The sequence below is a fragment of the Paenibacillus sp. Y859 genome, assembly GCF_056786405.1.
Map to the genome: position 1 here is coordinate 1 of NZ_JBXCIZ010000013.1, position 57671 is coordinate 57671.

A 57671-nucleotide genomic window follows, 5' to 3' on the forward strand; every position below is an offset into this window, starting at 1 on the left:
ACGAACCTTGAACAACCGATGGTCTTATGTATGAGTTCTGCTTGTTTTCTGTTTGGATAGATACGAAATTTGTATGCTTTATGTACTAACATGAGTCATACCTCCATCATATCGAGAACGTTTGTTCTATTATATCATACGAAGGAAGTATTTGGCTATCGCCAACCGGAATTCATCTCCCACCTACTCATTGAACTTCGCCCTTCACATTCATTGAGGTGGAAGTCTTCTTTCGGAAAATGATAAAAGAGTCGAATTCTTGTAATCAAAGAATTCGACTCTTTACGTTTATATGTTCCCCAAAAATGTTGGCATTCCATTCTAATTTCTTCAAGTACCTTATTCAACTATCCTGCCCGTTCGGAATAAATAATAACGGCTGCCGAAGCAACTGCCATTTTACTATCGTTCCCCGTTAGTCAGCGACTTGTATCAGTAAATACTTTAAATCTAGTGCCGTCGATGACATCTTGTACTATCTCACTTGTTTGCTTTTGAGTGGTGTCATAAATAAATTGATTATTTGATAGAGAAGTCTCCATTTTATCCAGTAAAAACAAAGAGCGTTCTAATGAATGATATCCCACCGCTTCAAACACTTTCTTTTGAGTATACCGAATAAATGAAAACCCCCATGGAGTGCTCCTCCACTGGGGGTTTCTTGTCCTTTGTTTCTGTTGACCGACAGAGATATAGCACGAAGCAATCCTCCCTTGGAGGGGAGAGTCATTACTTAATAACTACATATTCCAAGTTAACAAGTTTTGCGTAGGTAATAATTTGGTCTGTTGTTAAAGTTAATGAAACAACTGTATGGTGACCGCCACCATTCTCGATCCAAGCTTTAACCCCATCTTGGAAGTTTGGCTTAACGTTCCAAAGCACACGAGCTACTGGAAGGTTAGGAGCTGGAACAGTCGGCTCAAATGCAGTAACTTCGTTGATCAAAAGTTTGTAATGAGTTCCAAAGTCAGCCATGGAAACAACTACACCGTCTCCTGCTTTGCCATCAAATACTAAACGGGCTGGATCGTCTTTACCACCAATACCTAACGGAGAAACGATAAGTTTGGGTTTGGTACTTGCCAAAGTAGGATCTACTTCAAGCATATGTGATTGAAGTATTGATTCCTGACCCACAGTTAATTCATAAGTGTAATCTTCCATAAATCCAGTGGATTGGTTATGACTCATTACTTTAAGTAAGCGATCAAGTGCTGCAGTCTTCCAATCTCCTTCACCAGCAAAGCCATATCCTTGTGCCATCAGACGCTGAACTGCAAGTCCAGGAAGTTGCTTCATCCCATGTAAATCTTCGAAGTTCGTTGTGAAGGCATTGTAATCACCTTGATCAAGGAAACGTTTAATGGCGATTTCATAGCTCGCTTGTACTCTTACACTAGCATCCCAAGCTTCCTTACTGTTAGTACCGTAATCAAATTCATAAAGTTCTGAATATTCAACCATCAAAGCGTCGATTTCTTCTTCCTTAACTTCATTCACGAATTGAACAAGGTCTCCAATACCAAAGTAGTCAACAGTCCATCCAAATTGAATTTGTGCTTCAACCTTATCTCCTTCGGTTACTCCAACGTTACGCATGTTGTCACCAAAGCGAGCAACTTTGATGTTGAAACTTTCGTTATATGCAACCGCAACATCCATCCATTCTGCAATTTGCTTTTGTACTTCAGCGCGTCCCCAGTAGCCTACAACAACTTTGTTTTGTTTCTTCAAACGTGCATTAATAAAACCATATTCACGGTCACCGTGAGCTGCTTGGTTAAGATTCATGAAGTCCATATCGATTGTTGCCCAAGGAATGCTCTCATTAAATTGCGTTGCTAGATGAAGCAAAGGCTTTTGCAACAACTTTGTTCCGCGGATCCACATTTTTGCAGGTGAGAACGTATGCATCCAAGTGATGACACCAGCAACTTCGTCACGATAGTTGACTTCTTTCATGATGTTCGTGATTTTATCTGCAGTAACAGCCAAATCTTGTAATACAAGTGGGTAAGGTAAAATTCCACTTTTATTCAAAGCATCCGCCATTGTTTGTGCGTTGGCTTTAACTTCAGATATTGCCTCTTCCCCATAAAGATGCTGTGAACCAACGACAAACCAAAATTCTTTTTTTACGATTGTTGACATATATATCCTCTTTTCTATTATCTATATTGTTTGATTACTTTTGACCGTAGTAAGCGTCTTTTCCATGTTTGCGTAAGTAATGTTTATCTAGAATACGTTGTGGCAATTCCTCCGCAAAATGGTTTAACTCTCTAGCATATAAATTCATTTTCGATACTTCATCCAATACAACGCTGTTCATTACCGCAGAATTGGCATCTTTACCCCAAGTAAATGGTCCATGACCCTTAAGTAGGACGCCGGGAACCGCCATAATATCTATCCCTCGCTGCTCAAAAGTTTCGATGATTACATGACCCGTTTCCGCCTCGTAACCACGATCTATTTCCTCTTGTGTCAAGAAACGCGCACACGGTATGGAACCATAGAATGTATCGGCATGTGTCGTCCCCATTACGGGAACATCAAGCCCTGCCTGAGCCCAGATGGTCGCCCAAGTGGAATGCGTGTGCACAATCCCTCCGATTTCAGAGTAATGCTTATAAAGTACTGCGTGAGTAGGTGTATCGGATGAAGGTCTCATATCTCCTTCTACCACATTCCCATCTAGATCAACAACTACCATATCGCTAGCTTTCATCTTCTCATAACTTACACCGCTAGGTTTGATTACGAACAATCCACTCTCACGATCAATAGCACTTACATTTCCCCATGTATATTTAATAAGTCCTTGTTTCGGCAAATCAAGATTGGCTTGAAACACTTCTTCTTTAAGTTGTTCTAACATCTTGCTCCCTCCAGTTTCAGACTAAATTATCGACAGCGGACTGCTCAATCACCAGACCTTTTTTGTAACGTTCGATAAAGGTTTCGAACCCTTTAACGTCTACCTCATCAGGATGAATCTCTTGCCCTTCAACATCTTTGAACACTTTTTGGTCGAGGAAGTCATCTAAGGCTTCTTCCTGTTCTTTATTTATCATATACGAGGCTAGAATAGCCATTCCCCATGCGCCGCCTTCTCCAGCTGTTGACATTACGGAGACTGGAACATTCATTGCTGCTGCAAGGATCTTCTGGCCAACTACCGGAGTCTTAAATAATCCACCATGAGCTAAAATGCTATCAATAGCAACATTTTCTTTCTTTGTGAGAATTTCCATTCCGATCTTCAGAGCTCCAAAAGAAGTAAAAAGATGAGTGCGCATGAAATTTGCCAAATTGAAATTACTCTCAGGTGAGCGGACAAATAGCGGCCGGCCTTGATCTAATCCTGTGATATTTTCACCTGATAAATAACCATAGCTGAGCAAACCTCCACCATCTGGGTCGGCTTCCAATGCTTTATTTAATAGCACACTATACAATTTATCGGAATCTACCTTTTGCCCCATAGCTTCATAGAACTCGCGGAATAATCCGAGCCAAGCGTTGATGTCACTTGAACAGTTATTCGCATGAACCATTCCAACTGGACTTCCGTCCGGTGTAGTGACCATATCTATTTCCGGATATACTTTTGAAAGATCTTTCTCAAGTACAATCATGGCAAAAACAGAAGTTCCTACAGAGACATTCCCGGTGCGTTTTCTCACGCTATTCGTAGCAACCATACCGGTTCCGGCATCCCCTTCCGGTGGACTAAGCGGAATACCATGTTGTAATTGATGTGATGTATCCAGGATTTTGGCTCCCGCTTCAGTTAATACACCTGCTTGCTCACCTGCAACATAGACCTTAGGAAGAAGGTCATTGGTTTTCCACGGATAACATTTACCTGCAACAAGTTCATCAAACTGCTGTATCATGGATTCATTATAATTTCGCGTGGATTCATCAATTGGGAACATACCTGAAGCATCTCCGACACCAAGTGCTTTGTTTCCGGTCAATAACCAATGAATATATCCTGATAATGTCGTAACAAAACGTATCTGTGGCACATGTTCTTCTTCGTCTAATATCGCTTGGTAAAGATGAGCAATACTCCATCGTTCAGGTATATTGAATTGAAATTTATTAGTTAATTCTTTAGCTGCCGCACTCGTTGTTGCATTACGCCAAGTCCGAAACGGAACGAGCAGTTTATCTGTGTCGTCAAAAGCCATATAACCATGCATCATTGCAGAAAATCCAATCGAACCGATGGTTTGAAGGGTGATTCCGTAATTTTGTTCAACTTCTTGCTTCAGCGCGCGATAAGCGTCTTGAAGACCAGTAATAATGTCCTCTAAGCTGTACGTCCAGAAACCGTCTTTCAACTGGTTCTCCCACTCATAACTTCCGGATGCGATTGTTTCAAAGCTATTATCAATCAACACCGCTTTGATACGTGTCGATCCGAATTCGATACCAAGAGAAGTTTCTCCCATAGTAATCGCCTTTACAGTATTTAATCGATTCATTGTTACGTTAATCCCCTCTCAGATAGCAGTTTTAATATCTATAACCAAAAGAAGGCGCTTTCTACTATTGACAACTTCAGTATATTTTCTGTACGTACATTTGTCAATGAAATATATAAGGTGTACTTACAATTCAAATACTTTTACTATATCCTTTATACTGTTTACATGAAACACTAGATGACTTGAACCCAATTAAGCATATATTTTTGTACTTTATACGTAAATAAGGTATCATATATAAATTCAATCATTAGCGTGTTAAAATATGTACATACAACTATTCTTGGTAAGCAAATTTATTGACCAACACTTATGGAAGAAGTGATTTAATTGAAACCAAAGTATCAGGTCATCATTGATGATTTAAAAAGTAATATTCTTTCAGGAGGTTATAGTGTAGGAGAACAAATCCCTACAGAATCCGCTTTGGAGGATATGTATAAAGTTAGCCGACAGACTGTTCGAAAGGCCATTTTAGCACTATCGAACGAGGGATTTTTAAGAAGTGAAAAAGGATCTGGCACTTATGTTAGTAACCAATATCGATCAAAATCTGGTGGGAATTCGAATAATAAAACTATTGGTGTAATCACAACCTACATTTCTGATTACATTTTCCCCTCAATTATCCGTGGGATTGAAGGTAGATTGAATGAGGATAATTATTCATTACTGTTAGCTAGTACAAATAATGATGTGGCACAAGAAAAAAAAGCTTTGGAAATGATGTTGTCATATGGAGTGGATGGTTTAATTATTGAGCCTACGAAAAGCAATCAATACAATCCTAATATCGCTTACTACCTATCATTCAAAGAACAAGATGTTCCATTCATTATGATCAATGCTTATTATGAGGAAATAGATGTGCCTTTCTTTTGTCTAGATGACGTACAGTCTAGCTATCTTGCAACAAAAGAATTGATTTCTAAAGGACATACAAAAATTGGAATCATTTCAAAAATGGATGATTTACAAGGAAAGTACCGTATGAAGGGTTATATAAAAGCTCTTGGAGAAGCCAAATTACGATTTCAACCAGAGCAAGTGCTTTCATTCGACACAGAGACGAAGCTAGACCTATCTACGAACTTGGAGAAGTACCTAATTGAAAATAGAGATATGTTGAGTGCGATTGTTTGCTACAACGATGAGGTAGGGTTGGAATTGGTGAATGTATGCAGACAACTTGATATTTCTGTTCCTGAAGAATTATCAATTATTGGCCAGGACAATTCCTATATTTCCAAGAATGCCAATATCAAACTTACCACATTGACACACCCACAAGAACAAATGGGGCGTGATGCAGCTGATTGGGTAATCAAGAAATTACAGGGAAAGAAAGACCTACCAAACAGCACTTATTATCAACCCGTGTTAATTGAAGGTGAGACTGTAATAAAGAGAGAGCCTTCGAAATAAAATAACTTGGTATATTCATCACTAAACTCCATAATGCTCAATCAGTGACTCTACCTTTTTTTAGAAAAATGTTACCTAGAGTCTATTTTATTTCGCCCCAAGCCTTTTTTTCCTCTCCAGTAGGAATATAGAGAAGGTTACCGGGTGCGTATTTCTGGATTTCTTTCAATAGCTTCTCAGGTATTACATCGCTGGCGTTTTCATAATAGACTTACAAAATCCTGTGTCATCAATCGATGCATGCCACCGCAAATTGGATTCAACCCGTGCCACCACTTCTCCCAAATCAAAGGGCCAGAATCATTTAAACACTGAAAAGGAGATAAGCTAAATAGTAACATATTTATTGGGTAATCAATCAAAATAAAGGAGCATACTGATTTAATTTCACATGGAATTGAAAAAAGTAACTCCCCTAATTTAAGTTACCTTATCAAACCTACACTTCTACACTTTGTAAATTATCGAATTATATATCGTCAAACCTGCCTATAACAATCATTATTCACGCTACTGCAAAGCCAACATTTCCATAATATCAGCAACCATTTGTTTATTTACCTTACATATTAAGAACTTCCCTTTTTTCTCCGTGGTCACTAGTTCTGCATTCACCAACTCTTTGATATGATGCGACACGGTCGGGGCACCTATATTCAGGCAGGAGACGATCTCAGCCACACACAGTCCACCACCCGCTTCAAAGCTGGCCTCATGGGACTCCGCGATTTTCAAATATAGTTCTAACCGATTCTCATTCGAAAGGGCTTTGAAGATTTTCGCCATTTTTTTGGTATCCACTATTGAGCACCCCCTCAAACAATGTCATTATTCGATAATAATCAAATAATTCTAGCTTACTGAGGAGTTCATGTCAATTGGAATAAGCCACAGCAATCAGTTCTGCAAATACGGGGCATAACTTGCAAGCTTATCCCAGTTCGGTGTCGGAATATTCGCCCGCTGCTTCAACTCATTAAACGCATGATGTAGCGCCGACATCTCGTCAGCGGACACCGCTTTATCACTGAGTAGAATTCTGCCAAAAGGGGTTGCCAGGATAACCTTTAGCCCTATGTAGAGCATCCTCCGCTTGTCCCGAGCCAATTGGGATTGACTTGCAGGCGTAACCGTATACCCCAGTGATTCTAATACCCGATGTCCTTCATCTATCGCATCAATGACCTGATTCAGCAGTTTCTTGTTCCCTGCGGCTTGACGCAGATTGCCGTTACTGGCAGGAGCGAGGAAATTCATAGGCAAGATCATCACCAGATGACTTTTCAGCCACTCATCCATATCCTTATAATAAGTCACTTTATATTTGGTGTTCACAAAAGCCTGATCGATCATAGGTCGCCAGGACAGCTCTTCGCCCAGACCACCGATTGACATTTGCCCCTTCGGACCACGTACGCAGATCATCCGGCCATCCTCCCTCCAACCCCCGCTGATCTGAAAAGCGAATGCTACCTTTTTCTCCACAGGACTGCCTGTCTGCAAGTAACTCAGCATCTCAGCGGGGCTCGCATTATTCCCCATGATCACCACATGTCTGCTGTGATTCGCCGCAAGAGCAGGCAGTACCGCCTGGAAATCCGGATATTTCATCACTACAAAAATGATGTCATACTCATCCTCCGGTCGTAGCTCACGAATCACACTCACCTTATCAACCGTAGTACGGATCTGAAAATAATGACGAATCACAAGTCCGTCATTCTGCAATTCATCTACCCGCCGTCCTCTCGCCAACATAGTCACGTCATTCCCACCCCTGACCAACACATGGGCAAGATAACTTCCCAAGACCCCTGCCCCATAAACCAATACTCTCATTCGATATCCTCCTGTTTTCACTTTTTTTGAGTGTAACTGTTTCCTCGATCTTCAACTAACCAACTATCCTCCCCTAATCCACCATCGTTATTACAATTCGATAACTATCGAATTGTATTTTATATTATATGGTCCTTATTGTCAATGTGTTATTGAGAATTTCAAAATACAAAAAAAACTCCTATCCAGCATTACGCCAGTGGAGCTTCTATATCATTGATTCAAACGAATATCCATCAAACCTTTTATCCCCCCGCCGCCTAATAAAAGATTTCATAGATCATCTATGCACTCTCTTTATATCTTTATTAAACCAATGGATATAACCACAACGGTGACAGGTCAATGTATTGGCTGAACGGTTCGCAAAATCGAGATTAAGAAAACTAATCCTCCCTAATATAGTCAACAACCACAAGCGTTCCGTTTTCTTTGCCAAAAGTAATGGTCTCCATCGTCTTGTAGTAAGCAGGCTCACTTGTCTTTGTTACATAAGTAATATTCGCAGTCGTGCCGTTAATTTCAACTTCGAAATCTACGACCCAGGGACTGGAGACGCCGATATTGAAATTCCATTTCTCTCCGCTTCTAACGATTTGCTCTTGTTTAAATTTCTCTTTCATTTCCTCTGACATCATTTCATAGCGCTGTTGTCCATCTCGTGTTTGAAGTCCTTCTGCCCAAACCGTAGCAAGTTGTCTAGTCGACTTCTCATAATCGAAAAGATGATTCACCTGATCCCCTTCTTTCTCTACAGGGTTGGAGATAAATCCTGTACTAAAGATCAGCGTGACAATAAAAGTGGATACAAGCACAAGTTGAGTCGGTTTTTTATAATGTAACACGTTTTTGATTCTAGCCTTAATATTACTTTCGCCAAAGGCAAGAGGACTGCCCTTTACCAGATTATTCTTACCCACTGCAAGCGAAAGCAAAGATTTGGAGTAGTTGCCTTTGATATCGTTACCCAACTTTTTTAGGACCCTTTCGTCGCAGGACATTTCCATATCCTTGCTCATTAATGCAAATGATAACCATATCAAAGGGTTGAACCAATGCATAACAAGCACCAAAAATGCTAAAGGTTTTATAAGATAATCCAGCCTTTGGATATGAGTCTGTTCATGAGCCAGTATATATGAAAGTTCATTTTGACTTATGCCTGCAGGAATGAATATTCTAGGTTTAATAAATCCGCACACAAATGGTGTTGCAATGCTATCCGTTTCAAAAACATTATCTTTTACAAGAGTTGCCGTTCTTACATGATTTAGGACTTTCACGTAAGATCTGACGCTGTAGATAAGTATTATGGTGATGCCAACAACCCATATTATACTGGCAATCTCCATAACGATTTGCATAGGATTTACGCTCCCTGTTGGTGTAGCAGGTGGAAGCGTTGTGTTCACAACGTGATTGATACTTTGGATTCCGAGATCAACAGCAGGATTGTGCATAAGACCGATTTGGTTAGGAACATACTCCATAGCTCTTGTACCTGACTGGGCATTATACTTCAAGAAACTTAAAAAGCTGAAGTTCGAGGTGAAACTAAAAGGGAGAACAAGTCTTATCAGTACAGGCAACCATAATATATATAAGAAAATCTTAGGGGTTTTTCTGAAGAAAACCCTTAACACAATGACTACCATAACGACATAACTTGCTGTAATGCTCATATTAAGGATAGCCGTAAATAAGCTTGTCATTTGGTCGACTCCTCTATAATACGTTTCAACTCTTCCGCTTCTTGTTCAGTAATCTTCTTCCCACCTAAAAATGCCGTCAAAAACTGAGGCAGAGAGCCATCAAAGGCTTTTTTCATTAGAGTTTGACTCTCGTTTTTTTGAACTTCTTTTTTTTTGACAAGCGCTGAAACCGTAGCATCTTCATTGTGTAGGATCCCGCGCTCACAGAGCTTTCTTAGAACTGTGTATGTAGTGGATTTTTTCCAACCAAGCTTTTCAAGGCTAAGCTTTACTAACTCAGTTGAATTGAAAGGTTCATGCTCCCATATTAAATTCACAAATTTATACTCTGCATCGAATAATTTGTACTGCTCTATCATCACTAACCTCCCGAAGTTTATCGCAGTAGACCTCGTAAGGAGTTTATCCGAATAGACCTTTATTATCAATACATTAATACAATATAATCATCCACATCTTAGGGCATATATTCATGTGACTACTTTTGCAGGAAACCCATTGGAAAGCAACTTTAATAGTCCGATTCAGATGTGCTGATGTTCAAAGAAATATAGTTTAGGCTGACAAATTTTAAAATATAAACGGCAGTCTGGACGAGGAAAATATAGTCCAAGACTGCCGTAGCTTTATTGCACTAACGTGTCCCGTTAGTTTAGCGAATCATTAGTATGGTTCGATACACGATTAGCTTCTAAATGAATATATTTAAGCAATGCTACTAGGTCAGTCAATCTTTCTATTTGTAATTTATAATAACGTTTGGGTTTGAGTTGCTTTATCGCTATTGCTTCATGAATCAGTCCGTGCCACTTTTTCGGCAATTTATTAATTCCGTATATTCCAGATCCAACTTTGCTCGTTATATCATGCTCTTTTAACGTATACAATTGTCGCAACATTCCAAGAGTACACCACTCGACTGCTTCATCAAGTTGCTCGATATTAATTTCTTGTTCCGATAAATTGTCAATCGATAATTGTTTCTCTAATCGATCTATCCAATTAACCCAATAGCTATTTAGATTGTTAATTACATATTCGAGCAGAGCATCAATTTCTAAATCGTAATTAAACTTTAACTCGGAGCCATAAATCTTAATACCGTGTTTTTTTAATATCCACCAAGTAATCGGATTAATATCTGCTCCCCAACCATTAGTATGTATTTGTTTATTGTAGTAAGTCAGTAAGGAACTAGATTCAATTTGCTTATTCCCTAGGTCATCGAGGAGTATGTAAGCACCCATAATATCAGTGTTCGGAAACTCAATCTCTAACTCTTCATGTGCCGTCAAAATTGCTTGGATATCAGACTGAGTAAGTGGTTTTCGAACAATTACTAGAAAGTCGATATCACTTGAACCCTCAATATAGTCCTTTAACGCAATCGAGCCATAAAGATAAACTGATTCAATGTTCGAAGTACGGACGCTTAAAGAACTACACAACTGAAACATCGTTTTTTCAACTAAAGCAGGTAACATGGTCCGCTCCTCCGATTCAAATTTCCATTCTTAAGCCTTATTGTAGGTGTTGTATACTTTTGTGAAAAGGGAAAAAATCATCTTTCTTTTTCTAGTTTTTTAATAAAGATCTGTTGAACATAACTGCCCGTTAGCGGAAAAGGCCTGCTGAACCATTACTGTCGCCAAGTCTTTCCCTGATGTTTATTGAACTATAGTGTCCCGTTTGCTTAATCATCCGATCTCTCATCAAGTTATTTAACTATAATCTTCGCGTCATTGTAAACGACCGTTTCCATCAGTGCAAAAGAGCTATCCGGTCCCGTATTAGGTTGCTATGTGTACGAGTCACTTTTCATATACTTCATATCTGTAAATCTTGGTCCTGCAACAAACCCAAGCCTTTGGTATAAGTGTTCTGCTGGATTTCCAATTAACATATGTAGTTTTATAACCGGCGTAATTGAATATGCCGCTGTCATAGAGTATTTTATCATAGCTTGCGCAAGTCCTTTTCCGCGGTATTCCGGTAGTACAAACACATCATTTATACCTGAAAAATTGTTAACTATCTCCGGATGTACACCTGCAATACAGCCGCCTATAATTCTGCCTGTGCTTTTTTCCTTTGCTACCACTACTTGATTAAGTGTATTAGTTGCTGTGTACCATTCGAAACAATTTCTAATTGTTTCATTAATTTCTTCAATACTTTCTTCCCCAAAGACTTCATAAACTATTCCACCAAGAAATGAATTCCTGAGGGCTCTGGCCATTTCTGGTATATCGCTTTCTTTTGGCGTTTCGAGGAAATAGCAATCATCAAGTGAGTAACTTAATTTATCGGTCGGTCGGCACATAATTTGTCTCGGTCGCCAAGTTTCTGCACCGAAGCTCATTAATATATCAATATTTTCTGTAAGTATACCTTTTAATTGGATTTCCCCTTCTGAGCTCATTGCTTCTCCTTGCAGCAATAACAACTTCCAAAATAATCTTCTATCACAAAAAGGTGCAATTAGAAAAGGAAACATGATTACATTAGGAGCAATAATCGCACCACCCACTTTTTCTCCATCACAATACAAAAAATAACAATCTTCAGACCATTTTGTATCATTTAGCCGAGCATTCCAGTCGTACCACATCTCGATATCTGCTTGTGAATATATGGTTTGATATACGGCAAACAAGTTCTTATTTGCTTTTTCAAAATAATGATTTTTCATTTACAATCCTCATTCCAAAAATATTTTTCACCCTATTTAACAAAGGACCTACCATTATCTTACTAATATTATTTACAGTAGGTGCTGATCGAACAACATCAACCTTACTTATAATTTCTTTGCATTTAGTCAGTTGAGCTTTTGATTTATTTTCCTTAATTCGACACTTACCAACAAATCCCTTCACAGAAAATAAGAAAGCACCCGTCACTTCAAACAGGCGCTATCTTTAAATTTAATATTTGAATCCTAATTATTTCAGTACCAACATTACACTTCACATGTTATTGCATGTTTACACTCATTGGCAGGTTTAGCATCTTCGCTTCACTCTTCAACTCGCACTTCCGCTTTACTACTATTTGTAATATGGTTCAGCGCGTATATTCTTACTTCAAAGCTACTTCCAAGGACTACATTGTTGTAAAAATTCGTGTGTAGATGGTTTCCACTTTCTATGGAACCAAAGAAGTGTTTAGACTGAAGAATTGCTCATGAATTGAACTACTCCAATTGTAAAAAAGAAGAGCACTAGAACAATTATAAAGATAATTACAAACTTTAAGAACCTAGAGAAATGTGTTTTGTGATGAAGTTGACTCTCGACAATTTCCAAACGATTTTTAAGTTCTTGTATTTCTTTTTCGTGTTCGATTGATTCCTCCCCCTTTCTCAGGTGCATTCATCCGCATCAGTTGAATACTCATCCATATGCAATTAATCTTTCGAGTTTTATGATTCCGCTATGAGCCCCTTTATCTTTGATTTAAAAATATCCCATCTAGTATCATATCCTACATTATAGTTCCACCCGCTTGAACGGAGTTTCTCGCCTAAATTAATGTAATCGGTTCGTTGCTTAGCGGTTAGGCTAACCGCTAAGGTTTCGTCACCAGCCTTGAACTCTTTCAAGTAATCATGTAGCTTCCAAAGAATATCTTCCTTATCATCATCTCTTACCATTCCAGTGTGTAAGATAACTGCATCAATAGCATCATCTAATTTTTGAGTAACAAGAGGTTCGTTATCCCAATTATTATCTATTTGATACTGTATTGTTGCTTTGCCTGGACGTAAAACAGATGTCAAAGATTCAGAATGGATTGCAAAGCTTCTACGTCATGGGCTACTTAAAGCAAGTTTCATTCCAGATCGAAATCAACGGGAGCTTCGAGAACTTGTTCGATATCGTCGTAGTATCATTGAAGAAAGGGCTAGACAACATAATCGAATTCAAAAAGTGTTAGAAGGAGCCAATATTAAACTCAGCTCTGTTGTCTCTGATATTATGGGCGTCTCCTCTCGCGACATGCTCCGTGCCATTGCTGGTGGTGAAGATGATCCTGAGAAACTAGCGAACTTCGCTAGACGCACCATGAAACGAAAAAAGGATGAGCTCGCGCTTGCTCTTCAAGGTTATGTAAACCCTCACCAACGGCTGATGATTAAGACCATTTTAACTCACATTGATTTTTTAAGTGAGCAGATCGTGATTTTAGATCAGGAAGTCGCTACGAGAGTAGTCCCTTTTCATGACGATGTCGAACGTTTAGATTCAATTCCTGGGATAGCCACTCGAATGGCAGAACAAATCTTAGCGTAAATTGGAACCAATATTAAGAAGCAGTTTCCCAGTGCTGCGCATTTATGCTCATGGGCTGGACTTGTACCTGGGCATAACGAAAGTGCAGGAAAGAGAAAATCTACTAAAGCTAAAAATGGAAATAAATATCTAAAGTCCGCCTTAGTTGAAGCAGCCCATTCAGTTGCAGCGTCAAAGAACTATCTAGGTGCCATGTATAGACGAACGGCAGCGCGAAAAGGAAGGAAACGGGCAGCGATCTCTGTCGCGCATGCTATGTTGAGAATAGCCTACTATCTGTTAACACGTGAAGAAATGTATGTAGACCTAGGCGAAGATTATTTTGACAAACAGAAGCAACAATCTATTGTGAAATACGCAGTTCGACGACTAGAAAACCTGGGTTATTCTGTAACTATTGCAGAAGTCTCTTAATTCTTTAATATACTGATATTCATTAATTCGGGTGCTGCAACCTTTAAAAAATGAATGAGCTGCGTCTTATTTACTTTTGCCTTTTTACAGTAACTGCAGATTTATTTTCATGGGAGTTTAACAAGAAAAGCAATACTGTTGTTACACTAAAGCACCCGTTACTTTAATAAGCCTTTAATTAATTTCTTCCCCATTTATCTTTAAAAATAAGATGTTCTAAAGAACGCCTTTTTTCCCAATTAGCTAATTCTAAAATAGGTTTATCTGGATAATCATTAGTATAACCAATAGAGATAAGAGCAATAGGATCAATATGTGGTGGTATTTCTAAAATGTCTCGGATATCATTCTTCTTATAAAAACTTACCCACCCCATCGCAAGTCCTTCAGCACAAGCTGCTAACCACATATTTTGAATAGCACATGCTGTTGATAAAATGTCTGTCTCAGGAATTGAATTTCGTCCTAATACATGTGAACCTCCTCTTGAAGGGTCACATGTTACACAAATAGTTATAGGAGCTTCTTTTAATCCTTCAACTTTTAAACCAAGGAACTTCGTTTCCTTTTCCCCATCATAATGAATAGCTAATGCTTGTCTTTCCTTATCTGCTGCCCAAGCTAATTTTTCTTTAACTTCATCAGAGGAAATTAAAATAAAGTTCCAAGGTTGCATAAATCCTACTGAAGGGGCATGATGAGCTGCATTTAATATTTTATGTATCATGTTTTCTGGGATAGGAGTTGACAAAAAGCTTCGAATATCTCTCCTGTTATAAATAACTTTATAAATAGAATCTCTTTCTTCATTAGTAAACATAAAATTTATCACCCTCTACTTTACTTAAATATCTATTTTAATCTTATATCATTTTTTACTAACCTGCCCCTTTAGTTCAATAAGAAATATTTAATCTTTTTAATGTGGAGCCCTGTGCGTCCCTATACCCGTTAGCCATACATGCAGCGCAAGAGCAGCGCTGCACCACAGAGGATGAAAATGGATACCACTGTCTATACTGTTTGTACGGCTGGCGAAGAAGGTCGATAAGCTATGGTGCCATAGAGCCCAACCGTTAGTCTGACTCCGACCACCACGGTGCATCACAGAATGTCGCACCCTATATGGGTAGCACTCATGCGAGATTAATCCTTTTTGGTTGTTGCACCAGCCTTTCCTTTTTGTTTGTTGTCTATGATGTTTTTTGTGCTTAAAAGATCTAACAATCTCTATATGATTACTCAAGAGGCTCAGCCTTTTTTTAAAAAGTGTTATTCTGGGTCTACTTTATTATGCTCTTTTTCAGGGTTTGAGCTAATTTAATTTTCATGGGAGAACAGTGTTGAAGACATATGATTATCTTTATAGTTTTTTCTTACATTTTACAATTATAAATTTTATTGGAGGTTTATTTTTCATGTTCTTACTTGACTCGTCAATTTCTGAAAACTCTACAAGTCCATATTTTTCAAATTCTTGTTTTATAGAGTCAGAATCATAAAAAAACATTTTTACGCCTTCCATTATCTCGAAATAGTCTTTATCCAATTGTTTGCCCTTTCCAAACATTGGGGCTTTTTTTGAAACAGTTGTAAAAATCATATATCCATTTGGCTTTAACTGATTATAGCAATCTTTGATAAACTTATCTCTCTCACGATTATTCAATAAGTGAATAAGTGCATAGCAAAATATACCGTCATAAAGTTTGTTATCAAAAGGCATGTCAGTTACTGAACCATGAAAAACACTATTATCAATCCCATTTTGCCTCGCCAAATCAATCGCTGTTTTTGAAATCTCAATACCTGTTACATTTATTCCATTGTCAATAAAGACCTTTGCATTTCTGCCATATCCAAAACCTGGTACCAGTATGTCCTTAACTTTCTTATCAAGGAAAAAGTCCTTTGTCACGATTGCTGAGTCTGTAGGTTCAAATCCCCACATCGTTTGTTTTTCTATAAAACTTGATTCCCAGAATTCCGTCATATTTCTATCTCCTTTATGTCTTATTTTAATTGGGATACTATCTCTCACATTCGGGCGACTAATACCTAATCTTTTTATCAGAAAACGTATAATCATGGATATTGGCAAGAATACTTCCTGCTGATCCATTACTGTCGGCAAGTCTTTCCCTGATGTTTATTGAACTATAGTGTCCCGTTTGCTTAATCATCCGATCTCTCATCAAGTTATTTAACTATAATCTTCGCGTCATTGTAAACGACCGTTTCCATCAGTGCAAAAGAGCTATCCGGTCCCGTATTAGGTTGCTACGTGTACGAGTCACTTTTCTTATACTTCATATCTGTAAATCTTGGTCCTGCAACAAACCCAAGCCTTTGGTATAAGTGTTCTGCTGGATTTCCAATTAAAATATGTAGTTTTATAACCGGCGTAATCGAATATGCCGCTGTTATAGAGTATTTTATCATAGCTTGCGCAAGTCCTTTTCCGCGGTATTCCGGTAGTACAAACACATCATTTATACCTGAAAAATTGTTAACAATCTCCGGATATACACCTGCAATACAGCCTCCAATAATTCTGCCTGTGCTTTTTTCCTTTGCTACCACTACTTGATTAAGTGTATTAGTCGCTGTGTACCATTCGAAACAATTTCTTATTGTTTCATTAATTTCTTCAATACTTTCTTCCCCAAAGACTTCATAAACTATTCCACTAAGAAATGAACTCAAGAGGGCTCTAGCCATTTCTGGTATATCGCTTTCTTTTGGCGTTTCGAGGAAATAGCAATCATCAAGTGAGTAGCTTAATTTGTCGGTCGGCACATAATTTGTCTCGGTCGCCAGATTTCTGCACCGAAGCTCATTAATGTATCAATATTTTCTGTAAGTATACCTTTTAATTGGATTTCCCCTTCTGAGCTCATAGCTTCTCCTTACAGCAATAACAACTTCCAAAATAATCTTCTGTCACAAAAAGGTGCAACAGCATCATAATCGGCTAATGGATGCAGACTATAAATTTCTGTGAAGGGAACCCCTTCACATTTAAACTCTGCTGTGCATTGACTAAGTGCTGAACTGATTTCACCTACAACAGAACCAAACTCTGTGGCTTGTTGAACACTGGATATCTCCGGAACTGCCCCTTCAACATACGAAACGATCGCACCTAATGTTCCATCGGACAAGTGTACGTATTGTTCACCCTCATTCGTACTTAAAAATACGGGTACGACAAATGAAAGATTCTGTTTACTCAAATATAATGTTATTTGATCTTCAAATTTAATGCTTTCTACATTTTTAGTATGACGATTGTAGATTCGAATGACATATTTTTGGTCATTCATTGTTAAAATTTTCGTTAGGTTAGTCAGACCGAATGGTACCGGATCGATATTGTATGCAGAATCCTCAAAGTAATTTCTAACGATTATATCAATTCTTTCTTGCATTATTATCCCCCGATCCTGCATCCATTCTTTTTTAAACTAGATACTCCCAACAGAGTATCACAATGAGGAAATTTAGGGAATATTCACTACACTAACCTGCCCGTTAGCTTAGTAAGGACTAACTTGCGGTAGCCCACAGCATGTTGAACTCTCGTATTCCGTTAGTTCAATTAAGTGGATTCAATTCTACTTTCTCATTGGGGGCAAATCCATTTTTATTATCAACAACAAATTCGCCATTAGCTCGTGGGAATTCCACATATTGAACAACCTTTTTTCCTATAACAAACACTATTAGATTAAAGCTGTCAGAGTATTTAACTAAGTCAGCTTTGGACCAATTAAAACCTAACTGTTTATTGATTATATCTTCGGCAGTGTATTGGGTAAATATATACACCATATCCCAAGAAAAGCTGGTTAGCTGTTTGAAGTCAATTGTAACCCGTTCATTGCCACTCCGCTTATTTTCAATAGCAGTGATGAGATTCTGTTGTACCATTTGTCTTTCTCCAGTTTTCTTACGGTGAATGCCGTAATACACAGTCCCAACAACTACTATAGCTAAACAAATAATTATCAAAGCCTTTTTCATAGGGTTGTATCCTCCATGTTAGCTTAATCGCTTTTTACAATCTTTAGGGAATAACCCTCGATTTTTTTCGAATAAAATTGAGGTACCATGAGAATCGAAAAAGTACAAATGGATGATGCTAACTAAATGTTACGGCTCCAAATTTAATCGTCAGTACCACAATAGCTGTCAATGAAGCTATTTTCGCATAACGAATTGCCCCCTCAGATAGTTCAGGTTCCTCTTTATACATCCATCGTTTCCCCCATAATAAACTTTCCTCAGGACAAAAATAAGTCCATAATAATAATCCATACATAGGAATCATAAAAACAATAAATATTACAATAATTCCAGCTATCTTTTCCACTACATCACGCTCCCTCTACCATACCCCAGTTCAATCAACCTTTTTTGTTATTAATATCGTAATAGAACCTGAACACTATAAGTCCAGCAATCTCAAACTCATATTACCACAATAAGGATAATTGTGTTTAGGATAAAACTGAATCAGCCATTAAGCTAAACTGCCCGTTAGTTGAACAAAGGGCTACCTCTCGGCAGCCCTCTCATTATTGAACTATAGTGTTCCGTTAGCGTAATGAGTTGTACTATGACTTGTCATTAATCCTTATTAAAATATTCACTTACCAACACTATCAAGCCAAGAACAAACAATAAAACACCCACTATGAATGGGAAACCTAAAAACAAACTCTGTACTGCTTCATTTCCATATTGTTTTGCACCGAAAATTGCATACCAAAGCTTTGATCCATTCCAACTAGTGATACTTGGGACATATAAAGCGGCGGTTAGTAAAATAGCTAAAGATATCAAGGACCCAGTAAACATAAATATTCCACCTATTATTACCTTCTTCATTAAAAATCCTCCATTCGCACTGACTAATATAGCTCACCATCACTAAAATATATAACAATGACCACAGTTAAAAGTTGCACTACACTGCCCGTTAGCTTAATACCAGTGCTTAAGTGTATACGATCATATCATTACAATAAATGCCTTTGAGCACGGTCACATCTCATCCATTATTTCGGAACCATCAATATTGGACACTCCGCATGAGTGAGGTAACGCCATTACCGGTTTTACTACCAAAAAAAATCATCGGCAAAGGATACGTTTGTCCCCCGACGGCAATCCGATTATATGCTACAGCCATCTGGTATCCTATGAGTATTGTGGAATTCTCCTTGCCAAACCGGGTTGTGGCCCTTCATGGAGCAGCCAATATAGATGGGTGCAAGACCGAGACCTACCAGAATGAATCCAATCAGTAATAGCGGAGTAGGCACTGGATAACTGGCTCCCCATAACCCTACCGTTGCTTCAACCCCACAATACAATAAAAACGTGATAAGGGTTAGTTTGACACCTCTGATGCAAAACACACCCATTCTGACCCCCTCTTGACAAAGGACTGAACATAAGACAGAATTTGAGTATATACTCAAATTAAATGTTATTCGTATTCAAAGGGAGGACATATTATTTTGCCAACAAAAGAGGTCAAGGAATCCAAGAAGGAGCTTATTCTTAAGGCAGCACTGAAGCTTTTCTCGCAAAAAGGCTTTCATGCTACCACGACCAAAGAAATCGCGAATGAGTGCGGCGTTGCGGAAGGACTTATTTTCTACTATTTCGGCGATAAACGGAAACTTTTACTCCATCTTGTGAACAATTTTTCTTTTGCGTTGCGAATACAGGAGGAGAAAGAAAAGCTTGCGCAACTGCCGCTGGAGGAAGCGCTCGTTCATTACGGGATGAGATACCTACATTTTCTGAAGGAAAATTTAGATTACATTATGCTTATTTGGTCTCCAGAAATGATTCAGGATGAAACAGTATCCCAAGGGGTGCTTCATCTGATCAAGAATATCGGTACAATTGGCAGTATCACACTTAAAAATGGAACATCAAGTGAGCAATGGGATGAAGGTTCTTATGAAGTGGCCATGATGTCGCTCACGTCATCTATTCTCGTATACTTCATTATCCGTTCCCGCTTTGGACACAACGTTTTCATGCTCGAAGAAGAGCCATACATTCGCCATCTTGTGCGTTTGCTGTTGCATGGCCTGATCGTACAACAATAGCTAAAATATAGCTGAACGCAGTTGTCTATAATGAAACAGTCCACGGCAGCCATTCTTTTTTCCTCTAATTTAAGTGAGTACTCAATTAATTATTATTCAGGAGTGAAATGATATGGGTACATTTATCGAATCATATGGCTCATGGGCCTTAATAACTGGAGCATCCTCCGGTATTGGCGCCGAATTTGCCAAGCAACTTTCAAGTCACGGGATGAATCTGGTATTGGTTGCACGCCGTGAAGACAAGCTGAATGAATTGGCACAGACTTTAGTGAAGGAGCACGGAGTAGAGATAAAAGTAGCTGCCGTTGACTTAACTCGACCAGACTTTTTAACTATGATCCTTGCTGTAACAGATATGCTTGAAATCGGCTTATTAGTCAACTGCGCAGGATTCAGCATCACGGGAGCATTTTTGAATAACGATATACAGAAAGAATTGGATATGCTACATGTCAATTGTCGAGCGCCTGTTCTATTGGCCTATACGTTCGGCAAGCATATGGCTGTTCGAAAGCGCGGAGGTATTGTGTTCGTTTCGTCCAGTGTCGCTTTCAGTTCTGTGCCTTACTGGACGCATTATTCCGCTACGAAAGTTCACAACGCTTTTTTGGGAGAAGGTCTGTCATACGAATTGAAACATGAGGGAATCGATGTGCTAACCGTATGTCCTGGGGCAACGAAGACAGAATTTCAAGAGGTTGCAGGCATTAGAGACGTTGGAGCCATGAGTGCGTCATCCGTCGTCACAGCAGCCATACGCAACCTTGGAAAAAAAACGTTCATTGTCCCAGGATGGCATAATCGATTCTTATATGCAGGCGTCAGTAAGCTTCTGCCCAAGAGGTTGAAGCTACATTTCTTCGCCTACGTTATCCGCACAATGCAAACGAAAGAAAGGTGATGATAATGTTATGGTACATAAATGGACTTATCGGCATAGAAACCTTGATATGGTTGCTGCCCATCATATTTTTCATTCATGACGGAGAAGAAATTGTGACGATAGAGAAGTGTCTGAGGGTAAATAAGGACAATCCTTTTTTAGCTATGGAAAACCGCCTGATTAATTGGGAAAAGCGCATCACATTTCAATTTACGTTTGCGGTATTGCTGCTCGGTTCGTTCCTTAGTTTAATAACATACTTGGCTATAAAAGATTTCGACAGTAACGGCAAACTAAATATGCTGTTTGTTGGAATCGTTGCCGTGATTTTGCTGGATGGTATTAAACATGTTGGGGTGACCATTGCATTAAAAATGTACTCTCCAGGTGTCATCACAGCATCGTTACTTGAAATCCCTTATTCCACGTATACCCTTTATAGATTATTCGACGCAGCAGTGATAGATGTAGTGACGGTTCTGATAGGTACTGTTATCGCGCTACCACTCATCCTTTTCTTGGCATGGTTCGGTCTTACACTTGGAAGAATGGTTGCACCGCGTCAACAAGAGTCTAAGCGTGTAATTTGACCAAATATTGAGATCATTCATAAATGTAAACTTATCTTATAACCCTGCCATATCGTAGAGATAATATCCATAACCGCACCTTCCAAAACCATTTAGGAAAGGGGGATCAAACCCCTGACCTCTATACTGCCAGTGTAGCGCTCTGCCAGCTGAGCAATGACCCCGTGCAAATTGGGTGCAAACGAAAAAAAAGACTTAATCGTCTAACAATAAGCGAACAAGGAGAATGAAAAGTGAACGGATTAACCATTTATGGATTCATGGTTGTGATTTTAGGGTTAGTATTTTGGAGGCGCACTAGGGCGATGTTTCGCCCGATTCAAGGGTCGGGGATCAAAATTTTGCTCCCGATACTCTATTTATTTCCGGTGATTTCTATGTTTTCACAACTTCCATTCCACTTGAAAATTAGGGAAATTGGCGTAGCATCTTTGATCGGGGTATTACTGTCAGTTCCTCTTATGTTGACTACCAACTATGAAATTCGTCAGGACGGACAGATTTATGCGCAAAAAAATAAATCCTTTTTTATCGTTTTGATTGCAGTTGTGGTGATTCGATTCGTAGCAAGACAGTATTTTTCTGGCATGGATCCAACAAGTCTAGGTATGCTTTTCTTTATAGTTGCTTTTAGCTATGTAGTACCTTGGAGAATTGCTTCTTTTATTAAATTTAGAAAGGTAAAACTGTTACATTCGCAAATTCAAGTTTAGGTATTGAAGAAAGTATAGGTAAAGCATTTCCCTCTTGTGACAAGGCACTTCCAAATGTAGGCAGCCTGTTGTTATTGTGCTATTGTTCCCGTTAGTTCAGTGGAAATGATTTCAAAATGTTATGTAGAACATTCAATTACATAAAAAAAGGTGCCTTCTCCATAGCCATCTTCCACTCCATGAACAACTATATGTTGGAACCCATTAGACTTGATTATATCTTCAAATTCTTCTAGAACGTAAAGACGAAGAGGGAAATCCATTATTTCCGTTTTTTCAATTTGTCCATTTATAACCGATTGATATTTAAACTTGGTAGTCAGCATACTCTCTTCCTCGTTATACTGAGCTTTTTTGTATGTGATAATCCATTCATTATCAAACTGTTTCCTTTCCGTTTCTACCCATTCAGGAAACTCTTCGATTCCACCGTGTTTTAACATAATCGTTAAAAGCAGTTTCCCATTACTTTTAAGGACAGATTTCAAATTATAGAGACTCTTGTCAACCAACGCATCAGGCAAAAGAGAAAATGAACCAAACGGGATTATGATTAGATCATATGTATGATTCCCTTCGTACTCTTCTATTTTTTCATACCATACATTTGGCTTAAGATTTAGTTTCTCACCTTTTGATTTACATACCTTAAGCATTTCTTCTGAAATATCAAACCCTTCAATACTAATTCCTTTTTGCATAAAAGGGATAAGCATTCTACCGTTTCCGCACATTGGTTCCAACACTTTCATATTCTCGTCTTCAACAAAAGAAAGGTAGAAATCCAGTTCTTTTCCTTCAGAATATGATTTACTACTTTCATACAATTTTGTAGAAAGTTCTCCATAGTAATCAGACATATACTTTCTCCTCATAATCTTTTATTTGGTGAGTTATTCCATACACAAATCAAATCTCCTGCCCTTAGCTTAATGTAATGAGAAGGCTACCGTAACACCTGCTCATCAATGTGTATCATTCAACTATCGTGTCCCGTTAGCTTAACAATGTAAGTGGGTAATGTTTGCAAAATCGAATAATATAAATCCATTAGCAACACATCTAATTTTAGTTATAGAGCATTCTGCAACCAAATTACTTTGTTCATTTATAAAATTCAGGTGTTTATTATCCAGCTCTTCTTGAGAGAATTCATTTACCAAAAAGTCTGTAATCAATCCGCCATGAGTGACTACAACAATACTTTCCTGTGGATATTGAACGGATAGTTCTATTAAGCATGAACATAATCGCTCACCAGCCTTTCTTGCGGAATCTCCGGTGGGAGGCAAAAAGTCTCTTTCCCTCGTACACCGATTCCACATTTCAACAAACTCCTGAAAAGTCTGTCCTGGTATGTCTCCCCAATTAGCACGCTCTCGTAGGCGAATATCCTCCAAAATCGGTACACTTGTTGCTTTTCCAATAATGTGAGCGGTTTGTTTTGCTCTGTTAAGCGGACTACTGAATATTCTAGATATAGGCACTTTTTCAAAATGGCTTGCTGTCATATGTGCTTGCTCTAAACCTTCAGCTGAAATGGAGACATCACCAACATCTTTTTCTTTTACTGCATGTCTAACAAGGTAAAAATCAGTGATCATATTCACCACTCCCGCCTTTAAATTTAACAACCGTCTAATTAGATGTGCGCTTAATTAGATAATACAATACTTCTGAATATTTAGAAAGATAAATTAAACTAAACTAAACTAAACTGCCCGTTAGCTGAGCGGATTTCCAGCAATGCAAAACAAGCGATGGATCGGCTTCACCGCTGTGCTATCGTGTTCCTTTAGTTGAATCAATATCAGCTTGTGTTCACAGCACAAATTTCTCAAGAGCAACTGCAACACCATCATTATCATTTGATTCGGTAATGTGTTTTTCACAATTTTTCAGCTCAATTATCGCGTTTTCCATAGCGATCGGAAATCCGCACTTATGGAATAGTCCTAAATCATTAAAGTCATCTCCGAATACCATTACATTTTCTGCCTTCACCCCAATATCATTAAGCACCCATTGCACGCCATCTTCCTTTGAGGCTGATTTGTGCATGATTTGAACCAATACTCCTCCATCGGTTGCGATTACGTTCACATGGTCGCCGAATTGCTCGATAACATCCCTCCATGAGCTGTAACCATGAACCAATATTTTGGTCGGGGAGAGTGAACTAATAATATCCTTATCAACTACCAGGGGTTTAGGATCATTTAAACGGATACCGAAATGACCAAGTTGCGAGTCGGGAATTGGTGTACACGTATACCATGAGTCATTGACCTCGTATGAAATTAACGATTGAGGTGCCTGTAACTCGATGAAATTGTTAATCTGTTGGCTAATCTCCATTGGGATACTAATGTGCCGCTGAGTTTGCTTAGACTTGCATGTCATTAGAGCACCATTGTAATAAACCAAGTAGTCTACAAAAGGAAAATTCTTTACAAATTGATTAGCCGCTCTAGGCGGTCGCGCAGTGGCAACAATAATATGAATTCCAGAATCATAACATCTTTTAACAGTCTTATAATTTCTAGGTGATATGGATTTGTCACTGCCGAGCAATGTTCCGTCCAAGTCTAATACAATTGCCTGTATGTCCGACATATGCATCTCTCCTCACAAGTAATTCTTCCAATATTAACCTAATTTCAGAAGAGATGCTAGACTCACTATTGAATTAATCTGCCCGTTACTTCAATAGAAAAGAGGAGCAGATACCTCGGCAGGTCTACTCCTTATTTGTTTAACTCTCGTGTCCCGTTAGTTCAATGGAGCAGTCCCTTTGGCAGTGAGATAGTTGAGAATTATATCGATTTCTTACATTCGCTAATATCGCAAATAGTAGATAATTTCTATCTGTCCAGTATCTTTTTCGAGCCTCTATTCCCCAATGTATCCGACTTAATTATTGAATTTAAAAACTTTGGAGAATCCGACATCATTCAGTTCTTTATCTTCTTCAGTAAATTGATTATTTGTATACCCAGATAATGTTTTTCTCCAGAAACTTATAGTGTTCAAATTCTTATCCGTTGGTGTAGTAAAAAGCATCCATTTTCCTCGATGTAAATTGAAGACTTCTCTTACGCTGTTTTCGCCTATTCCTTTACCTCTATAAGGTCTTAGAATAAATATTTCGTTTATCATAAAGTCACAATTATCAAACAAATAGGGTGGCGTTGTAACCAAGATAAATCCTGCTGGTAATCCATCGACTTTTATTAGATAAGGAAACAGAACCCCCTCTTTTTCCCACCATATATCAAATACAGGTATTTGTTGTTCAAGTGTATGATATTTGTCATCATCCTCGAAAACACCATATTTATTGGGCAGTTCATTCCGAATTTCGGCTAAATCGTGTAAGTACAGCGGGTACAGGTTATTGATGATAAATTTGTTTTTACGTTCGCACAATTCGATTGTTAGATTATTCATAATATCCCCCTATGAAATTGACCCTCTAAGAATACCGTCCATTCATTACCATATTAGGGCGGCGAGAGAACTAAAACAAGGGTATATTTCATTTAATTTGTTTTGTATTGAAGTTTGAATTATCCTGCACGTTAGCTCAATGGCACCGCCAGTAGAATGCCTTATTGTCTCACTATCATTCTTTCTATTTCCTTTTGGAACTCAAATCAGTTTAGGTAATCAGTTGCATTATCTCCATCCCAAATACTAAAATTGACCTTCTGCCCGGTCTTCACTCGGATTCCTCTTCTATGCCCAACCCTTAAAGCGTTAGGCAGATCAACAGCCAGTATTCCTTCTACAAAACACTGGATATATTAGAGAGAACACTAACCCTGAAGCTGTCATTAGTATTCCTGCTAAATCGAGCGTCATCATATCATTCACGAGCCGGATCATCGGTGTTAATAAAATAAAACCTGCCGTCGCAAATACAGCCGATATCCATGTCCATGCACCCTCACGATTCCGGAAGGACAGGTTTATGCCGATCAAGCTAAATATAAGAGGCCATGTGAATAAATAGCTACCGCCAGTCAGATAAAACGTAGTCACAATGCAGAGTAAAAGCCATAGGAACAATGCGCCGATCCAAAGATTCTCTGTACGAATATAGTTTGAAATTAAACGTATGAGGAGGAAAGATATAGCGATCGTCAAGATCAATAATCCCAGGAGATAGTACAAACTAATTTGAGAATTTAGCAGTAAAGAAATATATTCATCTTCGGATACGTTTGTCTTTAATACGTTCCATAAAAGCGTAATAACACCGTATATAATTCCTAAACTCAGCAAGGTAATCAGGAATCCACCTGTCATCCCTTTCAGATGAATACGACCTCTGCGCATTCCGTGCCACACGGTTATGGCAAATAACAGCGCACCTAATGTCATGAACCATATCGCCCAAGACTCTGGATAACTAACCACATTCCAACCGATAACGTTAAAATACACCCGGTCTTCTTGTTCCACTTGAGTCAGATCCAAACTTCCAAAGTGTCGAGTCAAGCTAAGCATATATTCCCCATGATGCTGCAGGCTGGCTTGATCCAGATTTTCCGGTGTATCGATTGGCTGGTGATAAGCGTCTAGCCCCGATCCAAAGGCAAAGTTTAGTCCCGCTAATCCTCCCTCACGGAACATCGTCAGGTCTGTATCATTAGGCATTAGTTTATACACATTATAGAGCAGTGAATAAGCAAGCGGTTGTGGGGCTGCCTTCAAAAACTCTTTTATCATCCAGCCATTCTGCTCACTCGTCTCAAACATAAACGACTCACCTTTGTTCCCGCGCGCTTCAAAATTAAGCACGAGTCCAACGTCTTTAGCCCATGGATGGTCATCCGTAAAGGCTTTTGCTCCCAGCAATCCTGCTTCCTCTCCATCTGACATGAGCAAAATGACATCATTCTTTAGCGGCCCAGACACTTGTAAAGCACGCACCGTCTCCAACATAGCAGCAATAGCCGCACCATCATCTGCCGCTCCCGGGCTAGTAGGTACAGAATCATAGTGACCTGCAATCATGACCGCTTTACTATTATCGGTGCCTGGAATTCTCGTAATAATATTTTCAATATTTCCGGTTGATTTATGCCCACTCCATTCGTTTGTTACAAAGGCCTTCTGAACTTCAGGACTTAAACCAAGTCCTTCAAGCTCTGATTTGAGATAATCACGCACTTTATCATGCTCAGGTGTTTCAATAGGATGAGGTTCCTTGGCGATCACTTGGAGCTTCTCCATCGCACGTGCCGCTGAGAACGAATCTGGCGGTGCATTCAAATCCGCAGGCTCTGGAGCTTTAATTTGCAGTAGGCCTATTAGAATAGCACCAACTATGATGATTGGTATACCGATTCTATTTACCCATTTTGTTGTTGTGTATTTCACTTGATGTTGTTCTCGGATGAGTTGTTCAAATTGATGATGGTTCATAGCTCTTCTCCCAACCTCTCTAAATTCCTCTACTTAAGTGTGCAGATGCCTCTACCTTATACCACTTGTACGTTTCGGATATCTTAACGATACTGCCCGTTAGTCGTAATGGACGAGGGATTGCTCGACCATCGAATGTGAACTTCTACTAATCATTAGATAAGAAAATAAACTAAAGTTACACCAATGATTAGTACAATAATTGAAGCAATATATTGTTTCGAACCCTTTAGATACTTCCTTTCTTTCAGTTTCAACTAGCCATATTCTTAAAATCAAATGAGAAAAGCCGAGGAGTATACAAATTAATCCAATTTTACCACTCATTAAATTTCCCCTTACAAATTAGAAGTTTATTTCACAAACCTGCCAGTTAGTTGAACAAACGCTGGAACGTAATAGCCAACTACATAACTCTACTGAATCTAACCTCATTAATTTATTTTTTTTCTTAGTTCCATAAAGTGTGTAAGGTTACTTTTTTCAAGTGCTCAGAACTTATTAGTTAACCTCTTGTAGTGCTTATCTATAGAAAGGATAATAACATGTAGAATTGTAATTAAGGATGCCATCTGTAATGCTTTTAAAAAACTAATTCCTATAAAATAATAGCTCATAAGCAAAATAGCAATAAAATAAATACCCACACCTAGAATTTGTTTAAACATATTTAGAATCCCTCCTAGCTTTCAAGATTATCATTTATTGCTCCTTCGTTATTGAACTAAACTGCCCGTTAGCTGAGCGGATTTCCAGCAATGCAAAACAAGCGATGGATCGGTTCCACCGCTGTGCTATCGTGTCCCTTTAGCTTAATCATTCTCATGCCCTTTTTGTATTAGTTCAATAATTTCACCTACACATTGTTCTATATCCTTATTAGAGCAATCAAGGGTTTTATCGCTGTACTTTATGTATAAAGGTACTCTTTCCTCATAAACGTCCTTAAGACTATTGCCTTTCTTTATAACAATCCCTCTGGTTGTTACGTTTATTAGTCTCTTTTCAATATCTTCAAATGAAACATCTAAATAAATGACCTGACCGTATTGTTTAAGGGCAGTCATAGCCTTTTCAGAATATATAACGCTTCCACCTGTCGATATAATGCAGTTTTTTAGTTGAAGTTCCAACACAGTTTCTTCTTCGATCTGCATAAATTTTTCGATGCCGTCATTATCAATAATTTCTTGCAATAACCTACCTTTGTGTTGCTGAATGACGATATCCGTATCCACGTAATTCATTCCAATAGCTTTAGCGAGTAATACACCTAAAGTGCTTTTTCCAGAACCTGACATACCTACGAGAACTATATTCATATTCTCCCTCACTTTTTCCCATTGCCCTCATAGAACTAAACATGCCTATGAAGTTTGACGTTACATTCTGACGTTGTCGCAGGGACAAACTCTATATAATTCACAGAGCCGTTAAAGTTCAAATAGGCTTCATAACGCATGCGGATTGCGGGTAAAGTAATCATATCCAGAACATTTCCCTTTGGAACCCACCTGCAATCACTCGTTTCATCAGAAGTAGCTAACTCTCCACCCACAGCTTTGCACACGAAATCAAACATGACCTTCGTAGGAACATCAGTCACACCGTCATACCACTTATGGATCGCTGTATTCGAAACAACACTAATTAAATGGCTAACAGTAGCCTCTATTCCACTTTCCTCTTTGATTTCACGAATTACGCCATCAATCAGGTTTTCTCCAACTTCAGTTATCCCACCAGGATACACCCAACCATCGTCATGGGCTTTTACTAATAGGATATTTCCATTTCCATCTTCTACAATTCCGCCTGCCGATACAATATGTGTCGGAAATGCCATTTCAAGACCTCCTAATACGGTATAGTTGTATATATATTCCACATAGTTCCTGTACTTTCCTGCTTCGTGAATTCATATGCTTGAATATACTCACGAAACGATTGAACTATCATGTCCGTCAGCTTAACAACAAAGCACTAACATTTGTCTGATTAAGATAGTAGGCTTCCCACGATTACCAACCAAATTTTGAATAAGACTAGAGCAATCGAACCGAGAATTGCAAATGTTGATCGAGAGGCTGATCTGCAATTTTCATAATCCTCCTTAATCCTTGGAACCCGAACTGTTATGTATTTATGTATATTCTTTTCCTCTTCATTGTATTGTGTTATCTAAATATTTCCTAACAAAGCGGACATATTTTTTTGACTTTCAGCAAGCCAAATCATTTCCTTTGCGAAGCGAGCTGGCGGCACACTATGTTGATCCATGTTAGTATTAATCCACCATGTGCTTTCCATATACCACAACAATTGTAATGAAACTGTTAAATAACCCTCTACCACGTTGCGTTCCTCACTGTACCCTTCCATAAATGCCGAAGCCAGCGAGACATCTAAATTATCATCTAAGGCACATGACATCACAGCACGAGCAACATCAAGTTGCGGAAAGTCATACTTTAGTCGATCAAAATCTAGAATTGCAGTTAATCCGTTATCATTAAATAAAAGATTATCTACCCAGAGGTCACGATGTGCCCATCCTGTATGAAGTAAATCGAGTATTTCCATATTCATTTCTTCAGTAGCTTTAAATTGAGATTCTATATCAACAAGCAACTCAGTTTTACCAACTTCCTTAGTCTTTTCCCAGACTGAGTTCCAATGTGCTAAACGCTCCTCTCGGCTAGGAGGAATAAATTGCGGACTCTCTTTAATGCCAAGTGTCCCGTCATTTAACAATCGATGCATTTTTCCTGTTGCTCGACCTAAATCGTATATTTGATGGACATTGGTTTTACCTGGAGAAATTAGTTTTCCCTGGCAATATTCCATCACCATGAAGAGTTCTCCATTATCAGATTCAAGCAAAATACTTTCATTCTGTGATAACACTTTGGGGCACGCTAGTCCTTGGTCATACAATCTAATCTGTTGAGAGAATGCAAACAATAGCTCCTCTGGCTTATATAATTTATATCTTTCTTTGTTGTACTGTTTAAGTAAAAATTCCCCTGCATCAGTCGTAACTTTCCATTTTAAGTTTAACCATCCTCGTTTTATTGAAGTAGTTTCAATTACATTCAAACCGAATAAACGATGAAATGTTTTCATTATGTCATCCAAGATCATTTCCTCTGTTAATATTGTCTCCATTTGGTCAACTCCTAGTTATTCCGTATACACCCTAGCTGCTGTGATGTCGTTTACCAAGGCCCTCCGATATTGAACGAAGTGGTACATAGACTGATTCATCAATGATTTTCGGTGCTGCACTGCTTTGAACGATATTGCCATGAATAATGACTTTAGGAGCTACTGTTGCTGCAAAGCCCCTGCGCTAAATACGGATGTAAGCAGAACCCCAGCAAGTCCTATTTTGACGATACGTTTCATTCGTTCTCCTCCAATCGTGTATTATGATAAATTAGACGCATGTTTCCCTGTCTGTTAGTTGAGAAAAGGCTACCGTGCAGCAGCACTTCTGGCACTAAACTTTCGTTCTCCGTGAGCTGAACAAGACAATGTTATTCATAATGTTTCCCTTCATCTGGAAACTTGCCTCCTGGTGGTACCCAAACACTTTGGTAAATATTTTCTTCATTTACTACTGAATAGGTATAAGTCCAACCTTTTTCATTTTTAAAACTAACTTCTAAGTGATAAGGGTTATATTGTCTACCTACTTGTCGACTAATTTTCCACTCTTGATTAGGGTACCTTTCCTCCAAATATTGATTAAGTTGTTCTGTTTTTTTTGATACTTGATAATCAATCCAATAGGGACGAATAGCAAAAAATAAAAGCAATAGTACAGTTAACGAATATGCCATAATTAATCCAATTTTCCTAACCTTATTTGGTAAATGTAATGCTATAACAAAAATAATAATGACAAATACAACCGACGCTGTGATTTCTATTACTGTTATTGGATGCAATAACATCCCCCCTCTTATTTATCAAACTTAACATTTATAAACCATTTTACAGACCCGTATTTTAATCCACTAAACAGCCCGTTAGTCATACATGCAGCGCAAGCGCCGCCGCGATTTCGGTCGAAACTGCATGGCCTCCGAGTTGTGACAATACCATCCATGGCAAAATATAAGGCTGAGGTTCCCCCAAAAAGAATCGTAGCGGCTTCCTCATAGTTCGCATTCGTTGGTTTTATGACTACCGAGGCATTTTCAGGCATACATATGAACTCAGCATGAGCACCAAGTCTCATCCCTGTTAATGAAAAAACTTGATAAGTGGACCTTTTCCATTTGATACCTATTCCCCAAAAGCGAACACCAACTGAAACTCCCCATTCACAAGAACGGCTTCAATGCTTCCCTTTTGTTTCTCTACCAATTGCTTCACGATGGATAAGCCGAGTCCAAGCTGGCCGTTTGCTCTGGAGGGATCACGGGTATACGTTCGCTCGAATAGCTTGGGAAGATCCTGTTCATGGATTTGATCAGTATCATTTGCGAAGATGATCATCACTTTGTGATCTTGTTCGAATAGAGAGATCGTAAGCTGGCTTGTAGCATATCGGAGAATGTTCTGCAATACATTAGAAAATATACGAATCATTGCTTTTTCTTCCAACAAATGGGTTCGCACCGTTTCATCCAAGTTCAACTCAACTGTAATGTTCTTACGCTCCAAATCGTTATGGAATGCAAGAATCACTTCACTAAGTAAGTTGTAGAGATAGATGGATTGTAACTCTAAGGGGTAGTCTCCGGATTCCAAACTTGATAATTCATAGAACGATTCTACCATGTTGTTCATTACAGCCATTTTATGTAGGATAATATCCAGAATCTCATGGCGATCCGCTTCCGGAACCGACGGGTCTTTAAGCAAATTTGCGTAACCCTGCATGGAAGTGAGAGGTGTCCGTAAATCATGAGAGATGTTGGCGATTTCTTGCTTGATGATACGCTCTCTGGATAAGTGGCTTACCCGTTCCTTTTGGCGCTGTTCGATCTGCTGGTTGATCGCAACTACTAGTTGTTCCATTTCATGTCCTGGAAGGGGCATCTTTACGTTGATGTTATGAGTGGGGTGATTGTCGATATCCATAAGTTGCTTTCGTACTTTTGCAATGCTCTGACGCTGCAGTAGATAGGGAATAAGAAACACAGCAGCGAGCAACGCAGTAGAAATAATGAGAGTTTGTTGCATGTTTCTTATTCCTCCTTAGCTTAATAGTGATTAGAACTCTTGTTTTTTGAACAGGTGTAATCCAAGCAAATAAAAGACCACTGTGTATATTCCACCAACCGCCCACGGTTCCCAAACGGCATAGGACAACTCTCCGTAAGCATTGAATAGATAATGCAAAGGTTGATGCTTATATATCCACGGTGCCCATGTGAGTCGGCCTTGCAAGTTTCCTAGAACATAATACGGAAGTAAGTAGATGAGCAGGAACGCGATAACAAGATGCGAGCTCTTTCTCATTATGGATGCCAGACAGAAATATGTGGTTACACCAGCAATCATGATGGGCAACATGTTAATTAATGTCGCTAAATAATCTATTAATGCATTCTCGTCATTCCTATTTAATAGGCTAGATCCTAGCAGAATGGAAATACCAACTAACACCAGAGAGAACACCATGAATCCAGCTATCGTTACGAGCAGTTTTCCGGTATAAATGGTTTGCCTGCTGTAGCCGTAAGCTAGTGTATTCTTAAGCACATTACGGTCTTCCCCCATTAGAATAACAGGAAATATGAAGAGCAAGATGAATACAAGCCACATCATGCCGAGGACGTTGCTGTAAAGGAATCTTTCATTTGCATATGGAAAACTAGGGTCAATCTGATCGAATACCCCCAATATGATTGTGGCTGCAACCATGAGCAGAATGTATATCAATCCCGATAAATAATAACTTCTGGTACGTATCCAACGATACTGCTCACCTCTCAAGACATTAAGCATTTCGTTCACCTCCAAGTAGACTTAGATAGTAATCTTCCAAGTCCTCTCCCTTAATGTTAATCGAGATCACGGCAATATTGTGGTCATGAAGTACACGATTAATCTGATCGGTCATATCCAAACCACCGAACAGCTGAATGTGGTGATTGGGCAGAATTTGATAGGGAATATCCGGAAAGTATTTTTCCAGAATCGGTGCAGCTTGCCTACTGTCCCTCACAACCAGTTCGATGGTCTTCCGAGTCTTATTAAGCAGTTCCTCTGCCGTTAATTCTTGGATTATTCGTCCCTGATCAATAAAGATATATCGGGTCGCAATACTTTGCAGTTCAGACAACACATGGCTAGAAATGAGCATCGTCACATTTTTTTCGCGATTTAAACGTTGAAGGAGTTGGCGGATTTCAGCCTTTCCTTCCGGGTCTAAGCCGTTCGTCGGTTCATCCAGGATGAGAAACGTGGGATGTGTCATCAAGGCCAACGCCAACCCCAGCCGCTGCTTCATCCCCATGGAAAATGACTTGAATTTCTTCTTGCCCGTATCCATAAGATTCACTTCGCGCAGTGCCTGATCGATCGAGGATTTACCCGCTATACCCCGTTGTTGACGATAATACTCCAAGTTCTGTCGTGCCGTGAAGTCTTGGAAAAAAGCAGGTTCTTCAATGATTGCACCCATCTTCCGGCGTTCTTGTCTCACCTCGACCCTGTCACTTTTTCCGTAAAAAGAGATCGTACCCTTAGTCTGAAAAACCTGTTCGGTAATACATTTGAATAAGGTTGTTTTGCCTGCTCCATTCTTGCCAATCACGGCACAGATGTCACCTGCAGCAATGTTCAGATGAACATCTTGAAGCGCATAAAAATCTCCATATGTTTTGCTTAGCGACTCAATTTCTAACATACAATTCATTATCGTTAAATCCCCCTTGCTCTTGTGATAAATTCATTGTATCGTGGTCCGTTTTAATTAGCCTTAAGCAAAACCTAAAGAAAACCTAAAGTAACTGAAACTAACCAATTTTAAAGCCGATCCCCCATATGGTCCGGATGTATTCCTCTTCGGTAAGAGTGGCTATCTTGGCACGTAGATTGCTGATGTGAACATTAATTGTATTGTCATCACCCAGATAAGTACCCTGCCAGATGTTCGAATAAATCTCGCTTTTCGAAAAAATCTTATCAGCCCTCGACAGGAGTAACGCCAGAATATCAAATTCATAATTGGTTAAGGTCAACAGTTGGCCTGCTAAGGTAACTTCATGCCTATCCCTATTCATGATCAATTCACGAACTTGCATGATCCCTTCGCTATTGTTCGTTGTATGTACATAGTGAAGACGTCTGAGTTGCGCCTCAACCCGGGCCAAGACCTCCTCTGGTTCAAAAGGTTTGGTAATATAGTCATCTGCACCTAACCGCAGCAGCATAACTTTATCTTCAAGCGTACTTTTCGCAGAAATGACAATGATCGGTATCGTGAATTGTTTCCGAATCTCTGCAATCAACGTCTCCCCCGGTATTCCAGGCAGCATCAAATCTATCAGCACCATTTGGTACTCTTCCAGTGACAGCCTGAGTGAAGCTTCACTTCCAGAGAACGCAGGAACGGTGATAATCCCTACATCCGCAAGAATACGGCACAACAAACGATTGATATCTGCATCATCTTCTACCACTAATACTTTTATATTTGAGTAATCCACTATTGTCTACCTCCAACTATTATCATTAAATATTCGTCATAACACCTCATATATTCACACTATGTAAATTATCGAACTATACATCAGCAAGCACCCAATAATAATCATGGGTACATTTATCAACATAGGGAGCTAGAGGAGCAGTGTACCTACCTTTTATATCTATTTCTTTTCTTTAACCCATTCTTTATATTCTGGTAAAGTGTATTCGTCAGTTTTTACGACTGTCCAATGATTTTCCTTATGTTCTAAGAAGAGTTTTATTAAATAATCCCCTCCTGACTCATCGAAATCATCCCTCAAATATATAATACTACCATGAACAAGAATTACCATTTCGTTATCGTTGATAGTTTTTATTTTGATTTAAGGACTCAACCTCATCTTTCTCAATATTAATTCCTTGCTTACGGTCAATATTATCTTTTAGCTTTGGATACTTATCCCACAGAATATTTATATCCTTGTTAACTACGGCTTGTGTTCTATAGTACATATACTCTCTTGCAGGCTTCGAATATTTCACCCAATCTGATGGTTCTGGCTCTACAAAACCTTCCATATCTGCTTTTGTACTAATGTTTTCTGTTTGAGTTGTATTTTGTTGACACCCTATTAAAGATAACTCGTCAAGCTGGTTACGATTATGCTCGTGATAACATTCGTGTCAACGGATTGAGGGTAAAATAGTTTCGTCGATATCATTGAAATATTTATATCCCATGCATCATCCCTTTCGCCTCTTCCCAACTCACCGTATAGCCTTGACCCTTAGCACAAAAAATAGACGATGAAATATATTCTGCATCTCCATCCTTATTGTATCCGATCCTACTAATAACCTCTTCTTCGTTATGACAGACATCATATCCGGCAAAAGTTAAGCTCAGCGAGCCTTTCCCTTGAGTGAATGAGGACAACTTACTATTGTAATCCACAAATGTAGCCACAGGTACCGTTCCCGTAAGTACAGTTTTATAGCCATCACTTTGTGGAGGATCGAAACTTCCATGCGCCTGCTGAATATCTGACAGGACACGACCCATTTGGTCCAATTCAACTTTTATTTTAAAATAATAATAAGGCTCGAGAAGGCTATTGTCAGCTTGTTCCAGACCCTGTCTCAAGGCTCTATATGTTGCTTCCCTGAAATCACCACCCGATGTGTGCTTATTATGAGCCCTTCCCGTCAACAGAGTCACAACAACGTCCGTTAACGGTGATCCTGTTAGCAAACCATGATGTTCCCGTTCAAAGAGGTGATGCCGAATTAAATTCTGGTTACCGACAGACAAATCATCAGCATGGCACGTATTTTCGAACCGAATTCCACTGTTTCTCTCACCCGGTCGTAATTGGATATGCACCTCAGCATAATGGCCTAAGGGTTCAAAATGACCATAACCGACCACCTCTGAAGCAATCGTTTCCTTATATAGAATTTCCGGTTGCTCGAATTTAACATTTAAGTTAAACCGTTCCTTGACGATTTGCTGTAATACTTCAAGCTGAATTTTCCCCATTACATGAAGTTGGATTTCCTGTAAGCTTTCTTCCCAGATCACATTCAGAGAAGGATCTTCAGCATTCAACATTTTAAAATAGGGTAAAGCTTCTTTCACATGGACTGTAGGTTCAAAAATGATCTTAGATTTTAAAGTCGGTACCATTTCGTGGATCGTTCTTTCTTTCAAAGTACCTAGACCGTCACCAACAGTGGTCATAGATAAGCCAATAACGGCAAATAGCTCTCCCGCTTCAACCTGATCCACCGCTTTATACTCGCGTCCGTTATACACACGGATTTGTGTGATTTTCTCAGTTACCATGTTCTCTACATCACCATAATTTAGCGAATCTCTTACTTTTAGTGACCCACTCAATGCTTTGATATAAGTAATTCTTGCTCCATGATCATCATGACGAATACGATAGACACGACCAGCAAAGGCCCCCTCACTTGAATAATCGGTTACCGTGAGCAGATCCAACTTCTGTAGAAATTCATCTACACCCATTCCTTGAAGAGCAGAACCAGATGCATAAGGGAATATGTCGTGCTCTTGAATCAAGCGTTTCATCGTATTTAGCCATAGATCCTTACTGTAGCCATTCTCCATATAATGTTCCAGTAGAGCTTCATCGCGTTCTGCGATAAAATCAACTAGTTCCTCGCTCATTCCGCCATTTTCAAACAGAGAATCCGTTATATTACATATATCTTTTGTGAAATTCGTCTGAATATCTTGCACTACTTGATGAACATCAGCACCTACCCGGTCCGTTTTATTAATAAAAAAGAAGCAAGGGATCTGATATTTATGCAGAAGCTCCCACACGATCTCGGTCTGGCTTTCGATTCCTTCCACCGCACTAATCAAGATGATCGCAATATCCATTGCCTGAATTGCCCGTTCCATCTCGGGTGAGAAATCAATATGTCCTGGTGTATCGATCAGATAATAATTAGAATCACCGTAGGTGAACATCCCCTGATCAGAGAACACCGTAATACCCCGTTGCTGCTCGATTTGATGGCTATCCAAAAATGAACTCTTATGATCTACTCGGCCACGCTGTTTAATACTCTTTGTACCATATAATAGTTGCTCCGAGAAGGTTGTCTTCCCGGCATCAACATGCGCTAGTATTCCAATAGTTTTGTTCATCGTTTCCGAAACTCTGATTCAGCGACCACTTTTACTTTCTCTCTAAATTTAACAACAACCTTATCACTAGCAAATATTAGGAACAGCTTCAAGAACCACTTCAATGGATTATTGGTTACGGTATATCTTAATTTTGTATTGTTAACATCTACGCGATGCAATTCATACAATCCAGTAATCTCAAATAAGTTCGCCAATGTAAATCCTACCTTTAATCTCTTATCGTTCAGAGTATTTGAATATACTAGCGTATGGACATCGTACTCTTCAATGCGTTTGCCTTCTTTGTAATGTTGACGGTATACACTACCGACAAATTCTTCAGTAATCTTGACTGGTTTATTCTCCACAACTTGTGGCATGATCTTCTGCATCTGTTCTAACGAACCATTTAGATACGACCATACATGTTCTATTGGCGTATTTATCTCAATTTCCTTCGACCATTGCCTCAATATTATTACCCCTAACTTATTAATTCCTGTTTATCTATTCTACATTATCTATGTATACCTTCCAATCAATACCTAGATGACATATTTGGCTTCATATGTTACTCAGTCTCTGTGATTTTTTGTATTTCACCTGAGCGTCTATCAATATAGAGCCATGAAATTTCCTTAACTACATCCACTGGAGATAAGTATACGACCCAAAAATCCCTTTCCATGCTTGTCCCACCAACGCTCCATTTAAACGACTGACTAGCGATATATCTTTCAGCGATTTGCCTTGATTCTGCCCTTGATACTGTGAAGAAATCATATAGTAATACGGTGGTGATGATAATGGCTGTCACAAGCAAAATACCGCGAATGATTTTCTTCATAATTTTACCTCACAAATTTATTTTGGTTAGTTAGTATATACGTCTATATCGAGTTCCTGACCCATTTGAATCTACATTCAATTCACTTAATAACCTCTAATTCATTATTCGTATCGTCTATTTGAAATAACATTTCATCCTTCAGTTCTTGAATCGCATGATACAAGTTTACTTGTCGAACGAGGGTTAGCGTGTATTTCGTTGCTTGATCTGTGCCAACTTTTTTTCGAAGGCATTCCCCATCTCCAGGTATTCGTTCCGAGCTTCCAATTCCTTGATCCGCAGCTTAAGACGTTCATGCTCATCTAGTTCCTCTACAGGCTTTTTGCGACCGCGATTGTCCTTGAGAGCATCCTCACTGCCTGCTTGATATTTCCGAACCCATGTGTACACTTGCTGATAGGATACATCGTACTTTACGATCGCTTTCTGATAATCCAAATCATTAGCGATGGTATATTGTGCAATTTCAATATGTTCTTCAAATGCTGTTTTACGTCCTTTATTCATATGAGATAGTCCTTTTCCTTTACGAGTAGGTTTTAATTCTATCTCACTAGTATACTTGGATATCCATTTCCTTAGGACACTTATACTTGAAATATGGTACTTTTTTGTTACCGCTGATAAGGAGTAATGACCAGACAATACCTCTTTAATAGCAGCAAGCTTCACTTCCTTTGAGTATGTTTTCCATGTCTTTGATTCCTTTAGTCCTTCCAAACCATCTGCCTTATATTTTCTTATCCAATCCGTGACGGTTCCCTTGCTTACCCCGAGCTGTTTTGCTTCAGTTTGAATTTGACTTATGCCCAAGACACCGCTGAACGGCGTGTAATTTTGCTTCTAGAGAAGTAGGACTTCTTTTAGACATTAGAAAAACTCCCATCATTGTAGTAGTAGAGGTTTTGTTTTTTTCTACTGTCTACTATGATGGGAGCATATCAACCCTCTAGGTCTGCTATTTTTAGTGAATCAGTCTCTTTTTAGAAAATTAGCTGTCTCATCAGAAGATTAATCTACTTTTGAGACATCCCCTCAAGTGTTACGAATCTAATTTTTTGAGAACAATAGAAGCGTTTACGTTTTCTTGTGTGCCACCTATCACAGACGCAAGGCCAACTGCTGCAGCGGAAGAATGATTTCGAAGGGTAAGAACATCGTTGGCTACTATGGCGATTATAGCCTGACCATTGTTTTGCTGAGTGCCTGCACCTGAACCGTAGATAGTTCCGGCAACCGGCAAACCATTTAAATATAGTGCGAATTGGTTGGGTTCTGTACCTGACACTGAGAAAGTAACCTCGTAGTCTCCCGGAGTGATAACTAGAATTTGAGTGGTTCCGGGGGTATGTGTAATTCCTGGAGTCATTATTCCATTTGTATCAAAAATGACATCAGCCTCTACAGCTACCGTTTGAGGAGTTAGGTTGTAAATGTACCCGTATTCGGCTAGCCCAGAAGTGGCGCCTGTTGCTCCCGTTGCTCCTGTTGCGCCTGTGTCGCCCGTACCGGCAGTAGCTCCTGTTGCTCCTGTTGCTCCTGCGTCGCCCGTTGCGCCAGTAGCTCCTGTTGCTCCTGTTGCTCCTGTGTCGCCCGTTCCGCCAATAGCTCCTGTAGCTCCCGTTGCTCCCGTTGCTCCTGTAGCTCCTGTAGCTCCCGTTGCTCCTGCGTCGCCCGTATCGCCTGTTGCACCTGTTGCTCCTGCGTCGCCCGTTCCGCCAGTAGCTCCTGTTACTCCCGTTGCGCCTGTGTCGCCCGTTGCACCAATAGCTCCTGTGTCGCCCGTTCCGCCAGTAGCTCCTGTTGCTCCCGTTGCGCCTGTGTCGCCCGTTCCGCCAGTAGCTCCTGTTGCTCCTGTTGCTCCTGCGTCGCCCGTATCGCCTGTTGCACCTGTTGCTCCTGTTGCTCCCGTTGCTCCTGTTGCTCCTGTTGCTCCTGCGTCGCCCGTTCCGCCAGTAGCTCCTGTTCCTCCCGTTGCGCCTGTGTCGCCCGTTCCGCCAATAGCTCCTGTTGCTCCCGTTGCGCCTGTGTCGCCCGTTCCGCCAGTAGCTCCTGTTGCACCTGTTGCTCCTGCGTCGCCCGTTCCGCCAGTAGCTCCTGTTGCACCTGTTGCTCCTGCGTCGCCCGTTCCGCCAGTAGCTCCTGTTGCTCCCGTTGCGCCTGTGTCGCCCGTTCCGCCAGTAGCTCCTGTTGCTCCCGTTGCTCCTGCGTCGCCCGTTCCGCCAGTAGCTCCTGTTGCTCCTGTTGCTCCCGTTGCTCCTGTGTCGCCCGTATCGCCTGTTGCACCTGTTGCACCTGTTGCTCCTGCGTCGCCCGTTCCGCCAGTAGCTCCTGTTGCTCCTGTTGCTCCTGCGTCGCCCGTTCCGCCAGTAGCTCCTGTTGCTCCCGTTGCTCCTGAGTCGCCCGTTGCGCCAGTAGCTCCTGTTGCTCCTGCGTCGCCCGTATCGCCTGTTGCACCTGTAGCTCCCGTTGCGCCTGCGTCGCCCGTATCGCCTGTTGCTCCTGTAGGTCCTGTAGCTCCCGTTGCACCTGTTGCTCCTGTATCTCCTGTATCTCCTGTATCGCCTGTTGCTCCTGTGTCGCCCGTTGCGCCAGTAGCTCCTGTTGCTCCCGTTGCTCCTGTGTCGCCCGTTCCGCCTGTTGCACCTGTTGCTCCTGCGTCGCCCGTTCCGCCAGTAGCTCCTGTAGCTCCCGTTGTGCCTGTGTCGCCCGTTCCGCCAGTAGCTCCTGTAGCTCCCGTTGTGCCTGTGTCGCCCGTTCCGCCAGTAGCTCCTGTTGCTCCCGTTGCGCCTGTGTCGCCCGTATCGCCTGTTGCACCTGTTGCTCCTGCGTCGCCAGTTCCGCCAGTAGCTCCTGTTGCTCCTGTTGCTCCCGTTGCTCCTGTTGCTCCCGTTGCGCCTGTTGCTCCCGTTGCGCCTGTTACCCCTGTTACCCCTGTTGCGCCCGTTATGCCCGTTGTGCCTGTTACGCCTGTTGCTCCCGTTGTGCCCGTTGCTCCCGTTGCGCCTGTTGCGCCCGTTATGCCCGTTGTGCCTGTTACGCCTGTTGCTCCCGTTGTGCCCGTTACTCCCGTTGCGCCTGTTGCGCCCGTTGTACCAGTAACCCCTGGGACTCCTACTCCAGTAACTCCAGTAGCCCCAATTGGTCCTTGTTGTCCTTGTTGTCCTTGTGATCCTTGTGATCCTCGTTGTCCTTGTGGCCCATGTGGTCCTCGTGGTCCTCGTGGTCCTCGTGGTCCTCGTGCTTTTCGTGATGATGTGACATTGACGACTATTACTTTTTGTTTTGTAAAGCACTTACAACTTTTTTTCTTACACTTAGAACATGGTTTTGGGTCTTTTATTTCACATTGACAATTCCTGTGATCACAATGAGAACAACGTTTTTTATTATGGAGTATACTTCGTTTCTTTGAGAATTTTAATTTATTCACTTTCACCTTCCTCATGAATCATTCCTCCTCTTTTGCCTTGTACATAATATGAACAAAATTAAAGGTCGGAACGGCATGTGCACAAGGGTTTTCAGCATTTGTCCACATATATATTTGTGCTCTCCTGGACAATAACGAAAAAACTGATTGCCTGAGCAACCAGTTTCATTTTTCTCTTTTTTAATGTTACGAGCTTTTTTGATTTTCATGGAGTTCAATATGTTCGTTGTTCATTTAATCCTTAAGTGTCTTCGTCACTTTTATATTCTAAATATCTCTAGGCTGACATTCTAAAGCCTTACAAATCGCCTCTAAGGTTGATAATCGAATAGCTTTTTCCTTGCCATTTTTTAACATAGAAATATTAGCCATCGTTATTCCAACCCTCTCCGAAAGTTCTGTAACGCTCATTTTCCTTTTAGCTAGCATCACGTCAATATTGATTATAATCGCCATGTTATTCACCTCAGACTATTAAGTCATTTTCTGTTTTTATATCGATGGCTTCTTGCAAAAGCCGTTGAAGAACAGCAGCGAAGACTGCAATTACTATAGAAGCAACAATAATTGTAAATCCAATGATGGCTATTCCAGCATGCAAAGCATTTTGCGATATAAGAAATACACTGCCTATCACAAATAACACACTAATCACAATTGCACAGTATTTAATAGACGTCAACGACTTTACAGATAGTTCTGAGAAAGCACTGTTTTTATTAATATAGTTTAAAATATTTAATGCTTGATACAAAGCAAAGAAAAACGGGATCGCCGTTATGTACAATCCGGATAAGATGGGATATTGCAAATAAGCAAACTCTGGAAATTTCTCTGCCGCGTCATTTGCTTGCCAAGGTAACCAAAATATACACAATGAAAGTATCGTTATCCTGATAATACAAATAACTACTTTTAAAAATGTTATTGTTCCTCGTTAGCGTAACAACAGATTGAGCAACTAATTCAAATCAAGGCGAGATTTTACGAAAAATCAAAAGAAAATGAACTAGGTTTACTTACAACCCTATGAACGATTGAAAACAACCGAGTTGCAATATCACCTTTAACATTAAGCCTGTACCCACCTCTAACTTTATCCACAAAGCCGAGTTCAATGCAATCTATTATTGCTTTGTCAAAATTCATGTCCGCGGGTAGACTTGAGCGAAGTATCGAATCCTCTACTGGAGTGAAGTCAGGCTGCATGTTTTCATTATTATTCAATAACTCATATAGCACTGTTATAATATCCGCAGGTAAAATGTTCATTGGAAATTCTACTGATTCATTCATTGCTTCAGTGGCTTCGTTTAAAAAAGTGATGTAGCGATGCAAACTAATCTATCTTTTGCCCACAAACCCAATCCAGATGGACCTAGCTGGATTTGAGTTAGTGATGGATTTGATGCTGGTGTCTGTGCGTTTTGTGATGTTGCAGCAATCACCTCGCCCAGGAAATTTTTTTTTGTTCTTGGGTCATCATCCGAAGTTCCATTCTAATTTGAGGCAGCATGGCTTGCAAATTGCTGGCTTTTCCGAGCAAAAAGTCTGTTGTGCAATCAAAGACGGTTGCCAACTCCGTTATAAGGGAAATGTCGGGTAAGGAGTCCCCTTTTTCCCATTTGGAAACTGCTTGTGCAGAAACATTAAGTAACAGCCCTAATTGTTCTTGTGTCATACTTTTGCTATGACGAAGCTGACTGATTCTTTCACCAAAATTATTAGCATTCACTTGCATGATTTATAACACCTCCATGAATTTATACATTAATTATAATCGTATTTGAATTTCGATTGTATGGAGGTGTACTTTACAACTAAACCGCTGGTTGAATTTCTGTATCAACGGTAGAACAAAATAACGTTAACTGTTGAACAATCCTGACCGTTAGTTAAACCTCGATGCAAAAAAAACATCCTGCATATTCATATTTACAGGATGCTTTTTTTATATTATTTGGTTATACCCACTTTTTTTATATTACGTTCTTTCTTTCCATACAACAGGTAATATAAAAAAAGTGTTGCTAATACAATTATTCCGAGCATGACATACAAACCACTATATCCTGTAGCTGGAATTATTAATCCGAGAATAGAGGGGCCCAATCCGTTTCCTAGATCATAAAATATAAAGAAAGTCGCAGTTGCTAAGCCAACTCGGTGGGGTTCAGCTACACGGATTGCTATAGCTTGAGATATAGAAGAAATATTACCGAATCCCAGAGCAACTAATGCGCCAGCCAATAACAATGTAGCACTGCTAGAAACTGAACTTAACACGAGCATTCCTACCCCATAACTAATAAGAGCCGGATATATGATTATATTTGCTCCTTTTTTGTCCATCATTCGTCCTGTAAAAGGTCGTGAGATCAAGACAAAAACAGTATATATCATGAAGAAGAAACTTGCTGCGTCTAATAGTCCTAGTTCCAAAGCATAAACATTCAAATATGAAACTATGCTAGAAAAAGAAAAAGCCATTATAAACATAATAATTCCTATCGGTATCACTTTAGGCTCAATAAAGTCAGAGATTTTTAATCCCTTTTCTTTTTTCATATCAGTATTCTTAGGTGCAGAAAATTTCACAAAACATGCGATGATTAAATTTATAATTCCAATGAACAGAGAGAGAGAAAAAATCATATTAAAATTTCCGTTTTGACTCATATTCAAACCAATAAATGGACCAATACCGGTGGCTAGTGCAGTACTAATGGCAAAATAACTAATCCCTTCACCTTTTCGCGAATTAGGAATACTAAGTACTACAACTGTACTTACAACAGTAGTTACTATACCCACTGTGATACCGTTTAGAAACCGACTTAATATGAGAAAACCAATATTAAAATGAACAAAGTAAAGTAAAGTTGTTAAAATAAAGAAAAATAACCAGATCATCAAGATTTTCTTGGTTTGTACAAGACGTCCTGTAAATAAACGCCCTAATAAAGAACCGATAATAAAAATACCTGTAATGATACCCGCTTGGCCGGGAGATGCGTTAAATTCATTAATTGCATATAGCGTAATCGTCGCGTTTAATAAAAAGAAAATTAATATCATAAAGAAATTGATTAACGAAAGAATAATAAAGTTTTTCGTCCATAGCTTAGTATTCATCTGGTTCATAGTTATTCTCCTGCCTGTCTTATTGATTCGGGAAATTATAGTATAGATTCTTAATCTCATAAATAAATTGAGACCCTTAAAGGGTCTCAATTTACTTGCACACAATCTCCATATCGACTCATATTTCTTCCATTAAAAAGTGTACGTTTCTCCGTCTTCGGGAACTAATAACCTGGAGGAAAACCCTTTTTCTTCTCCAAAGCGTTTTAGTTCTTTTCTAGATAATGTCCAGTGGTTTACTGCTTCCATATGGACAGAGATAATTTTGGCATTGGGAGCCGCTTTATGCACCTTATAAACATCTTCTTTGCCCATAATAAGTGAGCCCATATCATGCCAAATATTATCTCCAGCGTTCACAACGATAATCTCAGGATTGTGGGAATCGATTTCTTTTTGGACACCGTCATACCATACTGTATCTCCAGCTATATATAATGTCTTCTCGTCGGCATGTTTGAAAACAACACCACACACCTGACCCATAATTTTTAATAAATCTTCCCCTCTACCATGCTCGCCTTGTGTTTTAATTAATTGAATACCTTCAAAAAGCGTATCTTCACTAAGTATTTCTACTTGCTGAAAACCGTCGTTTTCAACTTGTTTAGCATCCTGTTCGTTTTGTACATAAAATTTAATACCTTTGGGAAGCACTTCTTTTGCTATATCATCATAGTGATCTAGATGCGAATGAGTCAGTATCACTGCATCGACATCCTTGATGATCTCGTGAACGGACATTGGCAATTCAATTATAGGATTTCTCATATCCTCTCTGATCCCTGCCAAAAATGGAGGATACAAACCTTTGTCCGCGAGAAGTGGATCGACTAAGAATTTTTTACCTGCATAATGGACAATGATTGTCGCATTTCGGATTTGTTGAATGTACATATATAAAAGAATTCTCCTTTTGTTTTTTATTTTGTTTCTTAACAAGGTTAAGCTTATACTATATGCTACGTTCAATTACACAGATTAAATAAAGTGTATTGACCTTTTCACTTTATTTTTTAAAGGAGATGCGTTGGATTTGGATCAAACAGATAAACGAATTATTGAAGAGCTGAGTCAAAATAGCCGAATTACAATGAAAGAATTAGGGGGAAGAGTTCACCTAACTGGACCTGCAGCAGCAACCCGAGTGGAGAAACTAGAGGATACTGGAGTTATAGAGGGATTTAGTCTTAAGGTTAATCATACAAAATTAGGATGTTTTACGTATGCATTTCTCAATATCTATATCGAAAGTACACACCATCAACCATATCTCTCATTTATTCAAGAAAAAAAGGATCACATCCTTAATAATTATAAAATAAGCGGTGATGCTTGCTATCTGCTAGAATGCAGGTTTCCAAGTAATGAAGCGTTAAACCAATTTTTATTAGAGTTAAACAATTACGCTAACTACAAATTATCCATTGTGATTGATAAAACCTTGTAAGCAAGAACGTGCAAAGAAACCTGTCTTTCTGAGAAGCGAATCTGTATATTTAGCATCTGGAATTGATCAGTATCTAAAAAACGATTTTAGAACAACGTTTATACTATAAAACAACTTGCCTATTAGCTTAAAGAAAAAGAAGCCAGTCTATTGAGCGGCTTCTTTCTTGTTCTTATTGAACTAAAGTGTCCCGTTAGCGTAATCAATTAGTATCAGTTATTATTTTCTGAATGGCTATATAATTTTCTTTTCGTATTGTTTCATTATAATTTCCAAAGGTAATGTTAAGAAATTGACCATTCTCATACTCATATCTGAATATATATAACCCAGAACCAATATCTTTGGTATTACCTAATGTATTTACAACCTCTTTGTAAGTCATATCTTCCGATATTTGACTCAATTGTGTTGCTGTTATTTTTTTAATGTCCTCTGACAATCCTAATTCGATTTTTTCATTACCGACTGTTTTTTCTTCTTTCACAACTGCACCTTCTGACTGGTTGTCGTTGTTGCTACAACCGAATAGAAATGTCATAGAAATTCCAATTACTAAAAGAATCATCATGCGAAAAAGTATTTTCATAGTTCACACCCCACTTATTGGATACCATTTATACGTCCCAATTGTTCTTTTGTTGCACTTTCCTCCATATGAGTACATTTCGTTACTCGACATTAAACTCTTCTGCCCGTTAGCTTAATTCCAAAATCCGTCGGGTAGACCGAGGGGCAATAGCTCCAATGCTTGAATATGTAGTTATCCGATGGATTCCCTCCTATGAAACATTAATCTCTCTTTTCATTAATTTCTTAAATGCAGAGTAATCCTGACCGGATTTAATAAAGCCTAGTATTTTTTCGGCACATTCTGTTGGACTCAACTCTTCAGTATTTACTTTAAGGTCATATTCATTAAAGGAATATATTTGGTCGTATTGGGAATTCGCTAGTCCAATCTGTCGATCTCCTCTGATTTGCTCTCTTCTTGTGAGTTCTTCTTTCGAGCATAATACGCCTACAAACAGTGTTGGATGATCGAACAATAGATCAAGGTAATCATTTAACCGCTTGTCATTGTCGATTACGGTATCGACGATTACATTTAAACCCATTTCTGAAAACAACTTAATTGTTGCATAATAAACTGAGCCTATGGGATCAAAAAGTATTTTTCCAACATCATCTACTTCTCTTGTAGGTTCAATATCTGGAAAATTATTATCAATAAAATCATTGTAATTACCAAAAAAAGCATCTACGGATAAATGATGCAAAGGAATCTCTTTCTGATTTTTCAGTTCCATAGAAATACTAGTCTTTCCGGAACTTGAAGTTCCGTTCAAGAACACAATAAGTCCTTGCTTCACACGAATCACCCTCACATATAAGATTTGCGTATCATTCAGACAACATTATATTCATAAAGTTTATTAAATTATCCAACTGATAAAATATTCGAGAAACTATTAAAATATCCTGCCCGTTAGCTTAACGCCAGCGACAAGTTCGCCCTTAATAAAATGTAAAAATGCTCGATCATACTCTAATTGGTACCTTGCCATTTTATCAGTATCCTTTTTACCTCTATAAAATGACCCCTGAATGGATGCGCTTCTGCTTATATACTCATCTACTAATCCATTTGTAATTGCATCATTTCCCATTTTGAGAATTGTTTCACCCAAAAGCTTAAAGAGAAGCTTATGCAAACCCTCGTTTTTTGGATCGCTTTTGATTTTTTGATCTAACAACACATAATGTTCTTTATTAATTATTGATTATCAGAATTACAGCATCTAAAGCTATTCGCGAGTTGACTGAACAATCCTGCCCGTTAGTCTGACTCCGACCACCACGGTGCATCACAGAATGTCGCACCCTATATGGGTAGCACTCATGGGAGATTAATCCTACTCTGGTTATTGCACCAGCCTTGCCTTTTTGTTTGTTGTATATGATGTTCTTTATGCTTAAAAGATCTAACAATCTCTATATGATTACTCAAGAGGCTCAGCCTTTTTTTAAAAAGTGTTATTCTGGGTCTACTTTATTATGCTCTTTTTCAGGTTTTGAGCTAATTTAATTTTCATGGGAGCTGAACAGGCTGCCGATGATCTCGCCAGCCTGTTGTCATGGTGCTATCGTTCTCGTTAGCATTACTGATTTTAATAACCAAAATCATTCAAATAATTGGTAATCACACTTTTATCTTCATGCCACCACAACATTTTATTCTCCTTAATTTTTTCGAATCCAAGTTTTGTAGCTAACTGTATGGATGCTTTATTACCTGTATCACATCCCCAATTTGGTACTATATTATGTTCTAGACAATGATTAATAAATGCGTTGCACGTTAATTTTGCTAATCCAATATTTCTATATCCATCGTTAGTAAATATGGCAATCTCAGCTCTGCTATTTCCAACAAAACCAGAAATACATAAACTAACAATTTGATTGTCTACAAGCACACAATAACCAAACCCTTTCAACAGGAACTCCTCTTTCGATCCCCAATGTGGATGTTGATTTATTTCAAATAAACTGCTTCCCAAAGGTTGAACTATGAACTCGTTTGGAACATTACTTACAAGGCTATTAGAACCCTTAAACTTTGATTCATTAAATATAAAAGAAGAATGAGATAAAGTAACGGTCAGACCACCTAAAAGAAGCTCAAGCAACTCAATCCACTCATCAGAAGAGGTAAATAGATCATAATAAGTGGAATGGTTATTTTTATCACTTAAAAATATTGTAATATCCTTATTGAAAATATTGTCATTAGTATCTCCAACGACAATATACTTTCCACTACGGCTTGCAATCAAACAGCATGTAGGTTTTATTTTGTGGTTAACAAATATCCTTCCAGATTGAATATTCTCAATTACAGCATAAGCATATACCGCCTTGTAATGAACAGTTCTCATTAGTGGAAGTACGATATAATATTCATCATTTCTTAACTCAATCATTGATAATCCCCCTCTAAAAACATATAAGATCTCTGATTTGCTGGAAGAAAGTAAAATAAAATTAGCCCAATTATCAGCATAGGTGGCATTAGAATAAAATACTTCTTTTTATGCACGTTCTTCCCCTGATGTTTATTGAGGAATCTTCTTTCTTATACGCAGGACTATATCTTGGCCAGTTATGAAATGCCTATTGCGAAGTTACTGAGCGGAAATCTCGAACTTCGTGCCGGCATCTCCGACGAAAACTATGGATCCTCCCAAGGGCAGTACGACCGGATCCTTGCCTTGAATACTTGCATACTCTACTAATCAACAGCTATCTCAATCCTTTCATTATATGCTTTCATATAATGCATACCTTCTATTAAAAGATACTCAGGCTCCACAGTGCTATCAAATAATAAGGTACGTTCCTTCATTAGCCTTCCATCTGCTTGCTTCACATTATTTTGTTTCACAGTCGTTCTTAATGGTGTTATCTCGTTTGCCGCTCCTATTGATACGCCATCAAGCATCACATCATCATCTGTAGCGATCGATATTTCAACTCCTTCTGAAGTCGTTATTACATTCTTCACCCTTAATTCTTTACCCTCAAGTGTAAACGGCTCATCACCGATGGAAGCGAGTGAAATCTTTTCATCTAGCTTTTGATATCCGACAAGTTCTTTAATGACTAGCTCCAGTGAATCAAGATGCTCTGGCAATGTATCATAACGAATATCAAACGTTCTCCCTCTAAGTGAAGATTGACTACCACTACCTATTAATTCTACAGGTGTCCCATTTGCAATTAGTTCTATTCCATGTAACGCTGAAGGGACTCTATCCAAGTTCTCAACATTGAGCGAACCTTTGATCATGGTCATTGTTGCTGTAGCTGTTAACGACTTGAATGTTATTGTCCCTTTATCGACTTTAACCTTCTTTTTTATCGATTGTTTAATCTGAGTTTGCATTACTTCGTCAGGACGATATGGTATAGAAATACTTCCTTCGCTCATTTGATTGTTCTCTATCTGCTGCCAATAGTATAATGTTATTTTTTTGGCAAAAGGACTCACAGGCTCGAAAGCTATCGTTCCTTTGATCTTAGTGTGATCTTCATCTATGATTGACACCCCGGATTCTACATTAGAGTTCGTTAAAAAACCGCTTATTCTTGAAGGACTAAAAAGGTCACCATTGCGCTCTTCTAGTCCATTAGGATTCGTTAATGTGTAATACATGATCAACTGATTAGCATCTGACATCATTCCTTCAATGATAAGTTCTGTTCCGTCCGCTAGCGTAGTTTTCTTATCAACGATTTGTCCCATACCTTCATCATTTAATTGTTGTAAAGTACCCTGAATCACTTCATCAAATCCAAGTATCTTCTTGCCATAATAGGCGAAAGCATTATAGTTATTTCCAACGATGCCCATCAACAATAAGGCGACCGCTACAATCTTCCACATTGGCGCTATTCGTTTTGATCTTTTAGATGTTGCCGAATTCAAAGCATTTCTTAATCTCATTTCTAATTCTTCTGGTGCCGTTATGGATTCCATACGCATCTTTTCTTCATCTAACACTTTCTCGACGTTATCGTTATTCATCAACATCACCCCTATCATGATCTCTTAGCCTCTTCAATCCTTGAAAGACCCTTGATTTAACGGTCCCAATCGAAACATTTGTCATATCAGCTATCGTTTGGTAATCGAGATCATGCAAATATTTTAATTGGATCGCTTCTTTCTGATACTCATTTACGTGTACTAACAAAGCTTGAATATCCAATTGTTGGTCCACTTCACGATAAGGGTCAACAGTCAACGCATGACCTAATTCCCCTTCATCAACAGCATCCCAATCATCTAATAACACCTGCTTTTTTCGCTTAATAAGTAAGCTTTTACAATGATTCACCAGAATGGTTTTACTCCATCTATAAAAGGATTCTTCTTTCTTGAGTTGATCGATCTTGTCATATAGTATGACAATCATGTCCTCCATTGCGTCCATCGCATCATGCTCATTCCCCATATATGTAAGAGCAAGCTTATAGAAGGCATCCTTCTCAGCCATAATTAACTGAAGTAACGCTTCTTTATTTCCCTTCTTGGCCTTTCTCACCAATCTTGCTACATTCATTCCTTCACCTCTCTCCCCTATAAGAGTAATGATCATGGTAAAAAGTTCATTTCCCCTACAATAACTTATTTCAACATGGAAAAAAGGCATAATTCTTATGAATTACACCTCCATTATTCCAGTACACTTCATTTTCTCAGACTCAACCTTTTATTATAAAATTACGTACTTTCATCCATTTTCCTGAAATAAATTCATCAATCGTTCCCGTTTTCGGTCTAACACAGAATCGATGTTGTGTTCCTCTATCAAATCCCACCGCTTCAAAAATTAAGCCGTCACCTAGTTGTTCCTTATAAAACACCTGCTTCAATCCCAGCCTATTCATCATTTCAAGCTTTACATTCTCAATATACGTGCGTGAATACGTTCTAGACATTTGTGTTCCTCCTATTAATGCTAGTGAAATTATAGAGAAAATCCTGCAACACAATATATGTGGATTTGATTTTCTCATTATTCAATCCCCCAATATATCCTTATAACGCACTCCACATGTGTCGTATGGTCAACGTCAACATTGTATCTTCATCAGCCTTAAGTATATCAGATAATCTCTGTTCACATCTAACGGCTCAATAGTTATATTCATCTACATATTTATCATCTCATGGATTTTTTGCAAGGTATTAAGGTGCATTGATTTATCTTCGGGCGACTCAGCGAATTTATACCACTCCACAAGCCTGTATCCGAACATAGTAAGGATTAGTTCATAGATACAATGATCGGAAAAATGGGACACATCCGCATATTCCGAAAAACCCCTGTAATACGCCGGAATGCATTTTTGGTAGTATTCAATCATATGACAGACGTCCACTTCATTTTCATCCGCTAATAAACTCGCGATATCCTCGCCCATGTACCCCCATCCGGTGGTATCCCAATCGATAACAACGATTTCACTGTCTGAATAGAATATGTTTGCCACCCAAAAATCTCTGTGGCAAAGCACTATGGGTAGCTTTTCAATGCGACTGAATATTTCGTCCGCATTGTTATCTATGTCTATGAGCATTTTACACAGATGCTTCGGAATTTCGCAGTCATCGGAGCGTATGTAATCATACAAAACATTCCATGATCGATACCGAAGATAGTAGTTTTTCATAAACTCAACCTTGCTTAAATTGGGCAGATTCTGCAATACGTTTGGTCGTTCAGTGTACAACTTGCCTTGAAATTTCCCTAATTCTTCGGCTATACGTTCATACATTTCCGAGGTCAGATTTAAGCCTGAGACACCATCAATATATTCCATCCATAGTTGAATCTCATCGCCATTTATTTCGGCGTGATAACACTCCGGAGAACGGAAGGAATCGGTGAAAACCTCTTTAAAATCCGATGAATAGAGGTCATATTCCCTTCGCCATGATTCCGGATCACCATAACGCTCAAATTTTTTCTGTGTTTCCAAACTATTTTATACGGCAGATTTTCACCATCGGAAGTTTCAGCCATACCTGTTACAAGCAGAACATCTCCTACTGTCCCGCCTTGCAATTCTTTGAGTTGATAATCTGCGCGGATTATCGTCTTGTCGAGCATTTTACTCAAAACAAGCGCCAGTATTTCGGGCTTCAAAAATCTTTCATCATGGTTATTCATATCTTGTTTCCTCCTTTTTTACCCTTATGTCGCATGGCAATCGACTTATGCAATGCCCGTTTATCGATGAGATACCCCGATTTATCATTCACAAACTTGTTTTCTCGCTTCTGTACAAGGTAACGCTCCCAATGCTCTGACGCCAATGATCCATCGGCAAGGGCGGCAAGAACTGCGCAGCCCGGCTCGGTCTGATGGCGGCAGTCATTGTAGCGACACTGTGTGAATAATTCCTCCACGTCGTGAAATCCCGCCCTGATTCCTTCGTCCGCATCAAACAGCCCAAGTTCACGCATACCCGGAGTATCAATAACCATCGCGCCGGATGCGAGCATGAAAAGCTGGCGATGCGTTGTTGTGTGCCGACCCCGGCTGTCGGCCTCGCGGATAGCCTGAACAGTCATCACTTCCTGATTCATCAAGGCGTTTAGCAGCGAGGATTTCCCCACGCCGGACATGCCGAGGAATACCACGGTTTTTCCTGGTTGCAGATATTCACTCAACCTGTCTAAACCACTCCCTGTGTGACTGGAAACTGCGTGTACCGGCACATTAGGATCGGTTTTCTGAACCTCAGCTAACGGTGCGCTGAAATCCGGGACTAAGTCAGCTTTTGTTAAAATTACGACAGGCTGGCCGCCGCTCTGCCGCGTCTGTGTCAGGTAGCGCATGATGCGGCTGACCTTGAAATCCCAGTTTAGGGACGACACGATAAATACGTAATCAAAATTCGTTGCTACGACTTGCTCCAGTATAGTTTTGACAAACCCTGCTGCGTGTCCTGAATAGTCAGCGCGGGAAAATTTCGAGAGGCGGGGCAGCAATTTGGCAATGCGCGAAGCGCCGTTTTCGTTATATTGTAGAAATACAAAATCGCCAACGCACGGAAAATCCTCCCGAGTCCCCGCAGAGTGGTAGAACGCGCCCTTCAATACAGCCGTCACTTCTCCTTGTTCGGTGATGACGGTATATTGCTCTCGCTGAAGTTCCGTAACCCTTCCGGGTATTAAACCTATCGGCGGCGTTTCGGCTTCGATATATCCGTATTGTTTCAAATCAATCATTGAACCGATCCTCTCCTTAAAATTAAAGTTGTTGTTGGGCATAAAAATACCGCGAAACAAGCAGCCTCCTAAGAAGCTGCTGTTTCGCGGCGAAAAGCCGAAAGTCGGCTTATAATCAAAAAGGGATACGACCTTCATCGGTCCCGCTAACAGCAGTATACACGAAAGGTTACTGTTTACGGCATAGCAAAAAACACGGGTGATATTCCCGGTTGCTCTCATTCCAAGCTATAATCAAAGATTGGAATTTACTATGCCCGATATTCGGTTAAGGCAAAACCACCAATACCATATAAGCAATCATTACAAACATCTCCTTTCGCGGGAAAAAGTTGAAATACAAATTCACTTCTATATTGTGACATAAACCTTTGTGAGAAATCTAAGGAAAATTTGATTATAATCAAATCTTATCGGTAAGCTACCTCTCCAACTCAATCCCCCAACTGTCGTATATAACATAAATAAAATGTGTATTTTAGAGTAATATCATCCCCGATATAGAGGGATATTCCTTCACAATAAAGACTGCCGACGAGTGCCGACAGTCAATGTATATTGCTAATCGATTTTAAGAAGACGTATTATTTCACCGTCTATTACGTCTTCACTAACTTTTATAAATCCTAAAGATTCATATAACTTTCCCGCAATTTGATTGTCTGGTCGATGTCCAATCATTATTCTTTTGCATTCTGGAATACTCATAAACTCAATCAACATCTCTAATGCTACCTTACCGCAACCTTTACCTTGATGAGTTTCATCAATCATTATAGCAGGAATCCAATAGTTATCATCCTTGTCTGGTTTCGTACAAAATACGATAAATCCGACTAAAACCTCTTCCGAGTAAATAGCACGCAATTCAAACTCATCAACATATTTAGATTCTGCAATCCAATAAACAACTGGTGCAGGAAAGACATTAAGCTGTTCTGGCTTAACTTTAAGCTTGGTACATTCATACCAATTTTCAATAGACACTGGCTTTAATGCAATTACCATACGAAATTCCTCCCAAATTTTACTTCGCAGAGGATTTCATCCCCTACGATTATTTCGTAACCTTCCTTACAACCATTGCAACATGGATATTCTTCATACCACATCACTCCTCTCGAAAATTAAAAACTCTAATGATAAAAAACTCAATCAACAAATATTCTCTCTCCTATTATTAGGTCTATCTGACGTAAAAAATCTTCTGCAAGTTCTAGCTGTCTAGTTGCAAAATCCAAATCTCCGTGACCTGCAAGGGCGAAGTCTAAGTTACCTAATACAGACATTATTATACGTCCAGTAATAGCAAATCCAAAAGCTTTCAGATCGGTACCATTGTCGATATGGCATAATATGTATTTAAAGGTTGGCTCCTCAATTCCGCCAAACAATGCAAGATTACCAATAAAAGAAGCCAAGTCCCAGTAAGCGGGCATCATTGATACATCCTCAAAGTCAGTCCAAATCCAACCTTCAGGACTTGGTAATAAGTTTCTCGCATGGGCATCTCCATGACACGGTATTAACACACTTGATTCGAGTCGCATATACTCATCTACCCTTGAAAACACATTTAGCAGTGCTTGTATTCGTTGATCGGAGTATTTCCTCAATCTATCAGCCGATTGACATGTCCGTTCCCATACACCAAGCACAGGAAGCTCGTCATTGAAGTCTTTCATTGCGATTGAAAGTCCATTTAGAAGTTCGACGACTTCACTAGGTGAAGGAGGTTGCAACTGTGTGGGTGGAACATACTCCCCTAACGTCATCCATGTACCCGTAACATCATACGTTCCTGCATCAGTAAGGTCGGTAGGTAACAATACAGGGATACCCTTTGATTGAAGGTGACGCGACACCTGTAACTCTCTATCAAGTAAATTGTATGCGTACTCTGCATCTTCTTTTCTTCTCTACAGTTAATAACACTTGTGATATAAGTCTGCCTTTCTCCGGCACTACAACAGCTCCTTAATTTAGGTGTAAAAGTATCTTAACACCATGGATGTTTTCCTCACAGGTACAAAACAATTATAATTGACTATTCTGTCTGTTAGTTTAGTGGATTAACGTATCATTCTTTAATATAATCTGACCTCTTAGGGCAAGGTAATGAGAATACTGTCGATAATGCTGGCAGCCTGATGTCCGTGGACTCGGCACTATCATGTCACATGAGTTTAACGATATAATTATCAATGGATCTAAATTTTATATAATGAGGCGGGTCATCACAATGGAGACAGGTAATAATGTAACTTTTGAAGCAGAAACCACCAATCCCATTGAAATGCAAAAAGCAGGCTTTCAGGCGATTCTAGACAACTTTAAAAAATATAGTGAAATTTCTAAAGAAGATTAGGTTGAAATGAATCGGACATGCAGGTTTATTCATAATTATTTGAAAACACTAATTGAAATCTTCCTTTTGGAAGGTTTTTTTCTACCAAAAATAGACGTGTTGTCTGTAACGGCAAGTTTTACGAAATAAGCCCCATTCCCTCATCAAGTCCCAACATTATGTTCATACATTGAATTGCTGCTCCCGATGAACCCTTCCCGAGGTTGTCTAGTCTGCATGCGACAACAACTTGATCGTCATTCCCTAGAACAAAAATCTCAGAATAATTGGTTCCGTTGCATACTGTCGGATCAAGAGCAAATTCGGAAATTCTCTTAGTATCATCAAGTGGGATGACTCTTACGAACGTTTCTCC

General features: G+C 39.3%; 66 protein-coding genes, 1 tRNA gene and 5 pseudogenes (1 of these 72 running past the window's edge). 10 read left to right on the top strand and 62 right to left on the bottom strand.

The window, feature by feature from the left end:
- The 4 genes from AC1TO8_RS19595 to AC1TO8_RS19610 form a co-directional block, all read right to left on the bottom strand.
- A partial coding sequence (locus AC1TO8_RS19595; RefSeq protein WP_482057429.1) for a helix-turn-helix domain-containing protein occupies positions 1-92 on the bottom strand: 92 nt, incomplete at its 3' end.
- A 637-nt stretch (positions 93-729) separates the two neighbouring features.
- Positions 730-2154: an L-arabinose isomerase gene (gene araA, locus AC1TO8_RS19600; RefSeq protein WP_482057312.1), complete on the bottom strand. Its 1425-nt coding sequence runs from the start codon at positions 2152-2154 to the stop codon at positions 730-732.
- 34 nt (positions 2155-2188) lie between these two features.
- Positions 2189-2884 carry an L-ribulose-5-phosphate 4-epimerase gene (locus AC1TO8_RS19605; RefSeq protein ID WP_482057313.1) on the bottom strand — a complete coding sequence of 232 codons (696 nt, stop codon included), beginning with the start codon at positions 2882-2884 and terminating at the stop codon, positions 2189-2191.
- Positions 2885-2900: 16 nt separating this feature from the next.
- Positions 2901-4502, bottom strand: a complete 1602-nt coding sequence (locus AC1TO8_RS19610; protein WP_482057314.1) for a xylulokinase — start codon at positions 4500-4502, stop codon at positions 2901-2903.
- Between the two features lie 333 nt (positions 4503-4835).
- Here AC1TO8_RS19610 and AC1TO8_RS19615 point away from each other — a divergent pair, with 333 nt between their 5' ends.
- Positions 4836-5930 (top strand): substrate-binding domain-containing protein, encoded by a 1095-nt coding sequence (locus AC1TO8_RS19615; RefSeq protein ID WP_482057315.1) that lies wholly within the window; start codon positions 4836-4838, stop codon positions 5928-5930.
- A gap of 510 nt (positions 5931-6440) precedes the next feature.
- Here the strand turns inward: AC1TO8_RS19615 and AC1TO8_RS19620 are convergent.
- From AC1TO8_RS19620 to AC1TO8_RS19655, 8 genes are all read right to left on the bottom strand, one after another.
- Positions 6441-6731: an ArsR/SmtB family transcription factor gene (locus AC1TO8_RS19620; protein ID WP_482057316.1), complete on the bottom strand. Its 291-nt coding sequence runs from the start codon at positions 6729-6731 to the stop codon at positions 6441-6443.
- A gap of 96 nt (positions 6732-6827) precedes the next feature.
- Entirely contained in the window at positions 6828-7769 is a 942-nt protein-coding gene (locus AC1TO8_RS19625; protein ID WP_482057317.1) for a ketopantoate reductase family protein, read from the bottom strand.
- Between the two features lie 386 nt (positions 7770-8155).
- On the bottom strand, positions 8156-9481 hold the full coding sequence (locus AC1TO8_RS19630) for a M56 family metallopeptidase (protein ID WP_482057318.1): 1326 nt from the start codon (positions 9479-9481) through the stop codon (positions 8156-8158).
- Positions 9478-9837, bottom strand: a complete 360-nt coding sequence (locus AC1TO8_RS19635) for a BlaI/MecI/CopY family transcriptional regulator (RefSeq protein ID WP_482057430.1) — start codon at positions 9835-9837, stop codon at positions 9478-9480. Before AC1TO8_RS19635 ends, AC1TO8_RS19630 begins: the two co-directional genes overlap by 4 nt.
- A gap of 291 nt (positions 9838-10128) precedes the next feature.
- Entirely contained in the window at positions 10129-10938 is an 810-nt protein-coding gene (locus AC1TO8_RS19640; protein ID WP_482057319.1) for a nucleotidyltransferase domain-containing protein, read from the bottom strand.
- Positions 10939-11279: 341 nt separating this feature from the next.
- Positions 11280-12173 (bottom strand): GNAT family N-acetyltransferase, encoded by an 894-nt coding sequence (locus tag AC1TO8_RS19645; protein ID WP_482057320.1) that lies wholly within the window; start codon positions 12171-12173, stop codon positions 11280-11282.
- Entirely contained in the window at positions 12154-12384 is a 231-nt protein-coding gene (locus tag AC1TO8_RS19650) for a hypothetical protein (RefSeq protein ID WP_482057321.1), read from the bottom strand. The genes AC1TO8_RS19645 and AC1TO8_RS19650 overlap by 20 nt, the downstream gene beginning before the upstream one ends.
- Positions 12385-12905: 521 nt before the next feature.
- On the bottom strand, positions 12906-13262 hold the full coding sequence (locus AC1TO8_RS19655) for a hypothetical protein (RefSeq protein WP_482057322.1): 357 nt from the start codon (positions 13260-13262) through the stop codon (positions 12906-12908).
- On the opposite strand from AC1TO8_RS19655, the gene AC1TO8_RS19660 reads away from it, so the two are divergent.
- The 3 genes and pseudogenes from AC1TO8_RS19660 (at position 13237) to AC1TO8_RS19670 (ending at position 14190) form a co-directional block, all read left to right on the top strand.
- Positions 13237-13776, top strand: coding sequence for an IS110 family transposase (locus AC1TO8_RS19660; RefSeq protein ID WP_482057323.1), 540 nt, complete (start codon positions 13237-13239; stop codon positions 13774-13776). The two genes, AC1TO8_RS19655 and AC1TO8_RS19660, sit on opposite strands and share 26 nt — an antisense overlap.
- 12 nt (positions 13777-13788) lie before the next feature.
- Positions 13789-13947, top strand: a pseudogene (locus AC1TO8_RS19665) (IS110 family transposase); the annotation flags it as partial.
- A gap of 21 nt (positions 13948-13968) precedes the next feature.
- The gene (locus AC1TO8_RS19670; RefSeq protein ID WP_482057324.1) at positions 13969-14190 is read left to right on the top strand and encodes a hypothetical protein; all 222 of its coding nucleotides are present in this window, start codon (positions 13969-13971) and stop codon (positions 14188-14190) included.
- Between the two features lie 178 nt (positions 14191-14368).
- On the opposite strand, the gene bluB is transcribed toward AC1TO8_RS19670, so the two are convergent.
- The 8 genes and pseudogenes from bluB to AC1TO8_RS19710 all read right to left on the bottom strand — a co-directional run.
- Positions 14369-15010, bottom strand: coding sequence for a 5,6-dimethylbenzimidazole synthase (bluB, locus tag AC1TO8_RS19675; protein ID WP_482057325.1), 642 nt, complete (start codon positions 15008-15010; stop codon positions 14369-14371).
- A 543-nt stretch (positions 15011-15553) separates the two neighbouring features.
- On the bottom strand, positions 15554-16183 hold the full coding sequence (locus tag AC1TO8_RS19680; RefSeq protein ID WP_482057326.1) for a class I SAM-dependent methyltransferase: 630 nt from the start codon (positions 16181-16183) through the stop codon (positions 15554-15556).
- A gap of 287 nt (positions 16184-16470) precedes the next feature.
- The gene (locus AC1TO8_RS19685; protein WP_482057327.1) at positions 16471-16896 is read right to left on the bottom strand and encodes a GNAT family N-acetyltransferase; all 426 of its coding nucleotides are present in this window, start codon (positions 16894-16896) and stop codon (positions 16471-16473) included.
- 203 nt (positions 16897-17099) lie between these two features.
- Positions 17100-17621, bottom strand: a complete 522-nt coding sequence (locus AC1TO8_RS19690) for a phosphotransferase (protein WP_482057328.1) — start codon at positions 17619-17621, stop codon at positions 17100-17102.
- Positions 17622-17787: 166 nt separating this feature from the next.
- Positions 17788-18216 (bottom strand): hypothetical protein, encoded by a 429-nt coding sequence (locus AC1TO8_RS19695; RefSeq protein ID WP_482057329.1) that lies wholly within the window; start codon positions 18214-18216, stop codon positions 17788-17790.
- Positions 18217-18334: 118 nt separating this feature from the next.
- Positions 18335-18565, bottom strand: coding sequence for a hypothetical protein (locus tag AC1TO8_RS19700; RefSeq protein WP_482057330.1), 231 nt, complete (start codon positions 18563-18565; stop codon positions 18335-18337).
- A gap of 257 nt (positions 18566-18822) precedes the next feature.
- Positions 18823-19083: a hypothetical protein gene (locus tag AC1TO8_RS19705; protein ID WP_482057331.1), complete on the bottom strand. Its 261-nt coding sequence runs from the start codon at positions 19081-19083 to the stop codon at positions 18823-18825.
- Positions 19084-19372: 289 nt separating this feature from the next.
- A pseudogene (locus tag AC1TO8_RS19710) lies at positions 19373-19607 on the bottom strand (MFS transporter); the annotation flags it as partial.
- Between the two features lie 111 nt (positions 19608-19718).
- Between AC1TO8_RS19710 and AC1TO8_RS19715 the strand changes: the two are divergent.
- From AC1TO8_RS19715 to AC1TO8_RS19725, 3 genes are all read left to right on the top strand, one after another.
- Entirely contained in the window at positions 19719-20321 is a 603-nt protein-coding gene (locus tag AC1TO8_RS19715) for a TetR/AcrR family transcriptional regulator (RefSeq protein WP_482057332.1), read from the top strand.
- A gap of 112 nt (positions 20322-20433) precedes the next feature.
- Positions 20434-21225, top strand: coding sequence for an SDR family NAD(P)-dependent oxidoreductase (locus AC1TO8_RS19720; protein WP_482057333.1), 792 nt, complete (start codon positions 20434-20436; stop codon positions 21223-21225).
- Between the two features lie 5 nt (positions 21226-21230).
- Positions 21231-21797 carry an HXXEE domain-containing protein gene (locus AC1TO8_RS19725; RefSeq protein WP_482057334.1) on the top strand — a complete coding sequence of 189 codons (567 nt, stop codon included), beginning with the start codon at positions 21231-21233 and terminating at the stop codon, positions 21795-21797.
- Between the two features lie 93 nt (positions 21798-21890).
- On the opposite strand, the gene AC1TO8_RS19730 is transcribed toward AC1TO8_RS19725, so the two are convergent.
- Positions 21891-21961 (bottom strand) — tRNA-Ala (locus tag AC1TO8_RS19730).
- Positions 21962-22030: 69 nt separating this feature from the next.
- Between AC1TO8_RS19730 and AC1TO8_RS19735 the strand changes: the two genes are divergently transcribed.
- On the top strand, positions 22031-22510 hold the full coding sequence (locus AC1TO8_RS19735) for a CcdC family protein (RefSeq protein ID WP_482057335.1): 480 nt from the start codon (positions 22031-22033) through the stop codon (positions 22508-22510).
- A gap of 119 nt (positions 22511-22629) precedes the next feature.
- On the opposite strand, the gene AC1TO8_RS19740 is transcribed toward AC1TO8_RS19735, so the two are convergent.
- From AC1TO8_RS19740 to AC1TO8_RS19875, 28 genes and pseudogenes are all read right to left on the bottom strand, one after another.
- Positions 22630-23370 carry a class I SAM-dependent methyltransferase gene (locus tag AC1TO8_RS19740; RefSeq protein ID WP_482057336.1) on the bottom strand — a complete coding sequence of 247 codons (741 nt, stop codon included), beginning with the start codon at positions 23368-23370 and terminating at the stop codon, positions 22630-22632.
- Positions 23371-23511: 141 nt separating this feature from the next.
- A complete protein-coding gene (locus tag AC1TO8_RS19745) occupies positions 23512-24114 on the bottom strand; it encodes a histidine phosphatase family protein (protein ID WP_482057337.1) in 603 nt (200 codons plus the stop codon).
- Between the two features lie 217 nt (positions 24115-24331).
- Positions 24332-25126, bottom strand: a complete 795-nt coding sequence (locus AC1TO8_RS19750) for a Cof-type HAD-IIB family hydrolase (protein ID WP_482057338.1) — start codon at positions 25124-25126, stop codon at positions 24332-24334.
- Positions 25127-25423: 297 nt separating this feature from the next.
- On the bottom strand, positions 25424-25960 hold the full coding sequence (locus AC1TO8_RS19755; protein WP_482057339.1) for a GNAT family N-acetyltransferase: 537 nt from the start codon (positions 25958-25960) through the stop codon (positions 25424-25426).
- A 318-nt stretch (positions 25961-26278) separates the two neighbouring features.
- The gene (locus AC1TO8_RS19760; protein WP_482057340.1) at positions 26279-27943 is read right to left on the bottom strand and encodes a M20/M25/M40 family metallo-hydrolase; all 1665 of its coding nucleotides are present in this window, start codon (positions 27941-27943) and stop codon (positions 26279-26281) included.
- Positions 27944-28434: 491 nt separating this feature from the next.
- Positions 28435-28611, bottom strand: coding sequence for a hypothetical protein (locus tag AC1TO8_RS19765; protein WP_482057341.1), 177 nt, complete (start codon positions 28609-28611; stop codon positions 28435-28437).
- 144 nt (positions 28612-28755) lie between these two features.
- Positions 28756-29244 (bottom strand): shikimate kinase, encoded by a 489-nt coding sequence (locus AC1TO8_RS19770; protein WP_482057342.1) that lies wholly within the window; start codon positions 29242-29244, stop codon positions 28756-28758.
- Positions 29245-29300: 56 nt separating this feature from the next.
- The gene (locus AC1TO8_RS19775) at positions 29301-29789 is read right to left on the bottom strand and encodes an NUDIX hydrolase (RefSeq protein WP_482057343.1); all 489 of its coding nucleotides are present in this window, start codon (positions 29787-29789) and stop codon (positions 29301-29303) included.
- 335 nt (positions 29790-30124) lie between these two features.
- Positions 30125-31111 (bottom strand): phosphotransferase, encoded by a 987-nt coding sequence (locus AC1TO8_RS19780; protein ID WP_482057344.1) that lies wholly within the window; start codon positions 31109-31111, stop codon positions 30125-30127.
- Positions 31112-31142: 31 nt separating this feature from the next.
- Positions 31143-31259, bottom strand: a complete 117-nt coding sequence (locus tag AC1TO8_RS19785; RefSeq protein WP_482057431.1) for a hypothetical protein — start codon at positions 31257-31259, stop codon at positions 31143-31145.
- A gap of 223 nt (positions 31260-31482) precedes the next feature.
- Positions 31483-31896 (bottom strand): hypothetical protein, encoded by a 414-nt coding sequence (locus AC1TO8_RS19790; RefSeq protein ID WP_482057345.1) that lies wholly within the window; start codon positions 31894-31896, stop codon positions 31483-31485.
- A 14-nt stretch (positions 31897-31910) separates the two neighbouring features.
- Positions 31911-32189, bottom strand: coding sequence for a hypothetical protein (locus AC1TO8_RS19795; RefSeq protein ID WP_482057346.1), 279 nt, complete (start codon positions 32187-32189; stop codon positions 31911-31913).
- A 47-nt stretch (positions 32190-32236) separates the two neighbouring features.
- Positions 32237-33139, bottom strand: coding sequence for a sensor histidine kinase (locus AC1TO8_RS19800; RefSeq protein ID WP_482057347.1), 903 nt, complete (start codon positions 33137-33139; stop codon positions 32237-32239).
- A 30-nt stretch (positions 33140-33169) separates the two neighbouring features.
- Positions 33170-33907: a hypothetical protein gene (locus AC1TO8_RS19805; protein WP_482057348.1), complete on the bottom strand. Its 738-nt coding sequence runs from the start codon at positions 33905-33907 to the stop codon at positions 33170-33172.
- Positions 33900-34820 carry an ABC transporter ATP-binding protein gene (locus tag AC1TO8_RS19810; RefSeq protein WP_482057349.1) on the bottom strand — a complete coding sequence of 307 codons (921 nt, stop codon included), beginning with the start codon at positions 34818-34820 and terminating at the stop codon, positions 33900-33902. Before AC1TO8_RS19810 ends, AC1TO8_RS19805 begins: the two co-directional genes overlap by 8 nt.
- 100 nt (positions 34821-34920) lie before the next feature.
- Complete coding sequence (locus AC1TO8_RS19815) at positions 34921-35613, bottom strand: response regulator transcription factor (protein WP_482057350.1); 693 nt, start codon at positions 35611-35613, stop codon at positions 34921-34923.
- 340 nt (positions 35614-35953) lie between these two features.
- A complete protein-coding gene (locus AC1TO8_RS19820; protein ID WP_482057351.1) occupies positions 35954-36175 on the bottom strand; it encodes a hypothetical protein in 222 nt (73 codons plus the stop codon).
- A gap of 151 nt (positions 36176-36326) precedes the next feature.
- Complete coding sequence (locus AC1TO8_RS19825) at positions 36327-38282, bottom strand: GTP-binding protein (RefSeq protein WP_482057352.1); 1956 nt, start codon at positions 38280-38282, stop codon at positions 36327-36329.
- Positions 38279-38737 carry an SRPBCC family protein gene (locus tag AC1TO8_RS19830; protein WP_482057353.1) on the bottom strand — a complete coding sequence of 153 codons (459 nt, stop codon included), beginning with the start codon at positions 38735-38737 and terminating at the stop codon, positions 38279-38281. Before AC1TO8_RS19830 ends, AC1TO8_RS19825 begins: the two co-directional genes overlap by 4 nt.
- Positions 38738-38835: 98 nt before the next feature.
- Positions 38836-39111 (bottom strand): hypothetical protein, encoded by a 276-nt coding sequence (locus AC1TO8_RS19835; protein ID WP_482057354.1) that lies wholly within the window; start codon positions 39109-39111, stop codon positions 38836-38838.
- A gap of 186 nt (positions 39112-39297) precedes the next feature.
- The gene (locus AC1TO8_RS19840; protein ID WP_482057355.1) at positions 39298-39927 is read right to left on the bottom strand and encodes a helix-turn-helix domain-containing protein; all 630 of its coding nucleotides are present in this window, start codon (positions 39925-39927) and stop codon (positions 39298-39300) included.
- 229 nt (positions 39928-40156) lie between these two features.
- Positions 40157-42562 carry a collagen-like protein gene (locus tag AC1TO8_RS19845; protein WP_482057356.1) on the bottom strand — a complete coding sequence of 802 codons (2406 nt, stop codon included), beginning with the start codon at positions 42560-42562 and terminating at the stop codon, positions 40157-40159.
- Positions 42563-42788: 226 nt separating this feature from the next.
- Positions 42789-43003 (bottom strand): annotated as a pseudogene (locus AC1TO8_RS19850) (helix-turn-helix domain-containing protein).
- A 10-nt stretch (positions 43004-43013) separates the two neighbouring features.
- Complete coding sequence (locus AC1TO8_RS19855; RefSeq protein ID WP_482057357.1) at positions 43014-43424, bottom strand: DUF2975 domain-containing protein; 411 nt, start codon at positions 43422-43424, stop codon at positions 43014-43016.
- Positions 43425-43531: 107 nt separating this feature from the next.
- Entirely contained in the window at positions 43532-43885 is a 354-nt protein-coding gene (locus tag AC1TO8_RS19860; protein ID WP_482057358.1) for a hypothetical protein, read from the bottom strand.
- 106 nt (positions 43886-43991) lie between these two features.
- Entirely contained in the window at positions 43992-44288 is a 297-nt protein-coding gene (locus tag AC1TO8_RS19865) for a helix-turn-helix domain-containing protein (RefSeq protein WP_482057359.1), read from the bottom strand.
- A gap of 215 nt (positions 44289-44503) precedes the next feature.
- Positions 44504-45691, bottom strand: a complete 1188-nt coding sequence (locus AC1TO8_RS19870) for an MFS transporter (RefSeq protein WP_482057360.1) — start codon at positions 45689-45691, stop codon at positions 44504-44506.
- 132 nt (positions 45692-45823) lie between these two features.
- Positions 45824-46588, bottom strand: a complete 765-nt coding sequence (locus AC1TO8_RS19875; RefSeq protein ID WP_482057361.1) for an MBL fold metallo-hydrolase — start codon at positions 46586-46588, stop codon at positions 45824-45826.
- 139 nt (positions 46589-46727) lie between these two features.
- Here AC1TO8_RS19875 and AC1TO8_RS19880 point away from each other — a divergent pair, with 139 nt between their 5' ends.
- Positions 46728-47141 (top strand): Lrp/AsnC family transcriptional regulator, encoded by a 414-nt coding sequence (locus AC1TO8_RS19880; RefSeq protein WP_482057362.1) that lies wholly within the window; start codon positions 46728-46730, stop codon positions 47139-47141.
- Positions 47142-47343: 202 nt separating this feature from the next.
- On the opposite strand, the gene AC1TO8_RS19885 is transcribed toward AC1TO8_RS19880, so the two are convergent.
- The 12 genes and pseudogenes from AC1TO8_RS19885 to AC1TO8_RS19940 all read right to left on the bottom strand — a co-directional run.
- Positions 47344-47730, bottom strand: coding sequence for a hypothetical protein (locus AC1TO8_RS19885; protein ID WP_482057363.1), 387 nt, complete (start codon positions 47728-47730; stop codon positions 47344-47346).
- Between the two features lie 193 nt (positions 47731-47923).
- Complete coding sequence (locus AC1TO8_RS19890) at positions 47924-48514, bottom strand: chloramphenicol phosphotransferase CPT family protein (RefSeq protein ID WP_482057364.1); 591 nt, start codon at positions 48512-48514, stop codon at positions 47924-47926.
- Between the two features lie 99 nt (positions 48515-48613).
- A complete protein-coding gene (locus AC1TO8_RS19895) occupies positions 48614-48901 on the bottom strand; it encodes a hypothetical protein (RefSeq protein ID WP_482057365.1) in 288 nt (95 codons plus the stop codon).
- A 411-nt stretch (positions 48902-49312) separates the two neighbouring features.
- Positions 49313-50128 (bottom strand): GNAT family N-acetyltransferase, encoded by an 816-nt coding sequence (locus AC1TO8_RS19900; RefSeq protein WP_482057366.1) that lies wholly within the window; start codon positions 50126-50128, stop codon positions 49313-49315.
- Positions 50129-50436: 308 nt separating this feature from the next.
- The gene (locus AC1TO8_RS19905) at positions 50437-51732 is read right to left on the bottom strand and encodes a DUF4179 domain-containing protein (RefSeq protein WP_482057367.1); all 1296 of its coding nucleotides are present in this window, start codon (positions 51730-51732) and stop codon (positions 50437-50439) included.
- Positions 51725-52270: a sigma-70 family RNA polymerase sigma factor gene (locus AC1TO8_RS19910; RefSeq protein ID WP_482057368.1), complete on the bottom strand. Its 546-nt coding sequence runs from the start codon at positions 52268-52270 to the stop codon at positions 51725-51727. Before AC1TO8_RS19910 ends, AC1TO8_RS19905 begins: the two co-directional genes overlap by 8 nt.
- 142 nt (positions 52271-52412) lie before the next feature.
- On the bottom strand, positions 52413-52649 hold the full coding sequence (locus AC1TO8_RS19915; RefSeq protein ID WP_482057369.1) for a hypothetical protein: 237 nt from the start codon (positions 52647-52649) through the stop codon (positions 52413-52415).
- 213 nt (positions 52650-52862) lie between these two features.
- Positions 52863-53534 carry an aminoglycoside phosphotransferase family protein gene (locus tag AC1TO8_RS19920; protein WP_482057370.1) on the bottom strand — a complete coding sequence of 224 codons (672 nt, stop codon included), beginning with the start codon at positions 53532-53534 and terminating at the stop codon, positions 52863-52865.
- A 23-nt stretch (positions 53535-53557) separates the two neighbouring features.
- Positions 53558-53884: a hypothetical protein gene (locus tag AC1TO8_RS19925; protein ID WP_482057371.1), complete on the bottom strand. Its 327-nt coding sequence runs from the start codon at positions 53882-53884 to the stop codon at positions 53558-53560.
- Positions 53881-55008, bottom strand: a complete 1128-nt coding sequence (gene rsgA / locus AC1TO8_RS19930) for a ribosome small subunit-dependent GTPase A (protein ID WP_482057372.1) — start codon at positions 55006-55008, stop codon at positions 53881-53883. Before rsgA ends, AC1TO8_RS19925 begins: the two co-directional genes overlap by 4 nt.
- 501 nt (positions 55009-55509) lie before the next feature.
- Complete coding sequence (locus AC1TO8_RS19935; RefSeq protein ID WP_482057373.1) at positions 55510-55956, bottom strand: GNAT family N-acetyltransferase; 447 nt, start codon at positions 55954-55956, stop codon at positions 55510-55512.
- Between the two features lie 143 nt (positions 55957-56099).
- Positions 56100-56852, bottom strand: a pseudogene (locus AC1TO8_RS19940) (phosphotransferase); the annotation flags it as partial.
- Between the two features lie 359 nt (positions 56853-57211).
- Here AC1TO8_RS19940 and AC1TO8_RS19945 point away from each other — a divergent pair.
- A pseudogene (locus AC1TO8_RS19945) lies at positions 57212-57316 on the top strand (polyketide cyclase); the annotation flags it as partial.
- A 118-nt stretch (positions 57317-57434) separates the two neighbouring features.
- Here AC1TO8_RS19945 and argC read toward each other — a convergent pair.
- Positions 57435-57671, bottom strand: the end of a protein-coding gene (gene argC / locus AC1TO8_RS19950) for an N-acetyl-gamma-glutamyl-phosphate reductase (protein ID WP_482057374.1). 717 nt of this gene lie beyond the right edge of the window; the window shows 237 of its 954 coding nt (coding positions 718-954); its start codon lies off the right edge, out of view; the stop codon is at positions 57435-57437.

Bases quoted from the DNA above. Each gene is read 5' to 3' on its own strand.
- araA (WP_482057312.1), bottom strand. From the start codon at position 2,154: ATGTCAACAATCGTAAAAAAAGAATTTTGGTTTGTCGTTGGTTCACAG.
- AC1TO8_RS19605 (WP_482057313.1), bottom strand. From the start codon at position 2,884: ATGTTAGAACAACTTAAAGAAGAAGTGTTTCAAGCCAATCTTGATTTG.
- AC1TO8_RS19610 (WP_482057314.1), bottom strand. From the start codon at position 4,502: ATGAATCGATTAAATACTGTAAAGGCGATTACTATGGGAGAAACTTCT.
- AC1TO8_RS19625 (WP_482057317.1), bottom strand. From the start codon at position 7,769: ATGAGAGTATTGGTTTATGGGGCAGGGGTCTTGGGAAGTTATCTTGCC.
- AC1TO8_RS19630 (WP_482057318.1), bottom strand. From the start codon at position 9,481: ATGACAAGCTTATTTACGGCTATCCTTAATATGAGCATTACAGCAAGT.
- AC1TO8_RS19640 (WP_482057319.1), bottom strand. From the start codon at position 10,938: ATGTTTCAGTTGTGTAGTTCTTTAAGCGTCCGTACTTCGAACATTGAA.
- AC1TO8_RS19645 (WP_482057320.1), bottom strand. From the start codon at position 12,173: ATGAAAAATCATTATTTTGAAAAAGCAAATAAGAACTTGTTTGCCGTA.
- AC1TO8_RS19670 (WP_482057324.1), top strand. From the start codon at position 13,969: ATGTATAGACGAACGGCAGCGCGAAAAGGAAGGAAACGGGCAGCGATC.
- bluB (WP_482057325.1), bottom strand. From the start codon at position 15,010: ATGTTTACTAATGAAGAAAGAGATTCTATTTATAAAGTTATTTATAAC.
- AC1TO8_RS19680 (WP_482057326.1), bottom strand. From the start codon at position 16,183: ATGACGGAATTCTGGGAATCAAGTTTTATAGAAAAACAAACGATGTGG.
- AC1TO8_RS19690 (WP_482057328.1), bottom strand. From the start codon at position 17,621: ATGCAAGAAAGAATTGATATAATCGTTAGAAATTACTTTGAGGATTCT.
- AC1TO8_RS19695 (WP_482057329.1), bottom strand. From the start codon at position 18,216: ATGAAAAAGGCTTTGATAATTATTTGTTTAGCTATAGTAGTTGTTGGG.
- AC1TO8_RS19705 (WP_482057331.1), bottom strand. From the start codon at position 19,083: ATGAAGAAGGTAATAATAGGTGGAATATTTATGTTTACTGGGTCCTTG.
- AC1TO8_RS19720 (WP_482057333.1), top strand. From the start codon at position 20,434: ATGGGTACATTTATCGAATCATATGGCTCATGGGCCTTAATAACTGGA.
- AC1TO8_RS19725 (WP_482057334.1), top strand. From the start codon at position 21,231: ATGTTATGGTACATAAATGGACTTATCGGCATAGAAACCTTGATATGG.
- AC1TO8_RS19740 (WP_482057336.1), bottom strand. From the start codon at position 23,370: ATGTCTGATTACTATGGAGAACTTTCTACAAAATTGTATGAAAGTAGT.
- AC1TO8_RS19745 (WP_482057337.1), bottom strand. From the start codon at position 24,114: ATGATCACTGATTTTTACCTTGTTAGACATGCAGTAAAAGAAAAAGAT.
- AC1TO8_RS19750 (WP_482057338.1), bottom strand. From the start codon at position 25,126: ATGTCGGACATACAGGCAATTGTATTAGACTTGGACGGAACATTGCTC.
- AC1TO8_RS19755 (WP_482057339.1), bottom strand. From the start codon at position 25,960: ATGAATAATCTAACAATCGAATTGTGCGAACGTAAAAACAAATTTATC.
- AC1TO8_RS19760 (WP_482057340.1), bottom strand. From the start codon at position 27,943: ATGAACCATCATCAATTTGAACAACTCATCCGAGAACAACATCAAGTG.
- AC1TO8_RS19765 (WP_482057341.1), bottom strand. From the start codon at position 28,611: ATGTTTAAACAAATTCTAGGTGTGGGTATTTATTTTATTGCTATTTTG.
- AC1TO8_RS19770 (WP_482057342.1), bottom strand. From the start codon at position 29,244: ATGTCAGGTTCTGGAAAAAGCACTTTAGGTGTATTACTCGCTAAAGCT.
- AC1TO8_RS19775 (WP_482057343.1), bottom strand. From the start codon at position 29,789: ATGGCATTTCCGACACATATTGTATCGGCAGGCGGAATTGTAGAAGAT.
- AC1TO8_RS19780 (WP_482057344.1), bottom strand. From the start codon at position 31,111: ATGGAGACAATATTAACAGAGGAAATGATCTTGGATGACATAATGAAA.
- AC1TO8_RS19795 (WP_482057346.1), bottom strand. From the start codon at position 32,189: ATGAGACTTGGTGCTCATGCTGAGTTCATATGTATGCCTGAAAATGCC.
- AC1TO8_RS19800 (WP_482057347.1), bottom strand. From the start codon at position 33,139: ATGCAACAAACTCTCATTATTTCTACTGCGTTGCTCGCTGCTGTGTTT.
- AC1TO8_RS19805 (WP_482057348.1), bottom strand. From the start codon at position 33,907: ATGCTTAATGTCTTGAGAGGTGAGCAGTATCGTTGGATACGTACCAGA.
- AC1TO8_RS19810 (WP_482057349.1), bottom strand. From the start codon at position 34,820: ATGAATTGTATGTTAGAAATTGAGTCGCTAAGCAAAACATATGGAGAT.
- AC1TO8_RS19820 (WP_482057351.1), bottom strand. From the start codon at position 36,175: ATGGAAGGTTTTGTAGAGCCAGAACCATCAGATTGGGTGAAATATTCG.
- AC1TO8_RS19825 (WP_482057352.1), bottom strand. From the start codon at position 38,282: ATGAACAAAACTATTGGAATACTAGCGCATGTTGATGCCGGGAAGACA.
- AC1TO8_RS19835 (WP_482057354.1), bottom strand. From the start codon at position 39,111: ATGAAGAAAATCATTCGCGGTATTTTGCTTGTGACAGCCATTATCATC.
- AC1TO8_RS19845 (WP_482057356.1), bottom strand. From the start codon at position 42,562: ATGAGGAAGGTGAAAGTGAATAAATTAAAATTCTCAAAGAAACGAAGT.
- AC1TO8_RS19865 (WP_482057359.1), bottom strand. From the start codon at position 44,288: ATGCAAGTGAATGCTAATAATTTTGGTGAAAGAATCAGTCAGCTTCGT.
- AC1TO8_RS19870 (WP_482057360.1), bottom strand. From the start codon at position 45,691: ATGAACCAGATGAATACTAAGCTATGGACGAAAAACTTTATTATTCTT.
- AC1TO8_RS19875 (WP_482057361.1), bottom strand. From the start codon at position 46,588: ATGTACATTCAACAAATCCGAAATGCGACAATCATTGTCCATTATGCA.
- AC1TO8_RS19885 (WP_482057363.1), bottom strand. From the start codon at position 47,730: ATGAAAATACTTTTTCGCATGATGATTCTTTTAGTAATTGGAATTTCT.
- AC1TO8_RS19900 (WP_482057366.1), bottom strand. From the start codon at position 50,128: ATGATTGAGTTAAGAAATGATGAATATTATATCGTACTTCCACTAATG.
- AC1TO8_RS19905 (WP_482057367.1), bottom strand. From the start codon at position 51,732: ATGAATAACGATAACGTCGAGAAAGTGTTAGATGAAGAAAAGATGCGT.
- AC1TO8_RS19910 (WP_482057368.1), bottom strand. From the start codon at position 52,270: ATGAATGTAGCAAGATTGGTGAGAAAGGCCAAGAAGGGAAATAAAGAA.
- AC1TO8_RS19915 (WP_482057369.1), bottom strand. From the start codon at position 52,649: ATGTCTAGAACGTATTCACGCACGTATATTGAGAATGTAAAGCTTGAA.
- AC1TO8_RS19920 (WP_482057370.1), bottom strand. From the start codon at position 53,534: ATGGAATATATTGATGGTGTCTCAGGCTTAAATCTGACCTCGGAAATG.
- AC1TO8_RS19925 (WP_482057371.1), bottom strand. From the start codon at position 53,884: ATGAATAACCATGATGAAAGATTTTTGAAGCCCGAAATACTGGCGCTT.
- AC1TO8_RS19935 (WP_482057373.1), bottom strand. From the start codon at position 55,956: ATGGTAATTGCATTAAAGCCAGTGTCTATTGAAAATTGGTATGAATGT.